At 35.2% G+C, this 57,671-nt stretch carries 33 protein-coding genes and 2 tRNA genes (2 of these 35 only partly in view); 6 read left to right on the top strand and 29 right to left on the bottom strand.

What is annotated here, in order from left to right; translation table 11 throughout:
* The 23 genes from cyoE to PQ463_RS21175 all read right to left on the bottom strand — a co-directional run.
* A protein-coding gene (gene cyoE / locus PQ463_RS21285) for a heme o synthase (RefSeq protein ID WP_274255383.1) crosses the window boundary here: on the bottom strand, positions 1 to 608 show its 5' portion. The gene continues 295 nt to the left of window position 1, outside the view; the window shows 608 of its 903 coding nt (coding positions 1-608); it begins with the start codon at positions 606 to 608; its stop codon lies beyond the left edge, outside the window.
* 158 nt (positions 609 to 766) lie between these two features.
* A complete protein-coding gene (remB, locus tag PQ463_RS21280) occupies positions 767 to 2,887 on the bottom strand; it encodes a gliding motility outer membrane protein RemB (protein ID WP_274255382.1) in 2,121 nt (706 codons plus the stop codon).
* A 19-nt stretch (positions 2,888 to 2,906) separates the two neighbouring features.
* A complete protein-coding gene (gene deoC / locus PQ463_RS21275) occupies positions 2,907 to 3,650 on the bottom strand; it encodes a deoxyribose-phosphate aldolase (RefSeq protein ID WP_274255381.1) in 744 nt (247 codons plus the stop codon).
* A gap of 115 nt (positions 3,651 to 3,765) precedes the next feature.
* The gene (locus PQ463_RS21270; RefSeq protein WP_274255379.1) at positions 3,766 to 4,149 is read right to left on the bottom strand and encodes a VanZ family protein; all 384 of its coding nucleotides are present in this window, start codon (positions 4,147 to 4,149) and stop codon (positions 3,766 to 3,768) included.
* On the bottom strand, positions 4,142 to 4,522 hold the full coding sequence (gene gcvH / locus PQ463_RS21265; RefSeq protein ID WP_274255377.1) for a glycine cleavage system protein GcvH: 381 nt from the start codon (positions 4,520 to 4,522) through the stop codon (positions 4,142 to 4,144). Before gcvH ends, PQ463_RS21270 begins: the two co-directional genes overlap by 8 nt.
* An 86-nt stretch (positions 4,523 to 4,608) precedes the next feature.
* The gene (gene sov / locus PQ463_RS21260; protein ID WP_274255376.1) at positions 4,609 to 11,844 is read right to left on the bottom strand and encodes a T9SS outer membrane translocon Sov/SprA; all 7,236 of its coding nucleotides are present in this window, start codon (positions 11,842 to 11,844) and stop codon (positions 4,609 to 4,611) included.
* Between the two features lie 25 nt (positions 11,845 to 11,869).
* Positions 11,870 to 12,451, bottom strand: coding sequence for a Holliday junction branch migration protein RuvA (gene ruvA / locus PQ463_RS21255; RefSeq protein ID WP_274255375.1), 582 nt, complete (start codon positions 12,449 to 12,451; stop codon positions 11,870 to 11,872).
* Positions 12,452 to 12,530: 79 nt separating this feature from the next.
* Positions 12,531 to 14,822 carry an NADP-dependent malic enzyme gene (locus PQ463_RS21250; RefSeq protein WP_274255374.1) on the bottom strand — a complete coding sequence of 764 codons (2,292 nt, stop codon included), beginning with the start codon at positions 14,820 to 14,822 and terminating at the stop codon, positions 12,531 to 12,533.
* A 154-nt stretch (positions 14,823 to 14,976) separates the two neighbouring features.
* Entirely contained in the window at positions 14,977 to 15,402 is a 426-nt protein-coding gene (locus PQ463_RS21245) for a CBS domain-containing protein (protein WP_274255373.1), read from the bottom strand.
* A gap of 629 nt (positions 15,403 to 16,031) precedes the next feature.
* Positions 16,032 to 18,044: an OmpA family protein gene (locus PQ463_RS21240; protein WP_274255372.1), complete on the bottom strand. Its 2,013-nt coding sequence runs from the start codon at positions 18,042 to 18,044 to the stop codon at positions 16,032 to 16,034.
* An 8-nt stretch (positions 18,045 to 18,052) separates the two neighbouring features.
* Complete coding sequence (locus PQ463_RS21235; protein WP_274255371.1) at positions 18,053 to 18,964, bottom strand: PorP/SprF family type IX secretion system membrane protein; 912 nt, start codon at positions 18,962 to 18,964, stop codon at positions 18,053 to 18,055.
* A gap of 47 nt (positions 18,965 to 19,011) precedes the next feature.
* Positions 19,012 to 28,536 (bottom strand): T9SS type B sorting domain-containing protein, encoded by a 9,525-nt coding sequence (locus PQ463_RS21230; protein ID WP_274255370.1) that lies wholly within the window; start codon positions 28,534 to 28,536, stop codon positions 19,012 to 19,014.
* A gap of 513 nt (positions 28,537 to 29,049) precedes the next feature.
* Positions 29,050 to 29,973, bottom strand: a complete 924-nt coding sequence (gene queG, locus PQ463_RS21225; RefSeq protein WP_274257987.1) for a tRNA epoxyqueuosine(34) reductase QueG — start codon at positions 29,971 to 29,973, stop codon at positions 29,050 to 29,052.
* On the bottom strand, positions 29,973 to 31,319 hold the full coding sequence (locus tag PQ463_RS21220; protein ID WP_274255369.1) for a cytochrome P450: 1,347 nt from the start codon (positions 31,317 to 31,319) through the stop codon (positions 29,973 to 29,975). The genes queG and PQ463_RS21220 overlap by 1 nt, the downstream gene beginning before the upstream one ends.
* A gap of 11 nt (positions 31,320 to 31,330) precedes the next feature.
* Entirely contained in the window at positions 31,331 to 32,353 is a 1,023-nt protein-coding gene (ruvB, locus tag PQ463_RS21215) for a Holliday junction branch migration DNA helicase RuvB (RefSeq protein WP_274255368.1), read from the bottom strand.
* 108 nt (positions 32,354 to 32,461) lie between these two features.
* A complete protein-coding gene (locus PQ463_RS21210; protein ID WP_111368034.1) occupies positions 32,462 to 34,264 on the bottom strand; it encodes a cytochrome c oxidase subunit I in 1,803 nt (600 codons plus the stop codon).
* A gap of 30 nt (positions 34,265 to 34,294) precedes the next feature.
* Entirely contained in the window at positions 34,295 to 35,485 is a 1,191-nt protein-coding gene (locus PQ463_RS21205; RefSeq protein WP_274255367.1) for a cytochrome c oxidase subunit II, read from the bottom strand.
* Positions 35,486 to 35,504: 19 nt separating this feature from the next.
* The gene (locus PQ463_RS21200) at positions 35,505 to 36,899 is read right to left on the bottom strand and encodes a quinol:cytochrome C oxidoreductase (protein ID WP_274255366.1); all 1,395 of its coding nucleotides are present in this window, start codon (positions 36,897 to 36,899) and stop codon (positions 35,505 to 35,507) included.
* A gap of 27 nt (positions 36,900 to 36,926) precedes the next feature.
* Positions 36,927 to 37,472, bottom strand: a complete 546-nt coding sequence (locus PQ463_RS21195; RefSeq protein ID WP_111379237.1) for a c-type cytochrome — start codon at positions 37,470 to 37,472, stop codon at positions 36,927 to 36,929.
* An 8-nt stretch (positions 37,473 to 37,480) separates the two neighbouring features.
* Positions 37,481 to 38,005 (bottom strand): DUF3341 domain-containing protein, encoded by a 525-nt coding sequence (locus tag PQ463_RS21190; RefSeq protein WP_111379238.1) that lies wholly within the window; start codon positions 38,003 to 38,005, stop codon positions 37,481 to 37,483.
* Positions 37,998 to 39,401 carry an NrfD/PsrC family molybdoenzyme membrane anchor subunit gene (gene nrfD / locus PQ463_RS21185; RefSeq protein WP_008466839.1) on the bottom strand — a complete coding sequence of 468 codons (1,404 nt, stop codon included), beginning with the start codon at positions 39,399 to 39,401 and terminating at the stop codon, positions 37,998 to 38,000. The genes PQ463_RS21190 and nrfD overlap by 8 nt, the downstream gene beginning before the upstream one ends.
* A 34-nt stretch (positions 39,402 to 39,435) precedes the next feature.
* Positions 39,436 to 42,486 carry a TAT-variant-translocated molybdopterin oxidoreductase gene (locus PQ463_RS21180; RefSeq protein WP_274255365.1) on the bottom strand — a complete coding sequence of 1,017 codons (3,051 nt, stop codon included), beginning with the start codon at positions 42,484 to 42,486 and terminating at the stop codon, positions 39,436 to 39,438.
* Positions 42,487 to 42,518: 32 nt separating this feature from the next.
* Positions 42,519 to 43,853 carry a c-type cytochrome gene (locus tag PQ463_RS21175; protein ID WP_274257984.1) on the bottom strand — a complete coding sequence of 445 codons (1,335 nt, stop codon included), beginning with the start codon at positions 43,851 to 43,853 and terminating at the stop codon, positions 42,519 to 42,521.
* A 220-nt stretch (positions 43,854 to 44,073) separates the two neighbouring features.
* Between PQ463_RS21175 and PQ463_RS21170 the strand changes: the two genes are divergently transcribed.
* On the top strand, positions 44,074 to 44,463 hold the full coding sequence (locus tag PQ463_RS21170; protein WP_111368026.1) for an SPOR domain-containing protein: 390 nt from the start codon (positions 44,074 to 44,076) through the stop codon (positions 44,461 to 44,463).
* A 144-nt stretch (positions 44,464 to 44,607) separates the two neighbouring features.
* On the opposite strand, the gene PQ463_RS21165 is transcribed toward PQ463_RS21170, so the two are convergent.
* The 4 genes from PQ463_RS21165 to rimP all read right to left on the bottom strand — a co-directional run bounded on the left by PQ463_RS21165 (position 44,608) and on the right by rimP (position 49,935).
* Entirely contained in the window at positions 44,608 to 45,117 is a 510-nt protein-coding gene (locus tag PQ463_RS21165) for a DUF4920 domain-containing protein (protein WP_274255364.1), read from the bottom strand.
* Between the two features lie 148 nt (positions 45,118 to 45,265).
* Positions 45,266 to 48,139, bottom strand: coding sequence for a translation initiation factor IF-2 (infB, locus tag PQ463_RS21160; protein WP_274255363.1), 2,874 nt, complete (start codon positions 48,137 to 48,139; stop codon positions 45,266 to 45,268).
* Positions 48,140 to 48,197: 58 nt separating this feature from the next.
* Positions 48,198 to 49,451: a transcription termination factor NusA gene (nusA, locus tag PQ463_RS21155; RefSeq protein WP_095927936.1), complete on the bottom strand. Its 1,254-nt coding sequence runs from the start codon at positions 49,449 to 49,451 to the stop codon at positions 48,198 to 48,200.
* A 19-nt stretch (positions 49,452 to 49,470) separates the two neighbouring features.
* Positions 49,471 to 49,935, bottom strand: coding sequence for a ribosome assembly cofactor RimP (gene rimP / locus PQ463_RS21150; protein WP_162536295.1), 465 nt, complete (start codon positions 49,933 to 49,935; stop codon positions 49,471 to 49,473).
* Positions 49,936 to 50,110: 175 nt separating this feature from the next.
* Here rimP and PQ463_RS21145 point away from each other — a divergent pair, with 175 nt between their 5' ends.
* The 3 genes from PQ463_RS21145 (at position 50,111) to PQ463_RS21135 (ending at position 53,380) form a co-directional block, all read left to right on the top strand.
* A complete protein-coding gene (locus PQ463_RS21145) occupies positions 50,111 to 50,935 on the top strand; it encodes a universal stress protein (RefSeq protein ID WP_274255362.1) in 825 nt (274 codons plus the stop codon).
* Between the two features lie 154 nt (positions 50,936 to 51,089).
* Positions 51,090 to 52,511, top strand: a complete 1,422-nt coding sequence (locus PQ463_RS21140; RefSeq protein ID WP_274255361.1) for an aldehyde dehydrogenase family protein — start codon at positions 51,090 to 51,092, stop codon at positions 52,509 to 52,511.
* A 62-nt stretch (positions 52,512 to 52,573) separates the two neighbouring features.
* Entirely contained in the window at positions 52,574 to 53,380 is an 807-nt protein-coding gene (locus tag PQ463_RS21135) for a helix-turn-helix domain-containing protein (RefSeq protein WP_274255360.1), read from the top strand.
* A 202-nt stretch (positions 53,381 to 53,582) separates the two neighbouring features.
* Here the strand turns inward: PQ463_RS21135 and PQ463_RS21130 are convergent.
* Positions 53,583 to 53,653, bottom strand: a tRNA-Gln gene (locus PQ463_RS21130).
* A gap of 109 nt (positions 53,654 to 53,762) precedes the next feature.
* Positions 53,763 to 53,833 (bottom strand) — tRNA-Gln (locus PQ463_RS21125).
* A 246-nt stretch (positions 53,834 to 54,079) separates the two neighbouring features.
* On the opposite strand from PQ463_RS21125, the gene PQ463_RS21120 reads away from it, so the two are divergent.
* Positions 54,080 to 57,358 (top strand): glycosyltransferase family 117 protein, encoded by a 3,279-nt coding sequence (locus tag PQ463_RS21120; RefSeq protein ID WP_201998618.1) that lies wholly within the window; start codon positions 54,080 to 54,082, stop codon positions 57,356 to 57,358.
* 100 nt (positions 57,359 to 57,458) lie between these two features.
* Positions 57,459 to 57,671, top strand: the start of a protein-coding gene (locus PQ463_RS21115; RefSeq protein ID WP_111368015.1) for a polysaccharide deacetylase family protein. 429 nt of this gene lie beyond the right edge of the window; the window shows 213 of its 642 coding nt (coding positions 1-213); its start codon is at positions 57,459 to 57,461; its stop codon lies beyond the right edge, outside the window.

The raw sequence follows: 57,671 nt of genomic DNA, 5'->3' as shown, positions 1-57,671 counted from the left end.
CCCGCTTTCTCATAGTCTTCATATAAAAACCATCCGATAGACCAAAAATGTGGAAACTGCCAAAAAAATTGAATCAAAAATAAAGTTCCTGCTTCTATACCAAATTCGCCAGTTGCCGCTACCCAGCCCAACATAAACGGAATTGCTCCAGGAAAAGCTCCAACAAAAACAGACAAAGAAGTAACTGTTTTTAATGGCGTATAAACGCTTGTGTATAAGAATATCGAAATCGCAGCAAACATTGCTGATTTTGCGTTTATCGTGTAAAGAAGTGCAATCCCAATAATAGTAAGCAAACTTGCTACAAGCAAAGCTACTTTAGGAGACATACGACCAGAAGGAACGGGACGATTTTTTGTTCGATCCATTAAAGAATCGATATCTTTTTCGATTACTTGATTAAAAGCGTTCGAAGCTCCAACCATGCAATAACCGCCAATTGCCAAAACAACCAAAACACTCCATTTAAAAGGATGATCAGCATCTACTCCTAATAAATATCCAGCAATAGAAGAGAACAATACACTAATAGCTAGACCAGCTTTAGTAATCTCTTTAAAATCCAGAAATATTGATTTGATTGATAATGTATTTTTTGCAGCGTTCAATACCGTTGTTTTTGTGTATTTTTTTTGAGTGGTGCAAATGTACAAATTAGATTGTAGAATTTAAGCCTATAAAAATAGATTTTTTTCAATAAACCCTTTGCAAATTAAGATCTCAACATACTTTAACACTATTATTTCGAAAAATCTTATTAAAAATACTAGTAATCAAAATACCAATTAAAAATATCTGAACGTAAACCAACGCTAAACCAAGTGGTACTTTGCTTAAAAGTGGTTGCTGTTTCTTGAGTCGGATCAAAATTTCTGTAGATCAAACTTCCGAATAATTTCAAATTCGTCATCGGATTAATCAAATATCCTCCTTGAACATCGGCAATAAAAACATTTGTTTTATTTCCCTGACCTATTTTTACACCTGTATTATAAGGGCGTTTTTCATCGTAGCTTTTATAAATATTTCCCCCATAATTATAAGAGTCTGCAGCAGTATCAAAATCCAAACCTCTAGTTCCAACTGTCAGCTTGGCATCGGCAAGCCAACGGCCTTTATGGTATCGTGCAATTGCAATAAGCTCTTTAAAATTTCCTCCCCATTGATGCCCAACACTCTGATTGTTGTGTCCATAATTTGTAATAACAGCGCTGTGCGAGTACACATAAGGACGTACACGATTCAATTCGACTTGCAACAATAAATCTTTCACATTAAAGGCATTGAAATATTTTGCTCCAAACTGAAATCCGAATTTATTTTTCCAGCTTTGATTTCCTGCTCCGACATCAGAAACAGAAAACTCATCAATTAAGAATTGAGAATAAAGATTTATACGGTTATTCCATTTGTATTTTCCAGTAATTCCCAAAAGCGCATTTCCACTTCTAGATGAAGAACCAAATTCTACTGCACGGTAAAAAATAATCGGATTAACAAAATTAGCGTCAAAACCTCTATTGTTGGTATTAGTCCAAACTACAGATTCAAAAAAACCTAAGTTCACTCTATTTGAAACATTCCAGCTCAAATAGTGATTTGCCATAAATTTTGTTGCGTAAGTTTTTTCAGCTGTTACTTCTGGACGAACATCTTTCATCCACATATACGTATTGGTATATTTAATTTTCCAAAATTTAGTATTGATTTTAAAGTATGGATACGGACTTGCTCCATCACTTTCTAACAAAGAACGATAACCATCACCTATAAAATTTCGTCCGTAACCCAATTGAAAATCAAATATTTTCCCTGGTGCGAAGGTAATATTCGCTTCCGCTAAAGGAAAATCGTAAGCATCGGTCTTGAATCTTTTTGCGATTCCAATTCCTGGAATTATAGCTGGATTTCCTCCAGATGGTTTAATAGATTCCGCATAATCGTTAAAATACCCCGCAAATCTTCCCTGGCTTTCAAAAAAAGTAGTCGTAAAATTGATTTGCTTTCCTAAACCTCCTCTAAAATTAAGTGCTCTGGTATTCACGTAAGTGTAAGACGCATCAAGATCTGAAGCCTTACCCATTTGTAAATCCACAATCGGATTTAAGGCAAACCAATAGTCTTCTCCCTGAATCTGCACTAGGTTTTCATTCCACCATTTTCTTCCCAACCAAGTCGATGTCTTTTTCTGCAACGATTCATTCACTGCTCTCAAATTATAATATTTTGAAACCTCAGCGTACGTATAAGGCTTAGATGCTGTATGGTTATTAATTCCAACCTGATTCATTTCTGCATCAAACTGCGCATAATAGCTATGCGAAAATGGAATATTTAAATGGCTATCAAATTCTGGATTATTGTATTTTTTGTACACAATACTATCCAATTCTGTCATTGGTTTTTCTGCCGGTTTTAAAATTTCCGCTGCTGCTTGAGCTTCTGCGGCAAGCTGAGCCGCACTTTTTAGTGGTATGTCAATAGAAATTGTATATTTAGAATACGTCGGTTTTCCGTTGTAAGTTGAAGGTTTTATTTTTGGAAATGTACCGAATACTCTTTTTGCTTCTTCAGACAATTCTTCTGTTTCGGCAGAAACGTAAATTACTTTAAATTCTCCTTCGGCATTTACTTCAAAAAGCAATTTTACGGCCCCTTTGTAATTGTTCTGTTTCAACTTTTCAGGAACTTGAAAATTGTTAAATACGAAATCTTGAACTTCTTTATAAAAACAGGTTTCTAATTTTTTGCCATCTAAATTTTCACAGTTAGGAAAAACAGGAAACATTTCTGATGTAAAACCAGGCTGAACCGAAGAACTGCCATTTTGAGAGGAAACAATAAAAAAAGAAAAAACTAAAACAAGGGACAAAAAAAACTTATTCACTTAAAATTTGGGGATTTATTTAATATTGATTTGGGGAAATTTCTCCGTTGGCAATTGCTTTTGCAGCTGAAGTTCCGATTCTTTTTACTCCTAAACGAATCATTTCAGCGGCTTCTTCAAATGAACGAACTCCACCCGCTGCTTTTATTGAAAGCGGTGAAGCATTTTCGAGCATCATAATTATTGTTGGGACTGTTGCTCCATTCGGAACGCCATCATCAGTTTTATAAAAACCTGTAGACGATTTTACGAAAACAGATTCAAAATCGTCTTCTTTAAAATTAGATACTACAACATGTTTTATTAAGGCAGATAACTGAATAATCTCTTTATCTGTTAAAGCGGCAACTTCAATAATCCATTTTACTGTTTTATCGTTTGCTAAACCTATCTGTGTTCCGATTAAGATTTCTTTTTTTACTAAATCGAGATCACCATTTTTGAATGCTTCGTAGTTACAGACAAAATCTAAATCATCAGCTCCATTGGCAATGGCTTCATTTGCTTCTTTAATCTTATCTTCCAGACTTGACTTCCCTTCTGGAAAATCAATTACGGTTCCGACTAATAAAACAGAATTGGCTTCTATGATCATTTTTTTTGCCAGGGCAACATATTCTGGACGAATCATAATTAGCTTGAAACCTTCATGAATTGCTTCGGCAATTGCATTTTTGACTACGATAGTATTTTCTGCTTCCGAAAGACCAGCTTGCGATGCAGTTTTTAAATACGTAGAGTCCAAATATTGCTTTACATTCATTTTCATAGAAGTTGCAGAAAACCAGCACAAAAGTACATTTTAAATTGAAAAAACATAGCTTTTTAACTGCTTGATTTTCTTGTAATAAAAAACCCACCGAAGTGGGTTTCTAAAATTATATTTTATCGATTTGCTTTTTAAATCCTATCGCAGAAAAAACTGCCACAAAGGCTCCAAGTGCATTTGCTAAAACGTCTGTCACGTCTGAAGCTCTTGTTACTGTGAGAGCACTTTGAAGAATTTCGATTGTAATTCCAAAAAAGACAGAAAATATAAAAGAAATCAAATAAGCTTTATAATCGTCTGAATCTTTTCCTTTCAATTCTTTCTTGAAAAATAAAATCCAAGAAATGGTGAATCCGAAATGAAAGCAGAAATGTACAATTTTATCAATGCTTGGAAAACTAACCGCTGGTATATTACTAGAATCTGTTAGACAAAAATACGTAATGATTCCAGAGCAGATAATTGCCCAAATTAATAAGAGTTGTTTAGGCACCGATTAAATCTTTATAAGCTTGATCAGATAATAAAGAATCGATTTCTGATGCATCAGCAATTTTTATTTTAATCATCCATCCATCTCCATAAGGGTCTGAATTTACTGTTTCAGGAGCACTTTCTAAATCATCATTGAAAGCAATGATTTCACCTGATAAAGGTAAGAATAAATCAGAAACTGTTTTTACAGCCTCAACAGTTCCAAAAACTTCATCTTTTGAAAGTGTCTGATCTAAAGTTTCTACTTCAACATACACGATATCTCCTAACTCTTTTTGTGCAAAATGAGTAATTCCTACTGTTGCAACATCTCCTTCGATGCTAACCCATTCGTGATCTTTTGTGTACTTTAAATTTGCTGGTATGCTCATAATAGTTGTGTTTGAAAATTAATTGTTTAAAATTTGAGCCACAAATGTAATAATCTTCTAATAAAATCTAGTTTAGAAACTAAAATTTAATTTCCAAAATTATAACGAAGTGTGAAACCTGATCTGATGTTCGTTAAAGGGAAAGAAGTCGAAATTACTGCTTTCGAGAACGAATGGTCATAATAGAATATTGCAGTTAAGTTTTTACTGAAAGCATAATCTGCCGTCACTTTCAATGTCCAGATATTCTGCCCTGCCGCCAATTGATTATTATCGTAATCTAAATAGCGAACCAGAGTTTCGTTATTTCTATATGAAAAATCAGCTTTTATGTTGATATCACTTTTAATAATTCCTGTTGGATTATCTGCTAATCTAGACGAAATGATTACGTCTTTAAAACGATATCCTACTCCTACAACGTACTCTATTCCTCTAACTTCTGTCAATAAATTATTATCGAAACTCATAGACAATGCGCGATCTTTTTTAACCTCTGTTAATAAACGGAATGAATTTTTCAATTCAAAGTCAACTCTCATCAACGGACTAAACTGCTCTACTAAATTGACATTAGACATAATCGTTTTATTAAAGAAGTTTGTGTTTACATCCTGTCCTATTGGGTTTTCTAAATAATCAAAGTTAGATCTAAACTGGCTGATAGTATACGACGCTCTATAATTGTGCTGTAACGAAAAACGTCTAAAATGATCCTTGAAATATTTATAACGCATTAATCCATTATACTTCACATTCCAGTTCGGAATAGGGAAACTTCTAAAAATACCTGTTGAACTCTTAGATGCATCTGCTCCTGTATAAGCCGCCATAAACGAAGGCAGCAAAACAGCTTGATTACTTTTTGAGAAACCAATTGGATATCCTTCATTGGCTACATATATTTTATAATTAGGATCTGTTTCAGCTGGAATCGGGTTATTTGCATCTCCATATCTCGGAATTGCTGCTGCTGAACCATAATGCTGCTCTGCCAAACGATTTGCAATAACTAAACGATTGCTTCTAAAATCATCAAATGCAGACGATTCAGTTTCTGTACTTGTAGAGAAAGACGTTTTAATTAATACGGTTGAAATAGAAAACATTCCATATGTATATGGAGATAACGGCATATATTGATTTGTTGCAGGATCTACACTATATTGCTCTGATGAATTTTCAGAATAAGCGCGATCCATAGCCAAATCAATTTTTAAATCTGGCAGTAAATCTATGTTTGCTGTTACTTTCAATAATTTGTTGCTAACCTGTGTGAAATTCTGATTGAAATTCTGGTAACTGGTTAGCCATCCGTTCTTCGCCGCTTCAAAACGTACATCGTCTTGGCTACCAAATACAAATCCTAAAGAAGGTTTAGAAGTACCAAAGAAACCTACACCTGGAATATAACCCGGCAAAACTGTTCCGCTATTTTTTGTATAGTTAATTTGAACGTTTTTAACACTAGTCAAAACTCCAATTAAACCATCATAAAAAGGATTACTACTTGTAACTGGTTTAGCCGTATTTACAATTTTCTCACCTGGTTTTGGCGGCGCAGCAGGTTTTGTTGCTTTTGCAGGTTTTGAACCTGGCGTCAAACCTAAATATTTATACAGCGTATTCATATTTAATGTCGTTGAAAACGTGTTTGAATTGGCATTTTGAACCGTATTTCCTAAATCCCACAGCGTTTTCGTTCCATCTGGATTTTCTTCTTGATACTGAGACATTGCCGTAGATGATCTCTGCCAGTTATAATCTGCAGTATACGAATAAGTCGCTTTTACAAAACTAAATATTGGAATTTTATTGATTGGAATATCATAATTCAGAACCAATTGCTGCAAATGCTGATTTGGTATACCAATATCAAAATAATCATCCCAGATATTAAAATCTTCTTTTGGTGTATTATCGTCATTCAAGAAGTTTCTAACAATATTATTAGACGCTGCTGTATAATTTAATTTCAATGATTTTGTCAAATTAAATCCGAAACCATACTGGTAATTGAATGCAAAATTTCTTCTATAAAGCGGATCAAGTCCAATACCTTGCACATCTTCAACTTGTCTGTACTGTTGACGGTTGCTTTGTCTTAAAATGTTAGTATTAAACGAAATATTTGAAGGAAGATAATTAAAGTTAAAATCACTCAACATTTTCCAATAATCACTTTTTTTCATGAATTGGGTCTGCTTAAACGGAACCACCTCTTTTGGCTGAAACGTATAAGCATAATTTACTGCAGTATTAGATTGCTCGTCGTTGTAATTCTCCACTTCATAATCGTGTCTTTCTACCTGATTATATGACTGAGAAAAAGTAAAGTTTTCTACATCATAAACATGTGGTTTCTGTTCTGGCGCCCTATCTTTTCTTACTCCAATAAAATTGATGCTTTTACGCTTAGTGTAATCAACCGCACGTGTTCTAATATTTTCTTTTTCTGCTGGATCTGTCGTTTCTTTAATTAATTGATCCAACTTAATATCCTGATTAAACGGATCGTATTCTGGTGTAATAACTTCTTCTCCAATAGCATAATTGAATGGTAGATTAATACCCCATTTTGGAGGCAACAACTTTCCTAAATTTATATTGGTTACAATGTTATACTGCTGAATATCTTCACGATCTCTTTCGTTTGCACCTTGCTCTAGAGAACCAAAACCAATCGTGCTCTTTTTACCAGAAGCTGATAATGTCATCAAATCGGCCATATTGGTATCTACATTTAACAATGCAGCCATACCACCTTTATTTTCCAAATCAGACATACGAAGTTCGTTAAACCAAACTTCCCCCATAATATCTTTATGGTTTGCCGCACTTTTTACTCCGACCATTAAATTTCGAACCAATCCAAAATTCGGATTTCCTTTAATACCCAAAGTTAACTTAGCATCTTGGTCACCGCCTTCTACATCTGGATCTCGATCTGGATAATAAATACCATTTATATCTCTTTTTGGCGAATTAATATCGATATTCATTCCCAAAATCTTCATTCTTGTCAATAGAGACAAAGCCAAGTCGATATTATTTTCTTCAAGCCAAACCTGATCTGGACTAATAGTACAAGATCCACCCGTTCTTGTTACTTTTAATGGGATTTCAACCTGATAAAAGTTTTGCGTAAAGTCGTTACCAAAGCGAATAAATCCAATCATTTCATCATCTAAAAGCTGATTTTCATTAGGAAGCGATTCCGCATGAAGGAACATTTTCAGTTTTTTGTACTGACGCATATCAACACTTACATTCTTGAAAACTGCTCTTGAATCTAGGTATTCTAATCCTGTACCTGCTATTCGAACTGCCAAAGATTGCTCATTTTGATTAATGATTGTATTGTTATTATACAACTGCTCTCTTTGAACTCCTGGCGGAATAACATAGTTAACAGGACATTTTGTACCGTTTTCTTGAATATTTACTGCCGCAACATCAAATTGAGTTCCGTCATCATCAGGATTTGTATCATTTGCATCCAATGTTCCTGTGTACTTTCTCCACTCCCCTCTAACTAAATCTAAAGCTCCGAAACGAACTGTCATCTGATCGTTAAACCCAGTCATAAACATACGCATAAAACGAATCGATCTAAAATCTGTAATATTCCCAATCGTATTTTGAGGTTTTGAAACAGGAATTTTAAACTGAATCCATCTTGCATTGGTCGAACCTCCATTTGGAAGTTCTACATTCTGAACTTCTCTAATATCTGTAATATAATTTTCTCCAACCTGCATTCCCGGTTTTACATCAATACTATATTCATAATATGCATTGATTGTACTCATGGTATTGTCACGATTGATATCCTCAACATCTGGAAGAGTTGTAGAACCACGATTCGGATCATCAACACTTACCGCAGAGTTACCCTCTGTTCCGTTGTATCTTTTATAACGCTGTAAAACGCCTCCTTCTGTATTTAAAAAGTACTTATAATTATCAGCTGCTGGATCTTCTTCTCCTGCATAATTGGTATAAATCGACGCTTCTTTTGCATCTGGCAAACCATCTAAACCGACATCTTGGTTTTTACGATTATCCGGATTGGTATCAAATGCATAAATCAATGATTGAGATGCTGGTACGTCTCCCCAAATTGGCTGCGGATTTACCATAATCTGATCTGGGCCTAAACCATTTTCATATTGTTTTCTTCCGTCTTTTAAAACGTCTTCAGAAACTTCACCTAAATTGAAATAAATTTTTCCGCTATTCGTTGGCAAGGCTTCTCCAGTACCAACATAAGGATCCAGTACCCAAAACTGAATGTATTCAACATTTCCCTGCTCAAAGTTAGTAGAGTTCAGCGCACGCATAATTCCACCAAAATTGGCTGATGGATTACTCAAAGCAAAATCAGGGTTATTATTATATGGTCCCCTATCTGATGGGTAATAAGTTAAATCCAATGTATTAATCACCTGAATCTGTCCTTGCGCAATATCTGTATTTGGATACAGCTCTTTACTATACACCCTTCTTGTTGTATTTAAAGATAAATCATCATTTGAAATTCCTGATGGTTTTGAAGTGTAAAAAATCGGATCGATGCTGTACCAAGAAAGCTTAGCTCTCTTATAGCCATACTCTAACGTATTTGAATTAGCATTAAAAGTATTATCGGCATCAGAATTAATAAATGGTGTTGAAGCCAAACTCCATGCATAAGCAGATCTCATATCGATCGTAGTCTGAGTACCTTCAAAATCGTCGATATAAATAGTAGCTTCACCCTCAAAATCACTTGCTTTTGGAGCATCTGGTTTCAAAAATGCAACTTCCCCACGAATCGAAAGATTTGAAGGAACATCTGTATCTATATTTGGCAGTTTGTTAGCTAATCTTGTTAAAAACGGAACTTCAGTTGAATAATTTCCATTGAAACCAAAAATGGTATTATTTACAGATTCTTGTCCGTAGCTTGATTTTTGAGTAAAAGGACGTTCTGTCATTTTTAAGAAAGTACCACCCACAACAAACTTTTCAGAGATTTTATGTTCAATATTGAATCCCATGAACCTTCTTGTCTGCTGCCCAAAAATTGAATTGTTTTCTAATGAAACCTCAATCGGAGTATTAGATGCTTGAAGTGAAGGATCTAATATTTGCACTCTTCCCAACTGATAATCTACGCTATAATCTATACCTTCTACCAAAACTCGCCCTGCAGCTGTTACCACTACAGATCCCTGTGGAACATTGAAAGCCCCGATCGGAATACCATTGCTACCTGAAGATTTATACTTTCCTCTTAATAAGAATTTGTTTTTATCACTATCCTGTAAAGCACCTGCTTGAGTATTCTTATACATGTTTCTAAATACATACTTCTTCTGGTTAGGGTTATATGTAGTTGGATCATTATAATTTTCTCCAGTGCCTGTGTTTAATTTTTTAAACAAAAGTTCTCCAAAAGGCTCTTTTGTGGTGAAGATAATTCGTGCATTCTGTACATCTACCGTTACACCAGGAACGTAATCAAAGAAACCATCTCCCCCTTTTTGTGGATCATTGTTATAATTTAACTGATCTAAGTTAAATACATTTAACAATGGTGTCTTTGTAATATAATAATTACTTGGATTAGGATTTACAGGATCATCGTCTGGGAAAAGAGTTCCTTGAACCGGTGTAATATAATTGATTGGAGAAGGATCTGTGTAAAGAATATTAAGTCTAAAATCTTCTTGTTTGATTTGATAAGCCTGCGGAATTTGATACACGTTTTTCATCATCAAGTTCCAAACTGGATTCTGTACGTTTGTCAAACTGCTTTTCAGCATTTTTAATACCAAACTCTGTGTTATAATAGCCTGGTTTCCGTTATTGTTTCCTGTAACTACAGTTCCATCTACACCATCACTACCAAATTCCCCAACTTGATATACTTTTCCTCCAACCGTATATTCAAATGCAACTGCCAAAATTTCGTCATTGGCCAAACGCTGCTGTAATGAAATGTAACCTAATTGTGGATTAAAAGTATATTCTTGTGTTGTTAATTTTCTTGCATTTTCCAAAACAGAATAATCTGTACCTTCATTTACGTTAGTATTATTAAATCCTGATTTAGCCGTTACAATTTCTCTAATATTAGGATTTAAATAACTTCCAGGTTTTCCAATTGCTCCTGGATCATATTTATTATTCGTATTGTCTGTTGGAGAATCTATAGGATTATTAAAGAAACCTGTTGGATCTGTAATTACCACCACTTGGTTATCAGGAACACCAGTAACTTGACCTTCTCCTAAATCCTGAAGCGCAATAATATTTCTTAAGTTATTATTTCCTGTCGTTATTCTATTCTGCTTATTGGTTACCCAAACTTCAATTCTTGTAACTTGGACACGGCTGTCTATTAATGGATAGTTTTTTAATGAAGCATCATACTTGTTTCTAAAGTATTGCGACAAGAAGAAATGTCGGTCATTATCATAGTCTAATGCAAATAAATCAAAGTTCTGTACGGTCCCGCCACCTTCTGCGACTATACTTTTGGTTTGAGACTTTTGTTCTGAGAAAACTCCCGTAACGGTTGTTTTTCCAAATTGCAGCTGCGCCTTAACCCCAAACAAACTTTGTGCTCCTCTAATAAGCGTACTATTTAAAGGCATGCTCACATTACCTACCTCAACTTTCTGAACGATATCATCTTCTGAAGGTGTATAAGCCAGTTTAAATAAGTTCTGAAAAGCAAACGTTGATTGTGTATCGTAATTAGCATTTACTTCAAGACGTGTTCCAATTTTTCCCATCAAACTCATACTGATTCTTTGATCAAAATCAAAAGTAAGAGAAGATCTGTTTCTTGGTGAAAATGAAGGGTTATCTTGTTTAGTGTAACGCATACCCAAGTCCATTTCTACTGACCCTGTGGGTTTTACATCTATGGTATTACTTCCAAAAATACTTTCAAATAAACTTGAATTGATGTAGTATCTTGGCAATAAATCTTTTTTGGCTGCTTCGGCTCCAGCTTTTTTGCCATCAATGGCATCTGATTTTTTTCTAAAATAATTTCGTCTCGATTCTTTTAGAACTAAATCTTCGTATTCTTTTGGAGTTAAAATTAAAGGGTAATTGATAGAGAAACCATCTACTGAAGTAGTGTAAATATAACGATCTGTAATCGGATCGTACTTATATGCCGAAAGTACACTTGGAGGATCTTCAAGATCTATCTTACCTACTGAAAATTGAGTTTTAGTTGTATCTTGAGTTACTGGTGTAACCTGTGCGCGCAAAACATTACCGCAGAGTAATACTAGCAACAAAATACAAATTTTACGCATAGAATTCTTTTATATAAAATGAAAATTATAAGCTTTTTAAAGCCTTTTTGATAATTGTTTCAGCAGTAGCTTCTGGATCTTCTTTTACGATTTTGTCTACTACTTTTTCAGAAGCTTTTCGCACAAAACCTAGAACTTCTAGAGCAGATAACGCTTCATCTCGGTTTCTATTGTTTTGAACAGCAAAAACTTCATCAATATTATACAATTTAACAACTTTTTCCTTTAAATCCAGTATAACTCTTTGTGCTGTTTTGTTTCCAATCCCTTTTATCGACTGGATTATACCCACATCTCCAGATGCAATGGCATTTATAATTTGCTTTGGTTCTATTGACGAAAGCATTGTTCTTGCGATTCCTGCTCCGATTCCTGAAACAGAAATCAACATTCTAAAAATTTCGCGTTCTGATTTTTCAACAAAACCATATAAAGTATGCGCATCTTCTTTAATTTGAAGATGCGTATACAATTTTATATTTTCAGAATTTGAAATTAAAGAGAAGGTATGAAGTGATATATTCACCTGATAACCAACTCCACCACAATCAATTACAACCTCTGTAGGATTCTTTTCTACTAATCTCCCCTGCAACTGTGCTATCATAAATATAGTTTATTAGTATCAAATATAACAAAAATGCCATAAAACTACGACAAATTTGTTCAATCCTTTGTAAGAACGTTTATTGTGCTATTTTATTCTTTTTGCTTTCTTTTTCCTGTGCATCAATAACAGCGATTGCGGCCATATTAACCATTTCTTCAACGCTGGCACCTAATTGGAAAATGTGAACAGGCTTGCCCATACCCATCATGATAGGCCCAATTGAGTTCACTTTGTACAATTCTTTTAATAATTTATACGTGATATTCGCTGATTCTAAATTAGGGAAAACCAATGTATTTACTTTTTTTCCTGCTAATTTAGAGAATGGAAATTTCTCTTGAAGCATTTCTGGATTTAAAGCAAAATCTGCTTGAATTTCACCATCAACAATTAATTCTGGGTGGTTTTTATGTAAGTAAGCTACAGCTTCTCTAACTTTTGATGCGCTCTCGCTTGTTGAAGAACCAAAGTTTGAGAACGAAACCATCGCTATAACTGGCTCTATCCCGAACATTCTTGCTGTTTTTGCAGTCATAATGGCAATATTAATCAAATCTTGTGCAGATGGATTAATGTTTATTGCAGTATCCGATAAAAACATTGGACCACGAGATGTAAGCATCATGTTTGCGGTTGCAATAAGCGAAGCATTTTGTGCTTTTGGAATTAACTGCATCATTGGTTTTACAACAGAAGGATAACTTCTAGAATGTCCTGTAACCACTGCATCAGCCTCACCTTCATTAACCATCATTGCTGCAAAATAGTTTCTTTCGCGCATGAATTTTTCTGCATCCAATTTAGAAACTCCTCTTCTTCCTCTTGCTTCCCAAAATGATTTTGCAAATCTGTTACGTCTTTCAGCTTCTTCATCTGTTTTAGGATCAATGATTTCAAGATCAGCATCGAAACCTAATTCTTGTTTCAATTCTAAAATCACTTCTTTGTTTCCTAATAAAATTGGGAATCCGATTCCGTCTTCGTAAACAATTTGAGCTGCTTTTAGAACGTTTAATTGATCTGCTTCTGCAAAAACAATTTTCTTCGGATCTAATTTTGCACGGTTTGTAATCAAACGCACCATTTTGTTATCATTCCCCATACGCTCACGAAGATGATCTTCATAAGCTGCCCAGTCTGTAATAGGATTTTTTGCTACTCCAGATTCCATTGCTGCTCTTGCTACTGCAGGCGCTACAACAGTAATTAATCTAGGATCGAAAGGTTTAGGAATGATATATTCTTGGCCAAAACCAAGTTTTGTTGCACCGTAGGCTACGTTAACTTGTTCTGGAACTGGTTCTTTTGCCAAAATAGCTAAAGCTTTTACAGCCGCCATTTTCATTTCTTCGTTAATTTTTGTCGCTCTTACGTCTAGCGCTCCTCTAAAAATATAAGGAAAACCTAAAACGTTATTTACCTGATTAGGAAAATCTGAACGTCCCGTAGCCATAATAACATCTTTACGAGTTTCTACAGCCAAATTATAATCGATTTCCGGATTTGGATTTGCCATTGCAAAAACAATCGGATTATTAGCCATTGTCAATAACATTTCTGGAGACAAAATATCTCCTGAAGATAATCCAATGAAAACATCAGCACCTTTTACGGCTTCTTCTAAAGGAATTTTAGCACCATCAATAGCGTACTTTAATTGTAAATCTGATAAAGCTGGGTTGTCTTTTGTTAAAAGTCCCTTACTGTTATACATTAAAATGTTCTTCACTTTTACTCCAAGTGAAACATATAAATCTGTACAAGCAATTGCAGCAGATCCTGCTCCAGAAACTACTACTTTTACGTCTTCTGCTTTTTTACCTGCCAATTCAAGTGCATTGATTAAAGCTGCAGAAGAGATAATTGCTGTTCCGTGCTGGTCGTCGTGCATTACTGGAATATCCAATTCCTCGATTAATCTTCTTTCGATTTCAAAAGATTCTGGAGCTTTGATATCTTCAAGATTGATTCCTCCAAAAGTTGGAGCAATATTTTTTACAGTTTGAATAAATTCTTCAACATTTTCTGTATCAATTTCGATATCAAAAACATCAATGTCTGAGAAAATTTTAAACAATAAACCTTTTCCTTCCATTACAGGTTTTCCTGCTTCTGGACCAATATTTCCAAGTCCTAAAACAGCCGTACCGTTTGAAATTACGGCTACTAAATTTCCTTTTGCTGTATATTTATAAACGTCTTCTTTGTTTGCTGCGATTTCTAAACATGGTTCTGCAACTCCTGGCGAATAGGCCAATGATAAATCTCTCTGGGTTGCATATTTTTTTGTTGGAACTACCTGAATTTTTCCTGGAGTTGGTTCTGCGTGATACAGTAACGCTTCTCTTCTTTTACTCTCTTTGTTCATTGTTTTTAGCTTTTATTCTAGCTTACAAAGATATAAGTCTTGTTTTAAAATGGCGTCTTTTTAGCGTTTTCTTTTCCTAAAATTTATTCGAATAAATAGAAAAAGTCCAATAGAAATTGGACTCGTTTGAATTTTTATCGTTTTTAGGTGTGCTTTATTGAGAAATATAAGAATTCAAATGGTTGATTGTGTCTTTCTGAATTTCTATAATTGCCTTCACTACATCGCTAATTGAAATGACTCCAACCACATTTCCCTCTTCTAAAACAGGCAAGTGTCTTATTCTTTTTTCGCTCATAAGTTCCATACAATCTTCAAGATTATCTGAAAGTTTTACTGTATAAACATGACTTTCCATAATCTCATGAACAAAAGTTTCTTTAGAAGATTTATCTTTCAGTACAATTTTTCGGGCGTAATCTCTTTCAGATAATATTCCTTTTAGAATATTATCATCCATAACTAAAATTGCCCCAATGTTTTTTTCTCCCATCACTTTTAACGCATCATAAACCGTTAAATTGGAGAAAATAGAATAAACATTTCTTCCTTTTGCTTTAAGTATTTGATCTACAGTCATAATGAAAAATTTTTAGGATTATAAAGTTAAAACAAAAACAAACACAATTTGCAACGAAATCGATTTTTTAAAATCATAACCAATTCATTTTAAACATAATACATCAAAATTTAGATTTTCAAAATTATAGTGTAAAAAATGAATTTGTTTGGAATCGTTTTTTGAGGAAATTTAGATTTTTTAACGTTCTGATGCACAGACAATAAAATATAAATTACATACTTATTAATTGATTTTTAACAACCAATCAAATGTCCCTACGGGACATAATGAACACGGATAATCATTTGCATTCTACCGATATGTAACTCCTAACGGAGTTGCTTTTTAATTAAAATATAATTGATAAAAAACTCCATTAGTTCTACCAATATGTAACTCCTAACGGAGTTGCTTTTTAATTAAATACAATTGATAAAAACTGTATTAGTTTCTACCGCGATATGTAAACTCTAACGGAGCTTTTTAAAATTAAATCTCAATTGCATAAAAGCTCCGATAGGAGCTAAATATCGGTAGAAAAAATTATTCATTCCACCCAGATATTATCCCGTAGGGATTATTTATAACCAAAAAACCCCTTTTCTAAATTTAGAAAAGGGGTTTTGTAATTTATAAAGAAATGATTTTTACATCGCAATAATAATAAACTCGCTTCGTCTATTTTGCATGTGCTGTTTTTCTGTACATTTTACTCCATCGGCACATTTGTTTACCAATTGCGTTTCTCCATAACCTTTTGCAGTTAGTCTGTCTTCGCTAATTCCTTTTTGAATTAGCCAGTTTTTGGTTGACTGTGCTCTTTTTTCTGAAAGAATCTGATTGCTTTCTGAAGAAGAACGGCTGTCAGTATGCGAACGAATATCGAGTTTCATGGCTGGATATTCATTTAAAAGATTAACCACTTTCATTAATTGTGGTTCTGAAGTTTTCTTGATTGTTGCTTTACCCAAATCAAAGAAATTCATAGGCAGATTTAACAGTTTTGCTATATCTACCCCTACTCTTATAGATCCCACTTTTACTGGACTGATTGTCGTTTTTTTGATCGCTACAGTTTTTGCGACAAGAGGTTTAAAAACTTTATTTAATGCAATCATTTGAGTCGTTTCTCCTTTTTCTCTTAGGATTGTTACCGCAACTTCTTTGGCATTGTAATCGTTTTTAGCTGTTCTAATAGTATATTTTTTGCCACATCTTAAATCAGGAAAAATGTAGTTTCCTTTTTCGTCTGTAGTGATTGTTCCAACTGGATCGAATTTTTCATTAAACAAAGTTAGAGAAGTATTTGCCAATATCTCATTTGTTTCTGCATCAGTAACTGTTCCTGATAAGTTTTGCTCGCAGATTAATCTTCTTGTTTCTGTAAATCTGTAAATGTCATCCAAACCAAGTCCGTTTTCTCTGTTTGAAGAAAAATAACCGCTTCTACTTTTACTGTCAATACTAAAAGCAAAATCGTCTTGTTTGCTATTTACAGGTTCGCCAACATTTAAAACGTCATCGTAAGTTTCGTTTGCTTTTATTCTTGAAGCAAAAATATCCAGACCGCCTAAACCTGGACGTCCGTCTGATGCAAAATACAATTCGTTGTCTCCAGAAATAAAAGGAAAAGTTTCTCTTGCTTCAGTATTAATTGCTGGCCCTAGATTTTCTGGCGTTCCGAAAGTTCCATCTTGATTGATTGCTACTTTATAGATATCAGACTGACCCAACGTTCCTGGCATATCTGATGCAAAATACAATGTTTTTTCGTCCACACTCAATGCGGGATGTGCTGTACTGTATTGGTCGCTGTTAAAAGGAAGTTCCTTTACATTTTGCCATGCGTTATCGATAAGCTCTGCTTTGTATAACTTAAGAAGCGTTACGTTTTTGTCGTTACTTCTTCGTTTACCATCAGTAAAATTATTTCGGGTAAAATACATTGTTCGTCCATCTTTAGTAAAAATCGGACTTGACTCATTAAAATTGTCTTTTTTTCTTTTTACTAAAAGTTCAGGTTTTCCAACACTTCCATCTGGCATCAAATCGGCTGTATACAATCTAGAAAACGATCGGTTTGTCCATTGAAAATTGGCTTTCACAACTCCGCCTGTATCGCGTGCAGAAGTAAAAACAATTTTGTTATTGTAAACCACACTTCCGTAATCTGAATATCTAGAATTGACACCAGCATCTGCAATTTGAAATCTACCTGAGTTTTCTTTTATTTCTTCTAAATAATTTTTCTCACTTCTGATTAAGTCAGCTCTTTTTTCTGCCGTTGCCTTTTGGTTGAATTTCTGTAAAATCTCATCAGACTTGCGATAATCTCCTACTGATTTTAATGATTGGGCGTATCGATACAAATATTCGGCATCTTGGTTTTCGTTTATTACGAATAATTGTTCGTACCATTTTAATGCGCTTTTTAATTCTCCATTAAAATAATATGAATTTGCCAAACGCTGAATTATTCCTTGGTTGGTAGTCTGGTCACTTACCAAAGTCTCGTAAACTTTTATTGCATCCGCGTAAGCGTACTCTTCATATTTTTTATCTGCATATTTTATGTTCATATTTGTGAATGGATTTTGCGCATTCACATTTGAAATAAAACTAGACAGTAAAAAGATCAAAATTAATTTTATAGCTTTCATAGGTTGTATTAAAAGAATCTTGGGGATATCATTTTATTGTAATTATTAAAGAATTCGAATCTTAAGAAAATCTCGTGAGATCCAGAATTGTATTTTCTTAATTGCGTCGTTTCATGATCGTAACCATAACCTACGTACATTCCTTTTGTCACTTGAAATCCTGCCATTGCACTTACAGATGCACTCCAACGATAAGCAAGTCCTAAAACGAATTTATCATTGAACATGAAATTTCCTGAAACATCAACTTGCAATGGTGCTCCTTCGACCATTTTTGTCATTAATGCTGGTTTGAATTTTATGTATTCTAAACGGTCCAGATTAAATACATAACCTGCTATTAAATAATAATTGATTTTCTCTTTGAAAATAGCCACATCATCTGAATCATAACGATTTGTTTCTATAAAATTAGGAACCGATAATCCGATGTAAGCTCTATCTGAATGATAATAAATTCCTGCTCCGACATTTGGCGAAAATTTATTTTTCAGATTCTGAAATTGCGGATCGTCCTGATCTTCATAACTCAATTTATTAATATCGATATTGAAAAGATTGGCTGTTCCTTTTATACCAAAAGATAAATTCCATGATTCTGATGTCGGAATTGTATAAGACAAATCTGCAGATAAAGTATTTTCTACCGTTGGCCCTATTTTATCATTTACCAAAGAAACTCCAAGCCCTAAATCACTATTTTTTAAAGGTGTATTAACCGAAAATGTGCTCGTTTCTGGCGCTCCGTCAAGTCCAATCCATTGTGTACGATATAAACCAAAAACGCTTAAAGCTCCTCTTGAACCTGCATACGCTGGATTGACTTCGATTGTGTTGTACATGTATTGTGTGTATTGTGCATCTTGCTGCGCATGTGACACAATCGAAAAAAACATAAAAACTAAAATTAACTTTTTCATTTATTAAGTTTTAGAACGGCTTAGGGTTAACTAAGCCGTATTCCATTTTATTTATTAAGGTATAAGTAACCAGATTCTTGATGAGACTTCTGAGTGCTGTCTTTGTATTTTAAGACATAGAAATACGTTCCAACTGGAAGACCGTCTGTTTGTTTGATTGTAGAACGTCCGTTAGAATATCCAACAAACACTCGATCATTATTATTATACTGCTCTATGTTGAAAACCAAAACTCCCCAACGGTTATAGATTTCAACCGTATTATCAGGATAACATTCTATTCCTCTGATGTAGAATCTTGCATTCTTGTTGTCTCCGTTAGGAGAGAAAGCATTCATTACTTTAATAGAACATCCGTTTAAGTCTAAGACTGTTGGACTGTCTCCGCTATTGCTTGCATCATCTGACTGATCTTCGACAACAACTCCTCTTACACTACTTCCTTTCACAGTTGCCTGATTACTCACACTGCCTCGATTAATATCTTCTTGAGTGATTTTGTAAACCGCCGTGAAATTAGTTTCGTTAGATTCGTTTACACCCAAATTAATAGCTTGACCTGAAACTACTACTCCTGGCAGTGGATCGTTTATTGTGATTCCAACAAGAGGCACATTTCCTGTATTGGTTACTGTAAACTTGTATGTAATGGTCTCTCCTGCATTTGCAAAACCGCTCTTATTTTCGTCATTGAAAACTGCTGTTTTGATAACCGAAATAGCTGGCACTTCAACAAAAACATTTAATACCGCTGTTGAGCAATTTATTCCATTAGCTTTTTCGCAAACCTGATAAGTCAACGGATAATTTCCACCTGGTGTGTTTGGCTTAATATTTACCGTTCCGTCAGCATTCCACTCAAAATATGGACTTTCTGTTACAGGTTTAATTATAACATCTGCAGGATTTATTGGCTGTCCGTTTATCAAATCATTATCTAAAACATTTACAAATTCTAATGAACCATTAATACCGTCAGCACTAATATCATTATCGCTGTTCAGAGTAATTTTATTTTCTGTTGGTGGAGTTGGATCTACAACATTGTCAACTGTAATCTTAATTACTGCTTGACTACAATTTGATGCATTTGTAGCTTCACAAATCTGATAAGTCAATTCGTAAATTCCATCTGGCGTATTTGCAGCAATGTTGATTGAACCGTCTGCATTCAATGAAATATTTGGATGTACAACTGGAACTGATAAGACAACATCTGAAGCTTTTATTTTTGCTCCATTTAATAAATCATTTTCAAAAATATTAACGTTAGCATTTACCCCTTTCTTTGCATTTACTGGTCCTGCCTCGTCATTATTTGCTTTTATGCTAAATGTCGGACGTGCATTACAATCTGGCGTCGCTGGCGGATAAGCAACAGAAACTGTAACGGTTGGATTTAATGAAAACTCCATTTTCACTCCATTTCTAGTAGCTTCAAATCCGTCTGCTCCTTCTGACCATATTCCGTTATTTAAAATCCATCCTGGCCAATCTGTTCCGTTTCCGTTACTGTCAACCTCTGCCCCTGGCCATAAAATATTTCCACTTAATGGAAGATTGGTCTGAGTTGCTACAACATTGTTGTTGCTGTCAATCCATCTAACAGTTAATAAATTATGTGCTGTGAAATTTTCTGGCGTAACCGTATAATTAACATAAGGAACATTGTTTGAGCAATAACTGCTTGCCGTTACATTCATTTTTGGTTCAGCAACAGTTACTTTTACAATATTTGAATCACAGTTATTTGGATTTAATTTCTCGCAAATTGTGTACGTTAATTCATATTCTCCTGCAGGTGCATTAGGTACTAATACAACATTTCCGTCTGCATCTATAGTCAAATACCCTTTTGGATCTGCTTGAGTTACTTTCAGGTCAACATCTGATGGCACTAATGGGTTTCCGTTTTTAGTATCATTCTCAAAAACATTGATCACTTTTTGCGGAATATTTACCCCAACTGCTGATGGCACAAGATCTTCGTTTGCTACAAGATTTCCTCCTGTAACTTTCACCACTGTAATTACCGAATCACAATTTGTTGGATTTGTATTTTCACAGATTTTATATTCTACATTATAATCTCCTGCAGGTGTATTTGGCGCAACTGTAATGGCGTAATCTGAATTTAAAGTTAATCCTGACGGAAGCGTTCCAATAATTTCAAACTTAACTTCTCCAGCTCCTGTTCCAACCACAATTGCATTTCCGTTTAATTTATCATTTGCAATTAATGAAATTGTTGTTCCTCCAATATTTCCGTTTATTGAAGAAATTACATCTGCAACTGCATCGATTACTGGTGTTGCGACTGTTACTTTTACCGTATTTGCACTGCAGTTATCAAGATTCAATTTCTCGCAGATTTCATAAGTCAATTCATAATCTCCCGCTGGCGGGTTTGCTCCTAAAACAATGTTTCCATCTGTGTCTACAGTTAAATATCCTTTTGGATCTGCCACTGTAGTTTTCAGCGTAACATCAGACGGATTTAATGGCTGACCATTTTTAGTGTCATTATCAAAAACATTTTTGCCTAATGTCTGAGGAACATTTGATCCTAAAACTGAAGGGATTTCATCTGCATTTGCCACAAGGTTTCCTGCTGTTACTGGTACGGTAATAGTTACTGAATCGCAGTTTGTTGGATTTGTGTTTTCACAGATTTTATATTCTATATTGTAGTTTCCTTTTGGCGTATTTGGTGCAACTGTTATTGTATAATCTGAATTCAGCGTCAATCCTGTTGGAAGCGTTCCGCTAATTTCAAACTTAACTTCTCCTGCTGCTGTTCCAACTGTGATTGGGCTTCCGTTTAATTTGTCATTTGCAATTAATGAAATTGTTTTTCCTCCGATGTTTCCATTTATTGCACTTACCGTATCTGCAACCGCATCGATTATTGGCGTACCAACTGTAACTTTCACAGTGTTTGAACTGCAATTGTCCAGATTCAATTTCTCGCAGATTTCATAAGTCAATTCATAATTTCCTGCTGGCGGATTTGCTCCTAAAACAATGTTTCCATCTGTGTCTACAGTCAAATATCCTTTTGGATCTGCCACTGTAGTTTTCAGCGTAACATCTGACGGATTTAATGGCTGACCATTTTTAGTGTCATTATCAAAAACATTTTTGCCTAATGTCTGAGGAACATTCGATCCTAAAACTGATGGAATTTCATCTGCATTTGCCACAAGGTTTCCGGCTGTTACCGGTACGGTAATAGTTACAGAATCGCAGTTAGCAGGAACTGCTCCTATTTCGCAAATTCTATACTCTATATTATAATTCCCTTTTGGAGTGTTTGGTGCAACAGTAATAGTCCCACTTGCATTTAATGTCAATCCTGATGGCAAAGTGCCAACAATATTTATTGCAACTTCTCCTGAACTAGTCCCAACTACTACTTTATTACCATTTAGTGTATCGTTTTCTACTAGAGATATCGTTGTTCCACCAATGTTTCCATTAATCGGAGTGATAGTATCTAGTACTGCATCTATTGTATTTACAATTTTAATTTCTGCTGTAGCTGTTTTACAGTTTGATGGATTGGCATCTTTCTCACAGATCTCGTAAGTAATACTGTAAGTTCCGCTTGGCGTGTTTGCCGCTAGAGTAACGTCTCCGTTTGCATCAACGCTCAATGGCCCTGATGAATCAGCCGTAACGACTGTATTGCCAGACGTAACAAATGCCCCGTCTAAAGTATCATTTGATTTTACATTTCCAACAATTGCTGCGGTTGATCCTGAAGATTTTGTTCCGAAATCATCTTTAACTGCAATTAAATCATTTACAACCTTAACTTCTGCTGTTGTTGTTTTGCAGTTTGCAGGATTTGCGCCTTTCTCGCAGATTTCATAAGTAATGCTGTAAGTTCCGCTTGGCGTGTTTGCCGCTAGAGTAACGTCTCCGTTTGCATCAACGCTTAATGGCCCTGATGAATCTGCTGTAACGACTGTATTGCCAGACGTAACAAATACTCCGTCTAAAGTGTCGTTTGTTTTTACATTTCCTATAGTTGCCGATGTTGATCCTGAAGATTTTGTTCCGAAATCATCTTTTACGGCAACTAAACCATTTTCTATTTTAATTGTTACAGTAGCTGAATCACAGTTTCCACTGTTAGCAATTTCACAAATTGAATAATCAAAAGTATAAGTGCCTGTTGGCGTGTTTGGTTTAACTGAAACGGCACCATTTGCAGTGTTGAAAGTTAACACAGAAGGTACAGTACCATTCACTACGACATCAACCTGTGCTATATTTACTTTATTACAATTTAAAACATCATTATCAAAAACATTAGTAATAACTACTCCTCCAGCTACTCCATTTGATGAAGAAATACTATCATCATTTGATATTATTTCGCCTATTACTTTAACGATTTGCGTGCAAGTCTCTGTATTTCCTGCTGCATCTTTTGCTCTCCAAGTTACAGTTGTATTTCCTATTGGAAAACTTGACGGTGCATCATTCGTTACTGTTACCGTTCCCGTACAATTGTCTGATACCGTTGGAGTACCTAAAGCAACTCCGGTCGCACTGCAGGAATTCGCATCTGCCGAAACTGAAACTACCGATGGGCAAGTGATTGATGGCTTTTGAGTATCTTTAATGATTACGTTCTGAATTGCAGTTTCTATGTTTCCATTACCGTCATTAAAACTCCAGTTAATCGTATAAGTACCCTGAGCGTTATAAGTAAGCGGATCTGTCGTTGTTCCCGTAACTGTACCTGCACAATTATCAGTTGTTGTTGGTGCTGTTGCTGTTGCAGAACATTCTCCTGTAACATCCGCTAATGTTGGCTGTACAGGTTTCTGCGTATCTTTAATGATTACTTTCTGAGCGACAGTTTCTACATTTCCATTCCCATCATTAAAAGTCCAGTTAATGGTATAAGTTCCCTGAGCATTGTATGTCAATGGATCTGCTGTTGTTCCTGTAACTGTACCTGCACAATTATCAGTTGTTGTTGGTGCTGTTGCTGTTGCAGAACATTCTCCTGTAACATCCGCTAATGTTGGCTGTACAGGTTTCTGCGTATCTTTAATGATTACTTTCTGAACGGCTGTTTCTGTATTTCCATTCCCATCATTAAAACTCCAGTTAATCGTATAAATACCCTGAGCGTTATATGTCAGCGGATCTGTCGTTGTTCCTGTTACTGTTCCTGCACAGCTGTCTGTTGTTGTCGGAGCTGTTGCTGTTGCAGAACATTCTCCTGTAATATCTGCCAAAACAGGTTTTGCAGGTTTCTGAGTATCTTTAATAATTACTTTTTGAGTCGCAGTTTCTACATTTCCATTCCCATCATTAAAAGTCCAGTTAATGGTATAAGTTCCCTGAGCATTGTATGTCAATGGATCTGACGTTGTTCCCGTAACTGTCCCTTTGCAATTATCAGTCGTCGTAGGGGCTGTTGCCGTTGCAGAGCATTCTCCCGTAATATCTGCCAAAACAGGTTTTGCAGGTTTCTGAGTATCTTTAATAATTACTTTTTGAGTCGCAGTTTCTAAATTTCCATTCCCATCATTAAAAGTCCAATTAATGGTATAAGTTCCCTGAGCATTGTATGTCAATGGATCTGTCGTTGTTCCCGTAACTGTCCCTTTGCAATTATCAGTCGTTGTCGGAGCAGTCACTGTTGCAGAACATTCTCCCGTAATATCAGCCAAAACAGGTTTTGCAGGTTTCTGGGTGTCTTTAACGATTACTTTTTGAGTTGCGGTTTCTACATTTCCATTCCCATCATTAAAAGTCCAATTAATGGTATAAGTTCCCTGAGCATTGTATGTAAGCGGATCTGTCGTTGTTCCTGTTACTGTACCTGCACAATTATCAGTCGTTGTAGGAGCTGTTGCCGTTGCAGAACATTCTCCCGTAATATCTGCCAAAACAGGTTTTGCAGGTTTTTGGGTGTCTTTAATGATCACTTTCTGAGTCGCTGTTTCTACATTTCCGTTTCCATCGTTAAAACTCCAGTTAATAGTGTAAGTTCCCTGAGCATTATATGTCAGTGGGTCTGTCGTTGTTCCGGTAACCGTTCCTTTACAGTTATCAGTTGTTGTAGGAGCAGTCACTGTTGCAGAACATTCTCCTGTAATATCTGCCAAAACAGGCTTTACAGGTTTTTGGATGTCTTTAATGATTACTTTCTGAGCCGCAGTTTCTACATTTCCATTCCCATCATTAAAAGTCCAGTTAATGGTATAAGTTCCCTGAGCATTGTATGTCAATGGATCTGACGTTGTTCCCGTAACTGTCCCTTTGCAATTATCAGTCGTTGTAGGAGCTGTTGCCGTTGCAGAACATTCTCCCGTAATATCTGCCAAAACAGGTTTTGCAGGTTTTTGGGTGTCTTTAATGATCACTTTCTGAGTCGCGGTTTCTACGTTTCCGTTTCCATCGTTAAAACTCCAGTTAATAGTGTAAGTTCCCTGAGCATTATATGTCAGTGGGTCTGTCGTTGTTCCAGTCACTGTTCCAGTACAGTTGTCTGTGGTTGTTGGAGCTGTTACAGTTACAGAGCATTGCCCTGTAATATCTGCTAATGTTGGTTTTACTGGTTTTTCTGTATCACTAACCTTAACTGTTGATACAGCCGATGTTTGCTCGCAACCTGTTACTGTGTTTCTAACTTTCACTTTATAATCTCCATCAGAATTTACAACCAGTGAAGAAGAAGTTTCCCCAGAAATTAAAACATTATTTTTATACCAAACATAAGTTGGTGAATTTGCATTTGTTGTTGTGGTTAAAGTAGTTGTTAAACAAGCCGTTAATGTCCCTCCAATCGAAATCGTTGGATTAGGATTAGTTGTTATATTAACTACATTACTTTTTGAAGTACAGTTCGATGCATTAGTAGCAATAACATAATATCCATTTGCAGAGGAAAGATTGCTCCATTCTAATGCAGATCCATTTCCTGATTTTACAGATTGAATCGCTGTATTACTTGAATCATATAATTGGTAATTGACCCCGCTAGCCGAAGTTGAAGAAGAAATTGTTCCGTTTCCTCCTGGCGAAACACAAATTGTACTTCCTGTTAAAGATAAAGCAACTGGTAATGAATTTACTGTTACTACTGTACCTGTAGATGCTGCACTTGTACAGGTTCCGTTATTAGTTGTAACTGTATATGAACCGCTCGCTGTCGCACTATAAGTTTTATTTGTTGCACTTGGAATCGCAACTCCATCTTTATACCACTGGTTTCCAGATCCCGCAGATGATGTTAGTACAACACTACCGCCTGAACAGAATGTTGTACCTGTCGCTGCTGCAGAAATTGTTGGCGTTGTCGGCAAAGAATTGACTGTTACCGTAGCACTAACTGTTAATGTTCGACTACAAATTCCATTACTTACATTAGTTAAATTTAAAGTGCTATTTGCAGTTACATTTGGTACTGTAACGGTTGCTTTTCCATCAGATCCTATTGTTGCCGTTCCAGAAGCCGCTCCAGTATAAGTAACAGTATTTCCCGATGTCCCTGATATTGTAAAAATAGCATTAGATCCTGAACAAACAGGAGTATTAGTAGCAAGGGTAGCTGCAACTGGTAAAGCATTTGGTGTTGTTGAAGCTGTAGCAGTATTATTGCCACTAGGATCATCCACATTAGATGATGTAATAGTCGCGGTATTAGAATAAGTCCCTGTATCTTTAACGGTAGCAGTTATTGTTAATGCTGTACTCGCGCCACTATCTAAACTAGAAATCGTCCATATCCCTGTAGAGCTGTCGTAAGAAGTTCCTGTTGAGGGTACCGAAGAAACATATGTATATCCTGATGGAAGTTTGTCTGTTACCGAAACACCTTCCGCATTGGAAGGGCCTAAATTTTTAGCCGTTAATGTGAAAACAACATTTGATCCCACGCATTGACTAGAAACATTAACTGTATTTTCTACAGCAACATCACTACAAAGCGTAACGTTAATAGGTGTCGATTGTGAACTAATTCCACAAGATAAAGTTGATGTTACGGTGTATGAGCCAGTCTTGGTAACTGTTATAGTATTTGAAGTTTCTCCTGGGATAACTGTTCCATTATAACGCCACTCATACGGTGAAAATCCAGGATCTGTGGTTAGTTTTGCCGATTGTTTTAGACAACCCGCTGTCCCGATATAAGTTTCTTTTGGCGCTGACGGCTGTTGTGCAAAATTTGAAAAAAATGCAGCCATAGAATATCCATCTCCTTGCTGCGCTATAGAGACGGTAAGTTTTGCAGAACTACTAAGAGAAATTGTATTTGGATTTCCTATTTGTGTTCTATTAAAATCTATTATGTACCAGCCTGTGCTACCTAATTGACGTCGACTGGTTCCTGTAGTTGTCTCTAAATTAGCCGAATTTATAAAAACAGCAGCTGTTTTGCTTTGTAATAATACATAACCAAAATAATCTAGTGAAGCGTTATTATATCCTTTAAAAGTCGAAGTTTCAACAAAGACCGACCCACCGCAAGCCGATACAGGTGCAATTGTTGAAACATCAACTTCGCAACCGTCGGCTGTACCAGAATAAACCGCAACATTATTGGTCGCCGAAATTCTTGATGATGTAAATTGTGTGCCAGAAACACCATTTTTAAAAGTATAATACTCCCCAGCATTTCGTGATACTGTTACAGGCGAACCTACTTCATTACCAGTAGTAGCATTATAAGTATTTATTGTTATTGTTGTTCCATCTTTGGTTGCTACAACAGTTGTTTGTTCTGCAGTATCATTACCTTTACCTCTTTCAAGAAAATATTCTTTTCCTAAAACCGATACTGGTGGCAATTGATCAAACGTCCCGTCCCCGCAAGCCTCTGGAGTATCTATTCGCACTCCTGTATTCATTACAATTGGTCCCGATGATTCAACCAAAGAACCAATCGCTGCATTAAACAAATAACTTTGTCCGGCTCCTAATGTTGTTACGACACTTCCATTTACTTTTACTTGTGTATTATTACCAATTGCCATTACGCTGTAAAAAGGTCGCTCTCTATCAGATGTTCCCATATTACGATAATACCCAACTCGAAATTCCACACCAATACCTGCATCTCCAAAGCTAGTCAATGAAGCATTCCCTTTTATATAGTTATCTCCACCATTTCCTAAAGCATCAGACGCAACATTTCTTAAATTTACAGAAACTGCTCCTCCTGTACTGGTAACTATTATCCCTCTATCATTATAGACTGTTCCTGCCACATTGTAACCTAAAGGAGCACTATTAGGATTTCCCACAAATCGGTAAACCGCTGGCGCTCCCTTTACAGTAGTTAGAGCACCTGTCGCTGTACCATCCGGTTTTGTGAAAGCCACGGTGCTACCATCACTTTTTGTTATAGTAAAAGTTACAGCAGTAGTTGAATTAGTCGCAATTATAATTTCATTTGCATTACTAAAATATTGCCAAGGAGCTGGTGCAATGTAATGCTTAGTATAAAATTGAGCTGAAGCACTGTGTACCGTTAGTAATAAAAAAACAATAAGAAAAATTAGCCTGGAAAATCCAGACTTACAAAAAGTAGAGTTACGCATAGACAACTTGAGTTTGTGGAACAGAAATTTCGGATACTAAAAAACAGATGATTGTTTTTAAGATACAGGTGAGATACGTGAAAAAAAATAAATTGGATTTTAAAAAACTTGAAAAAGTTTCTATAAGACTTACACAAAAAAAGGACATTATGTAGACCATGACATTGTATTAAAAAGACTAAAAAAGTCTCTCTGGTTTTAAATTAAGTAGATTTGGAAAGTGCGAAAGTATATCGCGGAATCAAATCGAACCTTATTATTCCGACAAAGTGCACATAAACTCGTCAAACAACAGTTTTTAACAATTGTTCACAGTGTGAAAATTAAAATTCTCTAAATATTTGACAATGAAAGGACTGAATTTTCTTAAATAATTGCGATAATTCAAAATTCTTACAGAATTTATTGGCAAATAAGTAATTAAACGTAAGAAACAAAAAGACGAAAAACAAAGTTCGTTTTCAACAAAAACACTGAAAATCAACAACATAACAAAACATCAAATAGCACATACTATTGCAAAAATTTGATATTACGTTTTAAACCATCAAATTTGGTCCTTTTGATAGGGGAATTTTTAAAGACTGTTCGGAAAGTTTCCTCTGTAATCTCTAACCAGTCTTTTTTAGTAAAAGAAAGCAAATCTGGATTCGGATTAAACAAAGGTTCTGAATGAGGTTTTGAAAATCGATTCCATGGACAAACATCTTGGCAGGTATCACAGCCAAACATCCATTCATCAAATTTTCCTTTCATTTCTTCGGGAAGATTTTCTTTTAATTCGATGGTGTAATAAGAAATGCATTTACTTCCATCAACAATGTAGGGAGCTACAATTGCTTGTGTGGGACAAGCATCAATACAGGCGGTACAAGAACCACAATGATCTGTAACAGCATGATCATATTCTAGTTCTAAATCAATTATGAGTTCGGCAATGAAATAAAAAGAGCCAACTCTTTGAGTAATCAAATTACTATTCTTTCCTATCCAGCCCAAACCACTTTTCGCTGCCCAAGCCTTATCTAAAACAGGTGCTGAATCGACAAAAGCACGGCCAGAAACTTCACCTATATTTTCTTGAATAGAATGAAGAAGTTCTTTTAGCTTGTCTTTAATTACAAAATGATAATCTTGTCCGTAAGCGTACTTAGAGATTTTATAACTTTCACTGTTTTGTGTTGAATCTGGATAATAATTCAGCAAAAGTGATACAACACTTTTGCCATCGTCAACCAATAAAGTAGGATCCAAACGTTTATCAAAATGGTTTTCCATGTAAGTCATCTGACCATTCCGATTATTCTTTAACCAATTTTCAAGTCGCGGCGCTTCATCTTCTAAAAAGCCAGCTTTAGAAATACCGCAAGAGAGAAAACCAAGTCTTTTGGCCTCTTCTTTTATAAACTTCGAATATTTTTCTTTAGAATTAATCATCATCTTTCAGAAAAAACAACTTCAACATCAACAGGTTTTAAGGTAATCAAAGGATTAAAATTGACTGTATTTCTTACTGAAACAACTTTATATTTTTTAATAATATGGGAAATTGCTAAACACATTTCATAAATAGCAAAACCAGCACCAATACACATTCTTGGTCCTGCTCCAAAGGGATAAAAATATTGCATAGAATGTTTTTTCTCTTCCCCTAAAAAACGATCTGGATTGAATTGATTCGGATTATCCCAATATTTCGGATTTCGATGTAACTCATAAAAGGAAACACCAATAAGTGTATCTTTTTTGATATTAAATTTTCCTAAAGCATCATCTTCAACATTTTGTCGGTCTGTAATCCAAGCAGGCGGATATAAACGCATTGATTCATTCAAAACCGCATTTATATATGTCATTTTCTGAAGCTGTTCTACAACATCATCGCTTTCTGATTCAACTTTACGAATTTCTTCAAATACTTTTTGCTGTACATCTAAATGACTTCCGAGTAATTGCAGTGTAAAAGTCAAAGCATTAGCCGTTGTTTCATGGCCAGCTATAAAGAGAATTTTTATTTCATCTATTAACTGCTCAACAGACATACCTTCGCCCGTATCTTCATAACGAGTTTCCAACAGCATGTTCAGTAAATCATTCACTTCATTTTGAGAAGCAACTCTCTCTTCTATAATACTTCTAATGATTGCATCATTTTCCTTCGCTAATTGAAGGTGATTTTTTACCTGACCGCTAATCGAAAACCACCATGCTTTATGGGGCAATCTAATTTCTTTAATTAGAAAATTCTGAACCGCTTCAATAATATATTTTATTCGGTTAAGTTTTTCTTCTTCAATAGAAAATTGAAATAATGATTTAGCTACAACATTAAATGCCACTTCACTCATCATCGGAAAAAGATCAACTTTCTTATTAACAACAATTTCTTTTAGCTCAGAAACAATAGTTAGTTTCATGTTTTCAACCAGCTGATTCATTTTTTGCTTATGAAAAGCAGGTTGAATAAGTCTTCTTTGTTTGAGCCAAAATTCACCATCAACCGTTAAAAGACCTTTTCCTAAATATTTAGAAAGATAAACGGACTGGAATTTAGACTTATAGTAATTCTTCTGATTTTTTTGAAGTATATATTGAGCAACATCATTATCTCTTGATAAAATAATGTGCCGTGACTTTCCAATTCGTATAGAAAAAGAGTCTCCAAAACGTTCAAAATATTTTTCATGATAGGGTATCGGATTTCTTCGAACTCCCTCGGCATCAACAAAAAATCTAAAAATAGAAAGTTTTGGCGGATAGCTATATTTTTTACTTATAGACATTTCTATTAGTATTAAAACAGCTCCCCTTGATTATTTATATTTACTTTACCAAGATGCTTGTAAGCCTTATCGGTAACTTCTCGACCTCGAGGTGTTCGCATAATAAATCCTTCTTGAATTAAAAAAGGTTCATATACTTCTTCGATCGTTTCGCTACTTTCACTAACAGCAGTTGCTAAAGTTGAAAGTCCTACTGGACCACCTTTAAATTTATTAATAATAGTTAATAATATTTTATTATCCATTTCATCTAGACCGTGAGCATCTACGTTAAGTGCTTTTAAGGCATATCTTGAAATTTCTATATCAATTCTACCATTTCCCTTAATTTGGGCAAAATCACGAACTCGTCTTAATAAAGCATTTGCAATACGAGGTGTACCTCGGCTTCTACCCGCAATTTCAATCGCCGCTTCTAAATCAATAGGCATCTTTAAAATAGAAGCACTTCTCTCAACAATAGTAGTTAAAAGCTCGGTCGTGTAATACTGTAAACGAGAAGATATTCCGAAACGGGCGCGCATTGGAGCAGTTAATAATCCTGATCTCGTTGTTGCACCAATCAAAGTAAAAGGATTCAAATTAATTTGAACCGTTCTGGCATTTGGCCCCGATTCAATCATAATATCAATCTTAAAATCTTCCATCGCAGAATACAAGTACTCTTCAACAACAGGACTAAGTCTATGGATTTCATCAATAAACAAAACATCTCTTTCGTCTAAGTTTGTTAGCAAACCAGCCAAATCACCAGGTTTATCCAATACTGGACCAGAAGTAATCTTGATACCAACTTGTAATTCGTTAGCTAAAATATTAGCCAAAGTAGTTTTCCCAAGACCCGGAGGACCATGAAAAAGAGCATGATCAAGTGCTTCCCCACGCTGATTAGCTGCGGCAACAAAAACTTTTAAATTTTCCAAAACTTGATCTTGTCCGGCAAAATCATCAAATGACAGCGGACGTAATCTTTTTTCAAGATCTAACTCTTCTGAGTTATATCCTTTAGTAGTAGGATCGAGATTTTCATTCATCCCACAAAGATATATAAACTAATCAGTTTGTAAAACAGTTAATCTGAACGATTAAAATTTTAACTATACAAAAAAGGCTGTCATTTCTGACAGCCTTTGATTATTTTTTTAGTGGTGTAAAACTTCTTCACCTTCTTTCATTGGTACATTTTGAGGAACAAAATCTACATCATGATTAGGGTTACTGTAGTCATACGGCCAACGATATACATGAGGAATTTCTCCTGGCCAGTTACCGTGGATATGTTCAACTGGAGTTGTCCACTCTAAAGTTGTAGATTTCCAAGGATTTTGAACTGCTTTCTTACCGTAGAAAATACTGCTAAAGAAGTTGTATAAGAATACTAACTGGAATGCACCTCCTACAAGAGCAAATGTTGTAATTAAAACATTCACATTTTGTAAATCATCAAATAATGGGAAATTAGTATTTGTATAGTAACGTCTTGGTAAACCAGCTAATCCGATAAAGTGCATTGGGAAGAAAACTCCATAAGCACAAACTGCAGTTACCCAGAAGTGAATATAACCTAAGTTTTTATTTAACATTCTTCCGTACATTTTAGGGAACCAGTGGTAAATACCAGCAAACATTCCATAAAGTGCAGAGATACCCATTACTAAGTGAAAGTGAGCAATTACGAAGTATGTATCGTGAACGTTAATATCTAGTGTACTATCTCCTAAAATGATCCCGGTTAAACCTCCAGTGATGAAAGTAGAAACCATTCCGATAGAGAATAACATTGCAGGGTTAAATTGTAAGTTACCTTTCCATAAAGTTGTAATCCAGTTGAATGCTTTTACAGCAGATGGAATTGCAATCAATAAAGTTGTAAAAGTAAATACAGATCCTAAGAAAGGATTCATACCTGAAATAAACATGTGGTGACCCCAAACGATAGTTGATAAGAATGCAATTGCAAGAACTGACATAATCATCGCTCTGTAACCGAAAATTGGTTTACGAGCATTTGTAGCCATAATTTCTGAAACAAGTCCCATCGCTGGTAAGATTACAATGTAAACCTCAGGGTGACCTAAGAACCAGAATAAGTGCTCAAACAATACTGGAGAACCTCCTTGGTAGTGTAAAACCTCTCCTGCAATATAGATATCAGATAAGAAGAATGAAGTACCAAAACTTCTATCAAAAATCAATAATAAAGCAGCAGATAATAAAACTGGAAATGAAATAACACCAATAATAGCTGTTACGAAAAATGTCCAGATTGTAAGAGGAAGTCTTGTCATAGACATTCCTTTAGTTCTTAAGTTAAGTACAGTAACAATGTAATTTAAAGATCCCATCAAAGAAGATGCGATGAAAATAGCCATAGATACTAACCATAATGTCATACCTGTTCCTGATCCTGGAATTGCTTGTGGCAATGCACTTAAAGGAGGGTAAATTGTCCATCCTGCAGATGCTGGTCCAGCTTCAACAAATAATGAACATAACATTACAACTGCAGATAAGAAAAACAACCAGTATGAAATCATATTCATAAATCCAGATGCCATATCTCGTGCTCCAATTTGAAGCGGAATCAATAAGTTACTAAACGTTCCACTTAAACCTGCCGTCAGTACAAAGAATACCATGATGGTACCGTGAATTGTAACTAAAGCCAGATAAATATCATTTGCCATTACACCATCAGGTGCAAATTTATCTCCTAATAAAACATTAAATATTTTGAAAGACTCTTCTGGCCACGCTAATTGCATTCTAAAAAGCAAGGACATTGCAATCCCAATTACTCCCATAACAATACCAGTAATCAAGTATTGTTTAGCAATCATTTTATGATCAATACTAAAAATATATTTAGTAATGAACGTGTCTTTATGATGATGTTCGTGCTCGTGATCGTGTCCGTGATCGTGACCGTGCGCTTCTGCTGACATATATTTGTACTTTAAATTTTCTTAATAATATTATTTCATCGCAACTTTAGCTACAGCCGCTTTAACAGTATCGACAACAGTTTTAACAGTGTCAATTACTTTTGCAGCAGTATCTGTAGTTGGTGCAGCTCCTTCAGCTGGTTTTTCAGCAGCAGCAGCTGCTTTAATATCTTGAGCTAAAGTAGTTTTCTCACTTAACCATTTTTTGTAATCCTCTGGAGAATCAACTACCACTTTCATTTGCATGTTGTAGTGAGAAGCTCCACAAATTTTATTACATAATAATAAATAATCAAATGTGTAAGGATCCAAAGCTGTACCTCCTTTTGCAACTAACTCAGCACTTTTTTCAGCTCTAAGTTTGTTGATGTGTGCAACTTTTTCAACCATAAATGGCAACTCTCTATATTCTGCAGTAGTATAAGTTGGAACAAAAGCAAATTCAGTAACCATACCAGGAACACAGTTCATTTGTGCTCTAAAGTGAGGGAAGTAAGCAGAGTGCAATACATCCTGAGAACGCATTTTAAAGTGAACTTTTTTACCTTTAGGGATATGCAATTCTGAAACTACAATATCATCTTGAGCATTAGGATCTGACATATCAACTCCTAATGTATTTACTCCTTCGATTAAACGTACGTTAGCTTTTCCTAAAACATTGTCTTGTCCAGCGTATCTAGCTGTCCATTTAAATTGCTGAGCATATAATTCGATTTCGATTACATCTTCATCTTTATCAACGAACATGATGTTATTCCAAGCATATAATCCATAAAGAATTAAACAAGCTAAAACAACAGATGGAATAATACTCCAGATTGCCTCTAATTTATTACTATCAGCAAAGAATAATGCTTTTCTATCTTTGTTTCCTCTATTTTTAAAAGAAAACCAGTAAAGCAAACCTTGTGTAATAACTTGAACAATAAAGATTAAAACCCAAGTAATATTCATTAAATTATCTACTAAAAGTCCATGCTCAGAAGCAGGAGTATGAAGTGCCAAATTACCCCATTTTAGTAAACCATAAATAGTAAATATATAAATGAAAGCTAAAAAGCCAAACATAATATATCCCTGAATATTATTATCATTATCAGATGCAACTTGAGAATCATCCGAAGAAGTTCCTACCTGAGTAAGATCGAATATCTTCGTCAATTGCCATAATGCAACCGCTAATAAAACTAAAACTATAATTACCAACAAACTTGTCATCTGTTTACTTCTTTAAATATTAATAATGAAAATGTTTACTTTCTTCGATGAAAGGATTTCTTTTTGCAAGCAAAGGAGATTTAGTTAATGCAGTAAATACAACAAATATAAATAGACCTAAGAAGAAAAGAATCGATGCAATTTCAGGAACTCCAATAAACCATTTGTCTCCTACAGTACCAGGCATAATCATATTAAAGAAATCAACATAATGACCTAATAATATTACAATACCAGCCATAACAACAACCCAGTTAAGACGTTTAAAGTCAGTATTGATTAATATTAATAATGGGAAAACAAAGTTCATAACAACCGCTCCAAAGAAAGGAAGGTTATATAATTGAATTCTTGTTACAAAATAAGTTACCTCTTCTGGAATGTTAGCGTACCAAATCAACATAAATTGTGAGAACCATAAATAAGTCCAGAATACACTAATACCAAACATGAACTTAGCTAAATCATGGATATGACTTGTATTTACATACTCTAAATATCCTTTAGATTTTAAATAAATTGTTACTAATGCAATAGTTGTAATACCACTTACGAAGAAAGAAGCAAATACATACCAAGCAAACAATGTACTAAACCAGTGTGGGTCAAATGACATAATCCAATCCCAAGCCATGATAGACTCAGAAACGATGAAGAATACTAAGAATCCAGCAGAAGCTTTGAAGTTCTTTTTGTAGTAAAGATCATCATTTGCCTCGTCTTGAGCTAAACAGTTTTTTCTAGAAAAATAACGGTATAAATTCCAACCTCCTAAAAAGATAGCTGCTCTTACGATCCAGAAAGGAAAGTTCAAATAGCCAGATTTTCCAGCAATAATTGCATCATAATTAGCGTTTTTAGGATCTGTTACACCTTCACCTAACCAAACAAAGATATGATTGAAGTGTAATCCGCATAAAACTAAGATGATAAAGAAGATAACAGAACCAGCAGGTAAATAAGCTGTGATACCTTGCATAACTCTAAACAAAACTGGAGACCAACCTGCTTGAGCAACTTGTTGGATAGCATAAAAAGCTAAAACTCCCATTGAAAGCAGCAAAAAGAAAATACAAGCTACATATACGGCAGACCAAGGCTTATTTTGCAATTGGTGCAATACGTGCTCTAAATGTTTTTCGTGCTCATTTGCACCAGAAACTTCAGCATGTGCAGCTCCTTTGTGAGCGCCATGTGCAGCTTCAGCAGCTTCATGATGACCTGCTTCTTTGTGAGATGCCTCCGCTTTTTCTTCATGTGCAGCACCATGTGAACCATGTTCATCTGCAGCTAGTATTTTTTCAACTTCTTGAATATCTTTTGGTGCACTTAAAAAACCATACCCAATTCCTAATAAACCAACGGCCATTAAGATGATAGAAAAAGTTTTTAATTTACTTGAAAATGTATACATATCTATTACGATCAGTTTGTTCAACAATTATAATTGGCTTCTTAGTTTCAGAACATAGTCAGCAACTAACCAACGTTCGTGAGCACTTAATTGATTTGCATGTGAACCCATTGCATTTAAACCATAAGTCTCAACATGAAAAATACTTCCTTCAGTGATCTCTCTGTCTTTATAGCTAGGTACTCCAAGAAATTTCTCTCTTTCAACCAATTTACCTTTACCGTTTCCAGTTGCACCATGGCAGCTGATACAGTAAATTTCGAAAAGTTCTTTCCCTTTTCCAGAGTTTTTCTCTTCTTCTGTCAATGGTGATTTTAGATTAGCTTTTGCTAATTCATAACCAGCCGTTGAATTTTCATATTCATAAGGTTCAAAACCTCTATTGATAGTTCCTGCAACAGGAAGCTGTCCTTCTTTTCCTCCCTTAAATATTTTTGCTTCTGAATATGGCTCGTAAGCAACAGACTCATACATATTTGGGAAATACTGATAGTTCGGTGCCGAATTATTGTGGCAAGATGAAACTAAAATAGTTATACCAACTAAAAGTGTTATTTTATATATCCTTTTCATAGCTACAATTAATTCTTTTCTATTACTTTAACTTCAACAGCTCCAGTTCCTTCAAAGAAAGAAACTAACTCAGCTTCGTTATCATTTACAGCAACCTCCATTAAAAAGTGGTCATCAGTTGTTCTTACATCTGGGTTTTCAGCTTCTTTAAAAGGCCATAATCTACTTCTCATGTAAAAAGTAATTACCATTAAGTGAGCTGCAAAGAATACAGTCATCTCAAACATAATTGGCACGAAAGATGGCATATTTTGGATGAAACTAAAACTTGGTTTACCTCCAATATCCTGTGGCCAGTCATGAATCATGATGTACCCCATCATAGTTGTTGCAACAGAAATACCAACACATCCATATAAAAAAGCACATATTGCTAATCTTGTTGGTGCTAATCCCATGGCTTTATCCAATCCGTGAACCGGAAATGGAGTAAAAACCTCTTCAATATGATGATGAGCAGCTCTAGTTTTCTTTACTGCACTCATCAAAACGTCATCGTCATTATAAATGGCGTATATAACTTTATTACTCATGATGTGAATCTTTACTGTTTGCTCTTTCTCTAATGTAATTATCTCCTGTTCCTTTCAAAATTGTTTTAACCTCTGCCTGAGCAATTACAGGGAATGTTCTAGAGTATAATAAAAACAATACGAAGAAGAAACCAATTGTTCCAATGAAAATTCCAATATCAACAAATGTTGGTGAGAACATTGTCCAAGAAGATGGAAGGTAATCTCTATGTAAAGAAGTAACAATAATTACGAATCTTTCAAACCACATACCGATGTTTACTACAATCGAAATGATGAATGAGAACATGATACTAGTTCTTAATTTTTTGAACCACATAAACTGAGGAGAGAACACGTTACATGTCATCATTGACCAATATGCCCACCAGTAAGGTCCAGTAGCTCTGTTTAAGAATGCATATTGCTCATATTCTACACCTGAATACCAAGCTACGAATAACTCAGTGATGTAAGCAACACCAACGATAGATCCAGTAATCATGATAATGATGTTCATTAACTCGATATGCTGTAATGTGATGTATGCTTCAAGGTTAGATACTTTTCTCATAACGATAAGCAATGTGTTTACCATCGCGAATCCAGAGAAAACCGCTCCAGCAACGAAGTATGGAGGGAAAATTGTTGTATGCCATCCAGGAATTACAGAAGTAGCAAAGTCCATAGATACAATCGTGTGTACAGAAAGTACAAGTGGAGTAGCTAAACCAGCTAATACTAAAGATACTTCTTCAAAACGTTGCCAGTCTTTTGCTCTACCGCTCCATCCAAAACTTAGGATAGAATAAACTCTTTTATTAAATGGTGTGATAGCTCTATCACGAAGCATTGCAAAGTCAGGTAATAAACCAGTCCACCAGAAAACTAATGATACTGAAAGATACGTTGAAATCGCGAATACGTCCCAAAGTAAAGGTGAGTTAAAGTTTACCCATAATGATCCAAATTGGTTTGGAATAGGTAATACCCAGTATGCTAACCATGGACGTCCCATGTGAATGATTGGGAAAAGACCTGCTTGAACTACCGAGAAAATAGTCATAGCTTCAGCAGAACGGTTGATGGCCATTCTCCAACGTTGACGGAAAAGTAATAATACCGCAGAAATTAATGTTCCGGCGTGACCAATACCAACCCACCAAACGAAGTTAGTAATATCCCAAGCCCAGCCAACTGTTTTATTTAATCCCCATGTTCCGATACCGGTAGATACGGTGTAAATTATACAACCTAACCCCCAAAGGAAGGCTATTAATGCGATTGAAAATACAATCCACCATTGCTTGTTTGCAGGCCCCTCAACAGGTGCAGCTACATCTACAGTTACATCGTGATAAGATTTATCACCAATAACTAAAGGTTTTCTAATGGGTGCTTCGTAGTGAGACGACATAATCCTTTATATTGTTTCTTAATTAATAATTTTACTAAGTATTTCTAACTTTAACATGGTAAACCACATTAGGTTTTGTACCTACATGCTCTAATAAGTGGTATGATCTTTCGTCAGCCGCTAATTTAGCAACTTTACTTTCTTTATCATTTACATCACCAAATATCATCGCTCCTGAAGAACAAGCACTAGAACAAGCTGTTTGGAATTCACCATCTCTAACTGGACGGCCTTCGTTTTTAGCTTTTAATTTAGTAGCTTGTGTCATTTGGATACACATAGAACATTTCTCCATAACACCACGAGAACGTACGTTAACGTCTGGATTAAGAACCATACGTCCTAAATCATCGTTCATATGATAATCGAACTCGCTGTTTTTGTTGTATAAGAACCAGTTAAAACGACGTACTTTATATGGACAGTTGTTTGCACAGTAACGAGTACCAACACATCTGTTGTAAGCCATATGGTTTTGACCTTCACGACCGTGAGAAGTTGCAGCAACAGGACAAACTGTTTCACAAGGTGCGTGGTTACAGTGTTGACACATTACAGGTTGGAATGCAACTTGAGGATTATCTCCTGCTTTCTCCATTTCATTAAATGTAGATAATGAACTAGATAAACCAGCAATTCCCTCTTTTCTTTCATTATCACCTTCAAAAGTACTTTCAGAAGAATAGTATCTATCGATACGTAACCAGTGCATATCACGGCTTCTTCTTACCTCTGATTTACCTACAACAGGAACGTTGTTTTCAGCGTGACAAGCTATAACGCAAGCTCCACATCCAGTACAAGCATTTAAGTCAATTGAAAGGTTGAAGTGGTGACCAGTTGTACGATCAAATGATTCCCAAAGATCTACAGTAGTAGCCTCAACTTCTTGGTGATCTAAAGATACCATTGGTTTTTCATTCCAATGTTCAGCATCTTTAGTATTGAATATTTCTAAAGTAGTTTCTTTAATAATATCTCCTCTACCCATTAAAGTTTTCTGACCTTGAACACAAGCAAACTCATGTACTCCTCCAGCTTTTGCAATAGATACAGATTGAACATTATTGAAACCTTTATATAAAGCGTAAGCATTTAAACCTACTTGCATTTCTTCTTTTAGAGCTGCTTTACGTCCATATCCAAGAGCTAGTCCTAAAGTACCAACTGCTTGACCTGGCTGAACGATAACTGGAACATTTTCCAATTTAGTTCCGTCAACAGTAATAGTAGCATAACTACCATTCAAACCTCCGTTTGCAACAATTTCGTTTGATAAACCAAGTTTTTTAGCATCAGCATTAGAAACTGTTACATAGTTATCCCAAGAAACTCTTGTGATTGGATCTGGAAACTCTTGCAACCAAGGGTTGTTAGCATGTTGTCCATCTCCTAATCCTGTTTTAGTATATAATACTAATTCGAATTCACCAGCAGATTTAGATTTTGCAACAGCATTTGCAGCAGTAGCAGCATCAATAGCTCCTCCAGATAATGCTGAAGTTCCTAAAACAGCAACACCGTCGTGTAAAACTTTATTCCAAGAAGCACCTGCAGTGTAAGCTCCAGAATTTGCTTTTAAGTAGTCATAATAAGTACCAGCAGTACCGTTTACTGACAATAAAATATCTTGAAATTGTTTTGTATTAAAAATAGGACGGATTGTAGGCTGAGTTAAGCTATATGTTCCACTTGTAAGCTCTAAATCTCCCCAAGACTCTAAATAGTGAGGAGCTGGCGCAGCAATCGAAACAATTGATGCAGTTTCATCTTCTTTTAATGAAAATGCAACTGATGTTTTAACTTTTTTCAATCCAGATACAAAAGAAGCTGAATCAGCTAAAGTGTAAACAGGATTAACTCCGCTCATAATTAAAGTGTGAACACTTCCAGCATTCAAATCTTTAATTAACTGTGCAACTGCAGCATTAGAACCTTTTCTAATTTGTCTTGCTCCAGCAGTACTAAAAGCTTCACTAGCCAATACTTGATTGATAGCTAAAACCAATAATTGAGCATTTTTATCTTCAATTCCAGATACTAAAACTCCTTTTGAACCAGCAGCTTTAAGCTGTTGTGCAGCTTTTACTACTTCAGTTTTAAAGTTTCCTTCTAAAGCTACAGGAATAGAAGCACCTACAACAATATTATAAATTTGAACTAAAGCTTGCTTTTGAGCAGCTACAGTCATTGGAACACGCTTATCAGCAGCAGCTCCAGACAATGTCATGTTTGATTCAAACTGAAAGTGACGAGACATTTTTCCGTTTTGCGGAATACGTCCTTGTGCATATCCAGTATCATATCCTCCACCTTGCCAGTCTCCTAAGAAATCAGCACCAACAGATACAATTAAAGAAGCTTTTGAAAAATCGTAATCTACTAAAGCTCTTTGACCATAAACAGCTTCAAAAGCATCTAAAGCTTCAGATGAAGAAACTGCATCATATACAACGTGCTTAGCGTTTGGATTTTTTGCAATAAACTCTCCAATTAATTTCTCTGTAGATGGACTTGCTAAAGTATTAGTTAATAATACTACTTGACCACCTTTAGCTTTAGCATCTGCTAAACTAGATTTGATTTTCAAATCTACAGCTGACCAAGAAGAATTTTGACCATCTACTTTTGGCTCTTTCAAACGAGCGCTATCATACAGACCTAAAATAGAGGCATGAATTCTAGCATTCGCAGAAAATTTAGCTCCAGCAATTGTATTGTTTTCAATTTTAATTGGACGACCCTCACGAGTTTTCACCAAAAGATTAGCAAAATCAAATCCATCAAAAACTGTAGTTGCATAATAATCCGCAACACCAGGGATGATTTGCTCTGGTTGCAATACATAAGGGATAGACTTGTGAACCGGACCTTCGCAAGCAGCTAATGTTACAGCCGCCGTACTAAACCCTACGTACTTTAAAAAGTCACGACGTGAAGTTCCTGATGTAGCTAAAGCCTCAGCATTACCTAAAAACTCATCAGTAGGAATTTCTTCAACAAATTCGTTATTTCTAAGCGCCTCAACAATAGAGCTATTTTCTAGCTCCTCAACACTTTTCCAGTATTTTTTGTTTGATGACATTGTATATATATATTAAAATCTTAATAAATCGATTAATAGTGGCATTTACCACACTCTAAACCTCCCATTTGCGCTGCAGTTAATTTCTCTACACCGTATTTTTTAGAAAGTTCAGCATGAATTTTGTCATAGTAAGCATTACCTTCCATCTTAACATCAGTTTTTCTATGGCAATCAACACACCATCCCATTGTTAATTTAGAGTATTGCTTCATGATTTCAAATTCTTGTACTGGCCCGTGACAAGTTTGACATTCAATACCAGCAACAGTAACGTGTTGAGAGTGGTTGAAGTAAACGAAGTCAGGCAAGTTGTGAATACGAACCCATTTTACTGGCATTGTTTTTCCAGTATAAGCTTGTTTAGTCTTATCCCATCCAACAGCGTCATATAATTTTTGGATTTGCGCATCGTAGAATGCTTTGCTGTACTCAGGAGTAGCAGTAGTCTCAGCAACCTCTGAAATGTTTTTATGACAGTTCATACAAACATTTAAAGAAGGAATACCAGCTGTTTTACTTACACGAGCAGCAGAGTGGCAATATTTACAATTGATTTCGTTATCACCAGCGTGAATTTTGTGAGAGTAGTGAATTGGCTGAATTGGCTCATAATTCTGATCTACACCTACTTGCATCAGGTATCCGTAAACAAAATAACCACTAGCCAAAAGCAAGAAGATTGCAGTTACTAAAACCAAGAATTGGTTTTTAGCGAAAGCTTTCCAGATTGGAAGTCTTTCTTCTTTTGAAGCAACCTCAATACCGTTTTTGTTTGCAACTTTAGTTAAAACCTTGTTTACCATAAACAACATCACAACCAAAATAGCCATTACAAGAGCTAGCGCTCCTAAAATAATGTTATTTGAAATAGCACCATCCTGAACATTTGTTCCAGGAGGAGTTGCAGCACCTCCTACAGCCGCAGCTGGTTCAGCCTTAGGCTCAGAAGTATAAGCTATAATATTATCAATATCTCCTTCAGACAATTGAGGAAACGAAGTCATTACTGCTTTGTTGTTTTCCTCAAAAAGTTTAACAGCAACAGCATCACCTGACTTAATCATGTCAGAACTGTTATGCACCCACTTGTAAATCCAAGCCATATCATGCTTAGAAGCAACTCCCCTTAAAGCAGGACCAGTTGATTTAGCATCTAATTTGTGACATGCAGCGCAATTTGCATTAAAAAGTTCTTTCCCTTTTACTGGATCACCGCCTCCTGCAGCTGGAGCAGCCGCAGCAGCCTCAGGCGCCGCCGGAGCAGCAGCATCTTGAGCAAATGAAGTTAGGGAGAAAATTAACGTTAGCGATAAGCCAAACAGCAATTTTCTTGAGATCGAATTATGGTTACCCACCTTTTTCATATAGTATAAATAATTGTCTACTAATTTTTGGTATGATTTTTTCTGTATTAAATCCAGCAAAAACCTATACCCTCTTTTAAAACTTGCACAAAAATACGACTTATGAACTATTCTCAAAACCTTAAAATAGTCTTAATTATCAATTTATATCAATTCTAAATAATATTAAAATTTCACACTCAAACTTTAAATAGTATTTTTGCATAAAAACCATCACATTATGAGAATTTTAAGTCCTTCAAAAAGCCTTTTATTAACAATTACAACGATTGCTTTCGCACACAATATTAATGCTCAAGACCAAAATTTAACACTGAATCAAGATCCTAAATTTGAGCAATTACTAAACGAGAAACGCAAAATTAACACGTCAATAAATACAAACGACACTTACAGAATCCAAATCTTTAGCGGCAAAAGCGATGAAGCAAAAAAAACGTTATCGGATTTCAAAAGAGAAAACTCAGATATTGACGGAACAATCATTTTCAGCACTCCAAATTACAAAGTAATTGTTGGAAATTTTAAAACCAGAATAGAAGCTGAAAGAAATTTGGCAGAGATCAAAAAAAGATATAAAAGTGTTTTCTTACTTAAACCAGGGAAGTAATTTACAAGAAACAAAAAAGCGAGATTTACATCTCGCTTTTTTGTTTCTAACACAACTTGGACAACCCCATCAATAATCAAATTAGGATCGATCAGCTATAAATCACTTTAATTTCTAAAACAATATTAATCCCTGCATTTCAACCTAGTTTACCACTTTAATTCCACTAGCTAAAAAACGAATTTCTTCTTTCGGTGCTTTAATAGCCTCAATCTCCGATTTTGTCTTTTTAGCATCTTTCGCATAGTGTTTCAACTCTTCGACCGAAGTAACTTTTCTTTCCACACTGCCCTCCAAAATCACATTTTTACCTTTTAATGCAGTTGGCACAAAAAAAGCATAATCCTTCATTTTAACAAAGAAAGACGTCCCGTCTTCCGTCTTAACACTCACCCAGCAGCCTCTTTTAGGACAGACGTCTAAAACCTCTCCCTTTACAGCAACATTTTCCAATTTATTTACAACTTTTAAATCTTGCCCTAGCTCTTCAACTGTAATCGCTTTTGCTACCAGAGCGTTCGAAATATTTTCTCCATAATAATCTCCCACCAACGCTTCCCCTTTCGGCGGCGCTGCTTTTTCTACAGCATCTTGTGCAAAAGACAAAGCGGAAAAACACACAAATAAAATCATCGAATAAAATCCTTTTTTCATATTTCGCTATTTTTAATTCAACACTTTAAATTAAGAGAAACTAAAATACATATTTCTAATAAATCATTACTCATTAATTTCAATCTAAAATTTAACCAACAAAAAAGTCCCAATTTTCATTGGGACTTTTAAATATATGAATTGAATTTTATTTCAATTTCTTCTTGATTGCTACTTCGTGATAAGCTTCGATAACGTCATTAATTTCGATATCATTAAATCCTTTTATTTGGATACCACAATCGTAACCTTTAGTTACTTCTTTCACATCGTCTTTGAAACGCTTCAAGGCAACTAATTCACCAGTATGAACAACAACTCCATCTCTAATAACTCTAATTTTAGAAGTTCTCAAGATTTTACCGTCCGTTACCATACATCCAGCAATTGAACCGACTTTAGAAATTTTGAAAATCTCACGAATTTCTGCATTACCTAAAACTTCTTCTTTCATCTCTGGCGCTAACATTCCTTCCATCGCATCTTTCAAGTCATCGATTGCCGCATAAATGATAGAATAGTAACGGATATCAATTTCTTCTTTATCTGCAAGCTGTCTAGCATTTCCAGCAGGACGAACGTTAAATCCGATAATGATCGCGTCTGATGCAGAAGCTAAGTTAACATCAGTTTCTGTAATCGCACCAACTCCTTTATGTATAATATTGATTTGAACTTCTTCTGTAGAAAGTTTAGAGAACGAGTCTGATAATGCTTCAACAGAACCGTCCACGTCTCCTTTAAGAATTACGTTCAATTCTTTAAACTGACCAAGAGCGATACGACGTCCAATCTCATCAAGTGTAATATGTCTTTGTGTACGAACTGACTGCTCACGCATTAATTGAGAACGTTTAGATGCAATTTGTTTTGCTTCTTTTTCGTCTTCAAATACATTAAACTTATCACCCGCTGTTGGAGCTCCATCTAAACCTAAAACAGATACCGGAGTCGAAGGGCCAGCACTTAAAATAGTATGCCCTCTTTCATCATGCATTGCTTTTACTTTACCATGGTGTTTACCAGCTAACATATAATCTCCAATTTTCAAAGTACCTTGTTGTACTAAAATTGTAGAAACATATCCTTTTCCTTTATCTAAGTAAGCTTCAACAACAGTTCCTTGAGCCGCTTTATTTGGATTTGCTTTTAGATCTAAGATCTCTGCTTCTAATAAAACTTTCTCTAGCAATTCCTTAACCCCTGTTCCGACTTTTGCAGAAATATCATGTGACTGAATTTTTCCACCCCAATCTTCAACAAGTAAATTCATACCAGCCAAACGCTCTTTAATTTTATCAACATTCGCGTTTGGTTTATCAATTTTATTGATCGCAAATATAATTGGCACTCCCGCAGCTTGTGCGTGAGAAATTGCTTCTTTTGTTTGTGGCATGATATCATCATCCGCCGCCACTACGATAATAGCGATATCGGTAACTTGAGCTCCACGTGCACGCATCGCGGTAAACGCCTCGTGACCCGGAGTATCTAAGAATGCAATTTTTTGCCCATTATCTAAAGTAACTCCATACGCTCCAATGTGCTGAGTAATACCTCCAGACTCACCAGCAATTACATTTTCTTTACGGATATAATCTAGTAAAGATGTTTTACCGTGGTCAACGTGACCCATTACTGTCACAATTGGCGCTCTTGTTACTAAGTCTTCTTCTCTATCTTCTACAACTTCAATCGCTTCTTCGATATCTACTGTAATGAATTCAACGTCGTAACCAAACTCGTCAGCAACAATTGTTAATGTTTCAGCATCTAAACGCTGGTTCATGGTAACCATGATACCAAGAGACATACAAGTTCCAATTACTTTAGTAATCGGCACATCCATCATGATAGCAATTTCACCTACCGTAACGAACTCTGTAACTTTAATTGTTTTACTTCCTTCGTCAAGAGCTCTTTGCTCATCATCAGATTTCTGACGGTGCGTTTCTCTTTTATCTCTTCTATATTTTGCCGCTTTAGATTTTCCTCCTTTACCTTGAAGTTTTTCAAGAGTTTCTCTAATTTGGTTTTTTACTTCTTCTTCTGTTGGCTCAACTTTAGCCACAATTGCAGGACGGTTTCCTTTTACAAAACCAGGTCTTTGGCTTCTGTTAGCATTAAAACCTCCGCCATTATTACCTTGAGCAGGCTTATTTGGATTTGGCGTACCAGGCGCATTACCCGTAGCAGGTTTTGGCGCACCAGGCGTACCCGGTTTTGGACCAATTCTTTTACGCTTATTTTTATTTGCGTTATTATTATTGCCAACTCCAGGAGCTCCAGGTTTATTCTGAGCCGCTTTAGGATCTTCTTTCTTTTTCTTAGGTTTATTAAATTGAGATAAATCAATTGTTTGACCTGTAAGAGTAGTTCCTGTAAGCTTTTGATATTGAGTCGTAATAGTTTCCTCTGAAGTTGTTGGATCAGTAGACACGATAGGCTCCTGAGCAACTTTAGATTCTGCTTTAACTTCTTTTTTCTCAGTAATAATAGGTTCTTCTTTTTTAGTTTCAGAAACAGGAGTTGAAACAACTGGTTCAGATTTTACTGTTTTATTTTGAACAGGCTTTTCTGGCTGCACAGGCGCAGCAACAACTTTTGGCTCTTCAACCTTAGCTGTTTCCTCAGAAGGAGTAATCGCAGGTTTTTTTGGATTTAAGTCAATTTTACCAACTTGTACAGGTCCCGAAACAACCGCTCTCGCTTTAATTATTTCTTGCTGTTTTTGACGCTCTTCTTCTTGTCTGCGTTTGTCTTCAATTTCTTTCTCACGCTCTACACGCAATGCTTCTTTTTCCTTTCTTTTCTCTTCTCCAACCTCTTTAGAAGCCTCCTTATTCCCCTTATCGCCCGCAAATTGGCTTTGAAGGATATTAAATTCGCTATCAGAAATTTTTGCATTTGGATTTGCATCAATAGCAATTCCCTTATCTTTTAGATAATCCACAGCTCTTTCTAACGAAATATTTAATTCCCTTAAAACCTTGTTTATTCTTATTACTCTCTCTTCAGACATATAACCTTTTTATTATTACCTTTTTCGTTGTGTTGTTAGAGCAGATGTAAGCTATTGCTTAATTATCAAACTCTTCTTTTAGTATCTTCATAACATCTAGAATCGTTTCCTCTTCTAAGTCTGTTCTTCTTACTAAATCTTCTACGTCGTGTTTCAAGATACTTTTTGCAGTATCCAAACCGATTTTTGCAAACTCTTCAATTACCCACTCTTCGATCTCATCTGAGAACTCTGTTAATTCAACATCGTCTTCATCTGCAACAGTACCGGCAACATCTCCTTCACGAATAACATCTAATTCATAACCTGTCAACTGACCTGCTAGTTTGATATTGTGACCACCTCTACCAATTGCTTTAGAAACCTCTTCTAATTTCAAGAACACTTCAGCTCGTTTGTTATCTTCATCGATTTTGATTGAAGAAACTTTGGCAGGGCTTAAAGCTCTTGTTATAAATAATTGAATATTGTTTGTATAATTGATTACATCAATATTTTCATTTCCTAATTCGCGAACAATTCCGTGAATACGAGAACCTTTCATTCCCACACAAGCTCCAACTGGATCAATTCTATCATCGTAAGAATCAACAGCTACTTTTGCTTTTTCACCAGGAATACGAACTACATTTTTCACCGTAATTAAACCGTCAAAAACTTCTGGAATTTCTTGCTCAAATAATTTCTCTAAAAACTTCTCTGAAGTTCTAGACATAATAATTTGAGGTTTGTTTCCTTTTAATTCAACGCTTTCAATAATTCCACGAACATTATCTCCTTTACGGAAGAAATCTGAAGGAATCTGTTTTTCTTTTGGAAGCACAATTTCATTTCCTTCATCATCAACCAAGATAACTACTCTAGGACGTACGTGGTGCACTTCTGCTGTATAAATATCCCCGATAATATCTTTAAACTGTTTGTATAAATTTGTATTATCGTGTTCGTGAATTTTAGATATAAGATTCTGACGAAGCGCTAAGATAGCTCTTCTTCCTAAATCAATCAACTTTACTTCTTCAGAAACCTCTTCACCAATTTCAAAATCCGCTTCAATTTTTCTTGCTTCAGTCAATGTAATTTCCTCATTTTCAAAATCAAGATCCTCATCAGCAACAATTACTCTTCTTCTCCAAATTTCCATATCTCCTTTATCAGGATTAATAATGATATCGAAATTTTCATCTGAACCGTATTTTTTCTTTAATGCATTTCTAAATACGTCCTCTAAAATTGCCATAAGCGTTACACGATCAATAAGTTTATTGTCTTTAAACTCTGAGAATGAATCGATTAATGCTAAATTTTCCATGCGAATTTTTTAATTAAAATTAAAATGTTACCGTAACAACTGCCTCTTTAATTTCTGTATAAGGTATTTGTTGCTCTTTTTGAACTGTTTCTTTTCCTTTTCCTACTTTTTTCGGTTCTCTTGCTTTCCAAGACAAAATTATAAAAACATCATTAGCTTCTACTAATTCTGCTTCTATTTTTTCCGTATTTGTGGTAACAATCAACGTTCTACCAACATTTTTCTTGTATTGTCTTATCATTTTAAGAGGAGTTCCTACTCCAACCGATGCTACTTCTAGCGAAAAATCCTGCTCTTCACGATCTAGATTATTCTCGATTGCACGACTAATGTCAATACAGTCTTGTAGCGCTACTCCATTATCTCCGTCTAAACCAACACTAATTTTAAAAGAATCCGAAACTGCCAAATCAACCAAAAAGACTGATGGTTTTTCCAGAAGAGCTTCCGTAATTAATCCGTTTACTTTTTCTTTAAATGTCATAATTTTATAAAAAGAGGGGACACTTAGTCCCCTCATTATTTAGATTTTAATAAATAACAGTGCAAATATAGTGTTTTTTTTATAAATCAAATAAATTGATTGCTCTAAAATAATTCCGTATCTTTATAATAGCATTAAAACATAGAATTATTCATATTTTTTAACCCTCAAAATCATGAAACGAATTTTAGTACCTACCGACTTCTCAGAACATGCAGAAGACGCTTTAAGAGTTGCCGCTCAAATCGCAAAAAAGAACAATTCTGAACTCATTCTTCTCCACATGCTTGAATTGCCACAGCAATCAAACGATGCTATAATGGGCGGGACCAGCATCCCCGAAACCATGCTTTTTATGAAGAAAGCAAACGAAACGCTAGACGAAGTTGCTTCTAAAAGTTATCTAGAAGGAATTCCGGTAACTGAAATTGTAAAAATGGACAAACCCATACACGGAATAACACAAATAAGCAAAGACTACGATATTGACCTAATTATAATGGGCTCCCATGGCTCTTCTGGTGTTGAAGAACTCTTAATAGGCTCCAACACAGAAAAAGTAGTTAGAAACTCAGAAATTCCTGTTTTAGTCATCAAGAAAAACATTCCAAATTTTAATGCTTCCGATATTGTTTTTGCTTCTGATTTTTCTGATGAAGCAAAAAAACCATTTGAAAAACTTTTAAACTTCACCAAGTTATTTGATTCAAAACTGCATTTGGTTACCATTTGCACACCCAACAGCTTCAAACCAACTCACGTGAGCGAAAAAGCAATGAATGATTTTGTAGAAGAATTTAACATCACCAATTACACCACCCAAATTTATAATGACACCAATATTGAAAAAGGAATTATAAATTTCTCTAACAGAATAAACGCCGATGTTATCGGAATGTGCACACACGGCAGAACTGGTTTCGCACATTTCTTTAACGGAAGCATTAGCGAAGGCTTGGTTAATCATGCTGTTAAACCCGTTATAACATTAAAAATCTAACATAATTATTTTCTCTTAAAGCTTCTCCAGCGAGAAGCTTTTTTTATGCAAAAAAAATGAGCTTTTCAACAAAGTTTAACTGAGCTTTTCAACAAAACCGTAAATCCATTTAATGCAGAAATTTGTCAAATAAAAATTCATTAAAAACAACAATATGAAAACAATAGACAAAATTTACATTAATGGAGAATTTGTTACTCCTAAGGGAACAGAATATTTCAATCTTATCAGCCCTACAACAAATGAAAAATTAGGAAAAGTCCGTTTAGGAAACACAGAAGACACTCAAAACGCAATTGAAGCAGCCAAAAATGCTTTCAAAACTTTTTCAAAAACCACAGCCTCAGAAAGAATCCAACACCTTAAAAACATCAAATCTTCTATTGAAAAAAGAAAAACCGATTTTGTAAACATAATGGTCGAAGAATATGGAGGAACATTTCAATTTGCATCAGTAAGTTATGAATACATGCTAAAAGGATTCGACTCAGCAATTAACCTACTAAACAGCTACGATTTTATCAAAACAATGGGACAATCCGAAGTTCAAATGACTCCAATCGGCGTTGTTGGAATCATAATCCCATGGAATTCCAGCAACGGATTTATTTCTAGCAAACTAGCAACAGCAATTGTTGCGGGATGCACAACCGTTATAAAACCTAGCGAAATGAGCGCGCAACAAACACAATTAATGACAGAATGCTTACATGACGCACAACTCCCAAAAGGAATAGTAAACATCGTAAATGGATTAGGAGAAGTTGTCGGCGCAGAAATAAGCAGAAACCCAGATATCGCCAAAATATCTTTTACAGGATCTACAAACGTCGGAAAAATAATTGCAAAAGAAGCTGTCAACACTATGAAAAGAGTCACGCTTGAACTTGGCGGAAAATCTCCAAACATTATTCTAGACGACGCTGACCTCTCAAAAGCCATTCCGCTTGCGCTTGGAGCAGCATTTATGAATAGCGGACAAGCCTGTATTGCCGGAACTAGATTATTAATTCCAGAAGACAGATTAGACGAGGTAAAACTTCTTATAAAAGAAACAGCCTCAAACTTTATTGTTGGAGATCCTAAAAATCCAAATACCGCAGTTGGGCCAATGGTTAGCGAAAAACAATACAATCGTGTTCAAGATTATATTCAGATCGGAATCAATGAAGGCGCAGAAATACTGATAGGCGGATTAGGAAAACCAGAAGGATTAGAAAACGGAAATTTCGTTAAACCAACAATCTTTACAAACGTAAACAATCAAATGCGCATTGCAAAAGAAGAAATATTTGGCCCTGTTCTATCTATTATCACTTATAAAACGGAAGAGGAAGCAATTGAAATCGCCAATGACACCACTTACGGATTACAAGCATACGTAAGTTCATCAGATTCAAAAAGAGCCTATAATGTCGCTTCGCAAATTAATGCTGGTCGCGTACAAGTTAATGGAATCAGCCACGATCCGATGGCTCCTTTTGGCGGATTTAAACAATCTGGAATCGGACGCGAGTTCGGAACAATTGGCCTAGAAGCATACTTAGAGCCAAGAGCATTGATTCAGCCAAAATAATCAACATCAATCTGGAAATCTTTATGCATAAAGATTTCCAGATCTTTTAGTATTTTTACAATATGAGCATAAAACCAAATACAAAACCAAAAATCCTCTACTCTTGCTACTACTCACGCAGTCGGGAAGGTGAGCATTTTATACCCGAACATGTTTTTAGCTATCAGATTTCTGGCGAAATGATCGCTTCAGACAGCAAAAACACTTTTCATACCAAACCTGGAGATTTTCGTTTTAGCAGAAGAAATCATTTGGCAAAGTTCACTAAGATTCCACCAGAAGGAGGAGAATTCAAAACCATTTCTCTTTTTTTGGATCAGGAAATTTTAAGAGAAATCAGCAAGGAGTACAATTTGAAAGCCGATAAAAAAGCCGATACAGACGCCATGTTTTCATTGGCTCCCAACCCTCTCTACAAATCTTTCATGGAATCGCTACTATCTTATCTCGAAGTTGAAGAAGAGAATAACGAAACTTTGTTCAATTTAAAAATCAAAGAAGCTATTCATCTTTTATTAAAAGTAAATCCAGAATTAAAAGACATTTTATTCGATTTTAACGAGCCTGGAAAAATTGACTTAGAAGCATTTATGAACAAAAACTTCCATTTCAATGTACAAATGCAACGATTCGCTTATTTAACGGGAAGAAGTCTCGCCACATTTAAAAGAGATTTTCAAAAAGTTTTTCAGCAAACACCCGGGAAATGGCTTTTAAACAAAAGACTTCAAGAAGCATATTATTTAATCAGCCAAGGAAATCCGCCATCAGAAGTATACATTGGTGTTGGTTTTGAAGATCTTTCGCATTTTTCCTTTTCATTTAAAAAGAAATTCGGAATCGTTCCTTCTTCTTTAAATCATAAATAGACCTTCAATAGGTTTTCCACAATAAACCTCCCGTGGTTGAAACCACAGGCTATATTTAAAACAAGACACATAAAGCCTTGAGAACTTTGCCTTCATCATAAAATACCTTTGCACACTTTGCACATACCTTTGTGTGCTTTGCGCTAAAAAACCTAAATTTAAAGCATAAAAAAAAGCCTCTCATTTCTGAGAGGCTTTTCTGTTGGTCTACTAGGACTCGAACCTAGAAAGACGGCACCAAAAACCGTAGTGTTACCATTACACCATAGACCAGCAGTGCGGTTAAGCGGGTGCAAAATTAAAACTTTATTTAATTTATGCAAATTTTAAAGCAAACTTTTTTAAATAAAAAAAAGTCTCTCATTTCTGAGAGACTTTTCTGTTGGTCTACTAGGACTCGAACCTAGAAAGACGGCACCAAAAACCGTAGTGTTACCATTACACCATAGACCAGCAGTGCTGTAAAGCGAGTGCAAATTTAAGTCTTTATTTAGTTTGTGCAAACTTTTTGGCCAAAAAAAATCATTTTTTTTGATTTTTTTCACATTCAAATCCGCTTCAACTTCAAAAACTCCTCATAGACAATACATTACTTTTCACTTATAGTTTTGTAGAATTTTTTGTTAATGCTCGTTTCTTTAAGTAAAAAAACATTTTCTTTGTAGGATAGAAAAACATTCAAATTTTTAACACCTAAATATGGCACAATTCAATTTCAATAAATGGAATACAATTATTGGTTGGTTTGCATTTGCAATCGCTTTAATAACTTATACATTAACAGTAGAACCTACAATGAGCTTTTGGGATTGCGGAGAATATATTGCTACCGCAGCCAAACTTGAAGTAGGTCACCCACCAGGAGCTCCACTTTTCCAGATGATGGGTGCGTTTTTTGCCATGTTTGCAATAGATGCTCAGCATGTGGCTCTTATGGTCAACATGATGTCTGTTTTTTCTAGCGCATTTACCATATTATTTATGTTCTGGTCATCGTCAATGATTTTGAAAAAGATCGTAGGTCGTTTTGCTGAAATTGATCAAAACAATTCGATTGTTATTTTAGGAAGTTCTTTTGTAGGCGCCTTAGCTTATACATTTTCTGACAGCTTTTGGTTTAATGCAGTAGAAGCCGAAGTTTATGCAATGGCTTCTTTATTAATCGCTCTGCTTTTCTGGCTTGGTTTACGTTGGGAGCAAGACATGGATAAGCCAAAAGGAAACAAATGGCTTTTAATCATTTCATTGGTTATTGGTCTTTCGTTTGGAGTTCACTTCATGGCTCTTTTGACTATTCCTTCAATTGGATTCTTATACTATTTCAAACACTACGAAAAAGTTACTATCAAAAACTTTCTAATTGCTAATGTAGTTGTTATTGGAATTTTATTATTCATTTTCAAGTTATTGCTTCCATTAACTATGGCATTTTTCGGAAAAACCGAGATTTTCATGGTAAACAGTATGGGACTTCCATTTAACTCAGGAACTATCTTTGTAGCATTATTATTTGTTGCCTTTTTCTATTTCGGATTAAAATATACTAGACAGAAAGGTTTAATATTCTACAACACTATTATATTGTGTATCTTATTTATCCTAATTGGCTTCTCAACTTGGTTAATGCTTCCTGTTCGTGCAAATGCCAATACGGTTATTAATGAAAACAAACCTTCAGATGCTACTGAGGTTTTGGCATATTATAATCGTGAGCAATATGGTGTAAATCCTTTATTTTACGGACCTCAATACACTGAACTTTTTGCTGGTCTTGATGCTAAAACTCCTTATTTAGACAAAAAACCAAACTACGAGAGAGATTATAAAACAGGTAAATACATTATTACCAACAATTACAAAAATGCAGAACAAAATTCTGACGACAATCAGAAAGCAATTCTGCCAAGAATGTGGAGCACAGAAACGGGTCACATTCAAAACTATATCAACTTTACAAATCCTCCAAAGTTCCGAATCAATCCTAATTATAATTATGATGAAGATTTGGCAAAATACGGAATCGATGCGAGCCAATTGAGCGAAGACGAATACAATAAAGCTACAGCTCAATTGCGTAACGAAGTTGAAAAAACAGTTTCTGAGTTTAGAAAAGCTTATGCTCAAAAACAAATTGATAACGAAGGTTACGTAAAATTCTTAAGAAGCTACGGCGAATATTTACTTATCGAAAAACCAACGACAGCAGATAACTTCAGTTTCATGTTTGAATATCAATTTGGATACATGTACTGGAGATATTTGATGTGGAATTTTGTCGGGCGCCAAAATGATCAGCAAGGTAAATACGATAATTTGGACGGAAACTGGATCAGCGGCATCAAAGCTTTAGATTCTGTTCATTTAGGTTCTCAAGACAATCTGCCAACAGATGTTTTAAACAACAAAGGCCGTAACGCTTATTATTTCCTTCCTTTTATTTTAGGATTAATTGGTATTATGTACCACGCAAACAAAGATTTGAAGAGCTTCTATGTTCTTTTGGCTTTATTTTTATTTACAGGAATTGCACTAAAAATATATTTAAATGAAAGACCTTTTGAACCTCGTGAAAGAGATTATGCGTTAGTAGGCTCCTTCTATGTCTTTGCCATCTGGATCGGATTTGGTGTTTATTCGCTCTATGAAAGTTTATATAAATACTTGGCCCCAAAAATTGCCGGACCAGTAATTATTGCAGGAAGTTTATTGGCTGCACCAGTTTTAATGGCTTCTCAAAACTGGGATGATCATGATAGATCTGGAAAATACACTGCTGTTGCAATGGCAAAAGCTTACTTAAGTTCTTGTGATAAAGATGCAATCTTATTTACCATTGGAGATAATGACACCTTCCCTCTTTGGTATGCACAAGAAATTGAGCATTTTAGAACCGATGTGAAGATTGTAAATACAAGTTTATTTATGACAGATTGGTATATCGATCAGATGAAAGCGAAGTCTTACGAATCAAATCCGTTGCCTATTTCTTTTGTACATAGCCAATATGTAGGAGATAATTTGGATTACACCGCTTACATTCAGAAAATTGACACACGTTGGAATATTAAAGATTTTATCGATTTCATCAAAAATCCTAAATCTACTGTTGGTTTACAAAACGGACAAACAATCCATTTCTATCCAACAAATAAGATTAGAGTAAATGTGGATAAAAACACTATTATTCAAAATAAAGTAGTTAATCCTAAATATTACGACTCTATTGTTCCTTATTTAGACATTGACATCAAAGGAAGCGCATTATACAAAAACCGTTTAATGATGCTTGATATCTTAGCAAATAACAACTGGAAGAGACCAATTTACTTTAGTGGTGGTGCTTTTGATGACGAAGATTATTTATGGCTAAAAGATTATCTGCAATTGGACGGAATGGTGTATAAATTGGTTCCAATAAAAAATACTCCTTCTAAAGATGGCGGGCCATTAGACATGGGACAAATCGATGCAGATAAAATGTACGATATTGTAATGAAATGGGATTGGGGCAATAGCAATGGAAACATTTATCATGATCCTGAAACTAGAAGAAACAGCATTACTTACCGCACCAATCTTTCGAGATTAATGAACCAGCTTATTGCTGAAGGCAAAATTGACAAAGCTAAAAACGTAATCAATTTGGCGATGACTAAAATGCCTTTGGATAAATATGGCTACTATTCATTGGTTGAAGCTTTTACTGATGGCTATTATAAAGTTGGCGAAAAAGCTAAAGCACAAGATCTTTTAAACAAATTGGTTCAGAAATATAAAGAGAATCTAAACTATTACAGTACATTGACTCCTTCTGACCAGACTGATCTAGCTGTAGATATTATTACAGATATCGAGCGTTACAGAAGCTTACTGCATGTAATGGATGATAACAAAGACACTGCTTTTTACAACCAGCACAAAACTACATTTAACACTTACGTAAATGTTTTTGAGCGTTTCGGACGTGAAAAAGAGTAAATAATATACGAAAATCTTACTTATTAAAAAAATGCAGCGCTATTTGATAAATAGCGCTGCATTTTTTAATTTTATACATATAATACAATTTTAATTCAAAATGAGCTTCTATTGGGTAAAAACTAACGCATTTATAAAAAAGGTGTTTTCTAAATATTGCTGGGATATTCCTAACAACGAAAAGAAAATATACCTCACTTTTGATGACGGCCCTACCCCAGAAATTACAGACTGGGTTTTATCCGAATTAAAAAAATTTGATGCAAAAGCTACTTTTTTCTGCATCGGAAAAAACATTAAAGCGAATCTGGCT

Source organism: Flavobacterium sp. KACC 22763, assembly GCF_028736155.1.
In the GTDB taxonomy this organism is placed as follows: domain Bacteria; phylum Bacteroidota; class Bacteroidia; order Flavobacteriales; family Flavobacteriaceae; genus Flavobacterium.
The sequence above is the reverse complement of the archived record's forward strand: the minus strand, read 5'-3'. Positions and strand labels throughout refer to the sequence as shown.

Excerpts from the sequence above, each read along its gene's own strand:
- deoC (WP_274255381.1), bottom strand. The coding sequence starts at position 3,650 with ATGAATGTAAAGCAATATTTGGACTCTACGTATTTAAAAACTGCATCG.
- gcvH (WP_274255377.1), bottom strand. The coding sequence starts at position 4,522 with ATGAGCATACCAGCAAATTTAAAGTACACAAAAGATCACGAATGGGTT.
- sov (WP_274255376.1), bottom strand. The coding sequence starts at position 11,844 with ATGCGTAAAATTTGTATTTTGTTGCTAGTATTACTCTGCGGTAATGTT.
- ruvA (WP_274255375.1), bottom strand. The coding sequence starts at position 12,451 with ATGATAGCACAGTTGCAGGGGAGATTAGTAGAAAAGAATCCTACAGAG.
- PQ463_RS21250 (WP_274255374.1), bottom strand. The coding sequence starts at position 14,822 with ATGAACAAAGAGAGTAAAAGAAGAGAAGCGTTACTGTATCACGCAGAA.
- PQ463_RS21245 (WP_274255373.1), bottom strand. The coding sequence starts at position 15,402 with ATGACTGTAGATCAAATACTTAAAGCAAAAGGAAGAAATGTTTATTCT.
- PQ463_RS21240 (WP_274255372.1), bottom strand. The coding sequence starts at position 18,044 with ATGAAAGCTATAAAATTAATTTTGATCTTTTTACTGTCTAGTTTTATT.
- PQ463_RS21235 (WP_274255371.1), bottom strand. The coding sequence starts at position 18,964 with ATGAAAAAGTTAATTTTAGTTTTTATGTTTTTTTCGATTGTGTCACAT.
- PQ463_RS21230 (WP_274255370.1), bottom strand. The coding sequence starts at position 28,536 with ATGCGTAACTCTACTTTTTGTAAGTCTGGATTTTCCAGGCTAATTTTT.
- queG (WP_274257987.1), bottom strand. The coding sequence starts at position 29,973 with ATGATTAATTCTAAAGAAAAATATTCGAAGTTTATAAAAGAAGAGGCC.
- PQ463_RS21220 (WP_274255369.1), bottom strand. The coding sequence starts at position 31,319 with ATGTCTATAAGTAAAAAATATAGCTATCCGCCAAAACTTTCTATTTTT.
- ruvB (WP_274255368.1), bottom strand. The coding sequence starts at position 32,353 with ATGAATGAAAATCTCGATCCTACTACTAAAGGATATAACTCAGAAGAG.
- PQ463_RS21210 (WP_111368034.1), bottom strand. The coding sequence starts at position 34,264 with ATGTCAGCAGAAGCGCACGGTCACGATCACGGACACGATCACGAGCAC.
- PQ463_RS21205 (WP_274255367.1), bottom strand. The coding sequence starts at position 35,485 with ATGACAAGTTTGTTGGTAATTATAGTTTTAGTTTTATTAGCGGTTGCA.
- PQ463_RS21200 (WP_274255366.1), bottom strand. The coding sequence starts at position 36,899 with ATGTATACATTTTCAAGTAAATTAAAAACTTTTTCTATCATCTTAATG.
- PQ463_RS21195 (WP_111379237.1), bottom strand. The coding sequence starts at position 37,472 with ATGAAAAGGATATATAAAATAACACTTTTAGTTGGTATAACTATTTTA.
- PQ463_RS21190 (WP_111379238.1), bottom strand. The coding sequence starts at position 38,005 with ATGAGTAATAAAGTTATATACGCCATTTATAATGACGATGACGTTTTG.
- nrfD (WP_008466839.1), bottom strand. The coding sequence starts at position 39,401 with ATGTCGTCTCACTACGAAGCACCCATTAGAAAACCTTTAGTTATTGGT.
- PQ463_RS21180 (WP_274255365.1), bottom strand. The coding sequence starts at position 42,486 with ATGTCATCAAACAAAAAATACTGGAAAAGTGTTGAGGAGCTAGAAAAT.
- PQ463_RS21175 (WP_274257984.1), bottom strand. The coding sequence starts at position 43,853 with ATGAAAAAGGTGGGTAACCATAATTCGATCTCAAGAAAATTGCTGTTT.
- PQ463_RS21170 (WP_111368026.1), top strand. The coding sequence starts at position 44,074 with ATGAGAATTTTAAGTCCTTCAAAAAGCCTTTTATTAACAATTACAACG.
- PQ463_RS21165 (WP_274255364.1), bottom strand. The coding sequence starts at position 45,117 with ATGAAAAAAGGATTTTATTCGATGATTTTATTTGTGTGTTTTTCCGCT.
- infB (WP_274255363.1), bottom strand. The coding sequence starts at position 48,139 with ATGTCTGAAGAGAGAGTAATAAGAATAAACAAGGTTTTAAGGGAATTA.
- nusA (WP_095927936.1), bottom strand. The coding sequence starts at position 49,451 with ATGGAAAATTTAGCATTAATCGATTCATTCTCAGAGTTTAAAGACAAT.
- rimP (WP_162536295.1), bottom strand. The coding sequence starts at position 49,935 with ATGACATTTAAAGAAAAAGTAAACGGATTAATTACGGAAGCTCTTCTG.
- PQ463_RS21145 (WP_274255362.1), top strand. The coding sequence starts at position 50,111 with ATGAAACGAATTTTAGTACCTACCGACTTCTCAGAACATGCAGAAGAC.
- PQ463_RS21140 (WP_274255361.1), top strand. The coding sequence starts at position 51,090 with ATGAAAACAATAGACAAAATTTACATTAATGGAGAATTTGTTACTCCT.
- PQ463_RS21135 (WP_274255360.1), top strand. The coding sequence starts at position 52,574 with ATGAGCATAAAACCAAATACAAAACCAAAAATCCTCTACTCTTGCTAC.
- PQ463_RS21120 (WP_201998618.1), top strand. The coding sequence starts at position 54,080 with ATGGCACAATTCAATTTCAATAAATGGAATACAATTATTGGTTGGTTT.